The sequence below is a fragment of the Sphingomonas liriopis genome, assembly GCF_024211255.1.
In the GTDB taxonomy this organism is placed as follows: Bacteria; Pseudomonadota; Alphaproteobacteria; order Sphingomonadales; family Sphingomonadaceae; genus Sphingomonas; species Sphingomonas liriopis.
Map to the genome: position 1 here is coordinate 53,727 of NZ_JAMLDY010000008.1, position 55,425 is coordinate 109,151.

The window sequence follows — 55,425 nt, forward strand, 5'->3', positions numbered from 1 at the left end:
CCACCCAGAAGATGCCGCGCCAGTTGGCGAACAGCAGCACCGTCTGGCCGAACGCGGGGGCGAGCACGGGGACGACCATGAACACCATGAACGCGATCGACATCACCCGCGCCATCGGCCGGCCGTGATAGCAGTCGCGCACGATCGCGATCGTCGCGACCCGCGTCGCCGCCACCATCGCCCCGCCGCACACCCGCGCCAGCAGCAGCAGCGTGAAGCTCGCCGAGACGGCACAGGCGATATTGGCGATCGCATAGCCGCCGATCGCCCACAGCAGCACGGTGCGCCGTCCGAACCGGTCGGCAAGCGGCCCGTGCACCAGCTGCGCGATACCGAAGCCGAGGACGAAGGCGGTGATGATGAACTGGCGCTGGTTCTCGGTCTCGACGCCCAGCGCCCGCCCGATCGCGGGCAATGCCGGCAGCATCGAATCGATGCCGAGCGCGGCGAGCGACATCAGCGCGGCGACGAGCGCGACGAACTCCGCGAAGCCGATCGGCGCACCGGCCGGTTCGGTAGCGACGACGGGGGGAGCGTCGGCAAGGGCCGGCGCGGAGGATTGGGTAGGACGGTTCACGATGGCGCCCCTCTACTCCGTCACGTCCACCAGCGGAACCCCGCTTGGCCCCGCCCGTTCCTCACGTGTATTGCTGGATCGATACACATTGGAGATGACGATGCCACGCCTGCTGTTGTGCGCCGCCTGCCTCGTGCTGCCGCTTGCCGCCTGCGACCGATCCGACGATACGCCGTCGCTGACGATCAACGCCGATGGCGGCAACGTCGCGGGCGCGCTCGACGCCCGCAGCGGCGAGGTGAAGGTGAACGTCCCCGGCTTCTCGGGCCAGTTCAAGCTTCCCAAGCTGCAGATCGATACCGCCGACTTCGACCTCAACGGCGTGCGCCTCTATCCAGGCTCCACGATCGAGGCGATGGACGTCGGCTCGGGCCGGAACGATGGCGTGCGCATCCGCTTCCGCAGCCCGGCGACGCCCGATCAGGTGCGCGGCTGGTTCCAGGAACGGCTCGCGAAAGCGGGCTTCACGATCACCCGGGACGGCCGCGGCCTCACCGGCACGACCGAGGAGGACAAGCCGTTCCGCCTCGAGCTGGACGGCGACGGCAGCGACCGGGCGAAGGGCACGATCGTACTGGGAAGCTGATCGCCCGGCCTACAGCGCCTACAGCGCCTGCACCGCCGCCAGCACCGCGGCGGCATGACCCGGCACCCGGACCTTGCGCCACGCCTTCGCCAGCCGGCCATCGGCACCGAACAGGAAGGTCGCGCGCTCGATCCCCATATAGGTGCGGCCGTACAGCTGCTTCTCGCCCCACACGCCGAACGCGGCGCAGACGCTGCCATCCTCGTCGCTGGCGAGGCCGATGGTCAGGCCATGCTTGGCGATGAACTTGCCATGCGATGCCGGCGAATCCTTGCTGATCCCGATCAGGCTCGCCCCCGCCGCCGCGAACGCGTCGGACAATTCCGAGAAGTCCTGCGCCTCGCGCGTGCAGCCCGCGGTGTCGTCCTTGGGGTAGAAATAGACGATCGCAGGCAGCGGCAGGTCGGTCAGCCGGATCGGCGTGCCGTCGGGGGCGGTCACGCTCACCGCCGGGATCGTCGCACCGTCATCCATCGCCTGCTCCCGTCATCCCATTCCACGCCGCCTCGACCTCCTGCCGCGTCGCCGCCAGCGCGGCAAGCACTGCCGCCCAGTCGGCGAGCCCCAGCGCCCGCGCGATCAGCGCCTGCGTCGCCGGGGGCGGCACCGCCGCATCGGGCGCGACCAGCCGCAACGTGACGAGCAGCCGGGTGAGCAGGTCGTGCGCCGCCCCGAGCCCCGGTGGCAGCAGTCCCTCTTCCGCCAGCGCCGCGATCGCCCGGCTGAGGTTCGGGTCGAACCCGGTGCGGTGGCACAACTGCGCGAGGTGGACGGTGAATTCCAGATCGACCAGCCCGCCCGGCAGCAGTTTGGCGTCGAGCGGCCCGGTCGGCGGCTTGTGCCGTGCCATCTCCGCACGCATCGTCGCCGCCTCGCGCGCCAGATCGCGGTCGGGTCGGGCGCCGCCGAGGACATCGGCGATCACCGCCGCCGCCGCCGCGCGCGCCGACGGCGACCCAAACACCGGCCGTGCCCGCGCCAGCGCCATATGCTCCCATGTCCACGCCTCCTCGCGCTGGTAGCGCGCGAACGAGTCGAGCGACACGACCAGCGGCCCCTGCGTCCCCGACGGGCGCAACCGCGTATCGACCGGATAGAGCGGCCCCGCCGCGGTCGGCACCGACAGCGCCGCGGTGATCCGCTGTGCGAGCCGGTTGTAGTAGAGCGTCGCGCCGAGCGGCTTGGCGCCGTCCGACTCGCCGGCGAAATCGCCGGTGAACAGATAGACGAGGTCGAGGTCGCTGGCATGCGTCAACGCGCCGCCCCCAGCACGGCCGAAGGCGAGGACGACCAGCTCGCTGCCGGGCACGCGGCCGTGGCTGCGCGCGAATTCGGCGACCGTCGCCGCCGCGAGCACCGCGATCGCCGCCTCGGCGAGCCGCGCATAGCCCGCCGCGGCATCGAGCGGATCGCTGACCCCGGCGACCACCTGCGACCCCAGCGCGAAGCGTTTCTCGCCGACGAGGCGACGGACATGGTCGAGCAGCGCCTGATAATCGCCCGCGTCGTCGCCCCGCAGCTCGATGGCGAGCTCGTCGACGCTGCCCAAAGGCTCGAACGCGCTGGCGTCGATCAGCCAGTCGATCAGCTCGGGCCGCACGGCGAGCGCGTCGGCGAGCGGCGCGGCGTGGCTGAGAATCGTCGCGAGCAGGCTGGCGAGACCTGGCCGCGCCTCCAACAGGCGCAGGATGTTGATCGCGCTCGACAGGCGTTCGAGCAGCCGGTCGAGCCGCAGCAACGCAGCCGCCGAATCCGGCGCCCCCGCCAGCGCCGGCATCAGCACCGGCAGCACCGCCTCCAGCGCCGCCCGCGCCGCCGGACTGCGCAGCGCCGGATAGCGCCCCGCCCGCCAGCCGGCGATGCGCGCCGCGGCCCCCTCGCCATCGGCGAAGCCCGCGTCGGTCAGCCCCGCCGACAGCGCGTGCGCCTCGTGCGGCAATCCGCCGGGCCGCCCCTCGTCGAGCGCATCGTAGATGCGGCCGGCGGTCTCAACCGGTTCGCGCAGCAACGCGAGCAGGTCCTCCCCCGCCGCCAATCCATGCAGCCGCGCCACCCGGTCGAGCGCCTCGCCGGTCGGCAGCGTGTGCGTCTGGCGGTCGTCGATCATTTGGACGCGATGCTCGATCGTCCTCAGCAGCGTGTACGAGCGGGTCAGCGCCGCCGCCTGATCCGCCTCGATCCAACCCGCCGCTGCCAAGGCCGCCAGCGCATCGCGCGTCGCCGGCGCGCGCAGCGCCGGATCGCGGCCGCCGTGGATCATCTGGTGGATCTGTGCGAAGAACTCCGCCTCGCGGATGCCGCCGCGCCCGCGTTTCAGGTCGTAGCCCGGGCCGAACCCCTGCCCGCTGGCATAATGATCGCGGATACGGCGCGACAGGTCGCGGATCTCGCCGATCGCGCCGAAGTCGAGCCCGCGCCGCCACACGAACGGCCGGATCGCATCGAGGAAATAGCGCCCCAGCGCCAGATCGCCCGCCGCCGCCCGAGATCGGATGAACGCCGCGCGCTCCCAGGTCAGCGCCTGGCTTTCGTAATAGCTGATCGCGCCCTCGACCGGCAGCGCGATCGGCGTAACCTCGGGCGACGGGCGCAGCCGCAGGTCGACGCGCAGCACATAGCCGTCGCCGTCGCGCGCCTGCAGCAGCTCGACGACGCGTTTGGCGATCCGAACTGCCGCCTCCTCGGGCTCCTCCCGCGGCCGGTGCGGCAGCGTGCGGGGATCGAACAGCAGGATCGGATCGATGTCGGACGAATAGTTGAGCTCGCGGCTGCCCTGCTTGCCGAGCGCGATGGCGACGAAGCCGCGTGGCTCGGCCCCCGGCGTCCGCTCCTCGATCGCCGCACGGATCGCGCGGTCGAGCGCGCGGTCGGCGAAATCGGTCAGCGCGTGCGTCACCCCGGTAAGGTCGAGCGCGCCTGCCAGATCGCCGATGCCGACGGTCAGCGCCAGCGCGCGGCGATCGAGCCGCAATTGCCGCGCGACCGGCATGTCGGGAGTGGCGCTCGTGGCGTGAATATCCAGCACACCGGCGGCGAGCTGCCCGGCCAGCACCGGCTCGCGATCGAGCAACAATGCCAGGAACGGCGCATGGTCGCGGGCGCGAGCGACGGCGCCCTCGAAGTCGAAGACTGTCATCGCCGCGCGTCCCGTTCGACGCAGACGCGCAACATTTCAGGCGGCTGGCCGTTGGAGACGACATGACCGCCGATTTTCATCCCGCCGCAAAGGCTCGCACGGGCGACTATGTCGTCCGCCGGCCTCGTGAGGCCGATGCGCTGGGCCATGCGCTGCGTGGGGTGTTCGGTGAAACGCCGATGCCGCGCGATCTGACGGCGTTGCTGCAGCGGCTGGATCGGGTGGCGCACTGACCGAACCGCCGCGGCGTCAGTGGCCGCGGCTCAGTTCGTCGACCTCGCCCATGATCGTATCGAGCGCGGTCTTGTTGACGTCGGTCGCATGTTCGCGCCGCGACGGCAACGCGCCCTCGCTCAGGATGCTTTCCAGCGCCACGCGACCGCGCGCGACGCGGCTCTTGATCGTACCGACGGCGACCTGACAGATTTCCGCGGCCTCTTCATAGGCAAAACCACCCGCGCCGACCAGGATCAGCGCCTCACGCTGCGGCTGCGGCAGGTGTAGCAGCGCGCGCTGCATATCGCCCAGCTCGACGTGGCGATCCTGGCTGGCGGGGGCTGCGAGGATACGGTCGGCGACCAGATCGTCCCACTCGCCCTTGAAGCGCGCGCGGCGCATCTGCGACAGATACAGGTTGCGCAGAATGATGAAGGTCCAAGCGCGCATGTTCGTGCCGGCCTGGAAGCGCTGGCGCGCGGCCCATGCCTTCAGCAGCGTTTCCTGCACCAGATCGTCGGCGAGATCGCGGCTGCCCGACAGCGAGCGGCCGAAGGCGCGCAGATGCGGGATGACCTGCGCCAGCTGCGTCTTGAATTCGGGATCAGACAGCGCGACGTGTTCGACCGGCTCAACGACCGCATCGTCATCATCATAATCGTCGTCACGCGGAGCGGGCTGAGTCATGCAAATCCGTTCGAAGCCGGGGACAAACTTGCCGCCTGTCGCAACAAGATAAGGGTCCTGACCGGCAATTGCCAGTGTATCGGCAGGGACGCTGCGTTATCGCAGGAGCAGGAAGGCGAAGATCGCGATGACGAGCACCAGCGAGATGCCGAGGACGTAACGCGTCACGCCCGGAGTCGAGCCCGCACGGGCTTCGGTGGTGGTCACATGCACTGTTTCGTTAGGATCAGCCATGGTTCTCAAACCCCCGAAACCCGTTTTGGGTCCGTAACTTTTTTCTGCGACCTGCCGGCGGGCAAGCCCGCCGTCAGGCGAGCGCCGCCGGGATCGTCGCCTCGTCGAAGAACAGCGCCTGGCTGATCGCCGCCTTGACCGTCGACCGCTGGAACGGCTTGGTGATCAGGAAGGTCGGCTCGGGCCGCTCGCCGGTCAGCAGGCGCTCCGGGAAGGCGGTGATGAAGATCACCGGTACCTCGAACTCGGCGAGGATGTCCTTGACCGCGTCGATCCCCGAACTGTCGTCGGCGAGTTGGATGTCGGCGAGCACCAGACCGGGGCGATCCTCCATCGCCAGCGCCACCGCCTCGTCGCGGGTGACGGCGACGCCGGTGACTTCATGGCCCAGGTCGCGGACGATCGTCTCGATATCCATCGCGATGATCGGTTCGTCCTCGATGATGAGCACGCGGGCGCGCGTCTGCTTCTCGATCTCCGACAGCGCCTCGGCGACCAGCGTCTCGACCTCGCTGGTATCGACTTCGATCAGATAGGCGGCGTCCTCCGGCGTGAAGCCCTCCATCGCGGTCAGCAGCAGCGCCTGACGCGACAGCGGCGTCATTCGGGCGAGGCGCGCGCGGGCGACCGCTTCGGTGCCGTCGGCGTCGCTCTGCGACGTCTGTTCCTCGCCGTCGGCATTGGCCGATGCCCAGATGCCCTGGAACATGCGGTACAGGCCAAGCCGCGGATCGACGTCGCGCGGGAACTGGTCGGGAGCGGCGACGATCGCCTCCAGCGTGGCGCGGACATATTTGTCGCCTTGATGCTGGCTGCCGGTCAGGGCCCGGCCGTAGCGCCGCAGGAAAGGAAGATGCGGTGCGAGTTGCTGTCCAAGCGACATGGGTGGTGTTCACTCCCTGAGATACTGAGCGGGCGCCTGATCTGTGCGGGCGCCCGCCGCTTTGCAACGGTGTTTGTCGAAGAACCCAGCCGCCCCCTTCGGACCTGCGGAATTTTCGCGCCAGCATGGAACCAACGAACGCCACTTTGGTTTCATCGGCGATTGAATGGATAAACCGCTTCGCAAAAGCGGGTCCGTTCGCGTTGCGTCGATTGCCCGCGATCACGGGCCACCCAGGGGGACATGTTGGAATTGCCCAGCGAAAAGGACAAGAAGACGTCTTCCAAGAAGTCTCCTGCACGGGTTCAAAGCAAGGATCGCGACATGGGCGCGGCATTGCGCTCGGCCTATCAGCGGACGGTGGACGAACACGTTCCCGATGAAATGCTCGACCTGCTGAACAAGCTCTCGTAGCAGGAGGCATGGCCTCCTCCCTCGACGCTGCTTCCCTTACCCGACGTACCGCGATGACCCCGGTATCGGCGCTGTCCCGGCTGCCGACCGGGGCGAAGCTGTTCATCACGCTCAGCGTCGCGCTGCTGCTGCTCGCGCTGATCGCCATCGGCGCGACGCTGCAGACCGGCCGTACCGCGGATGCCGAGGCGCGGGCGCGGCTGCGCATCGCCGCCAACGAAAGCGCGCGCGCCATCGCGATCGAGCTGATCGGCGACATGACCGCGCTGCGCGTCGCGGTGAACGCGCTGCAGACCGATGCCGCCGACGCGCCGAGCTGCGCGCGGGCGCAGGGCGTGTTTGCGCAACAGGCGACGACCGGCACGCGCTTCTCGATCGTCGACCGCGACGGCCGCCTGCTGTGCGGCGAGCCGCTGTCGACCAACGTGACGCTCGACACCAGCACCGCGGTCGGCGCCGCCGTCCTGCCCGACCGCGGGTTGATCCTGTCGGTCGCCGGTTCGCGCCGGGGGCCGAGCGCGCGGGTGTTCTTCCCGCGCAGCTTCCTCGCCCGGCTCGCCTCGCCCGCCAGCCGCGCGATGCCGCTCGCCAGTGCGCTGGTCCATGACGACGCGACGCTGGAGCTGTCGACGATCCCCGATCTGGGCCCGCTCGACCGGGTCGAAACGGTGCAGACCGATCTCGGCCTCGGCGGGCTGACGCTGCGCACCAGCATCCGTAGCGCGCCGATCACCTCGTCCTTCCTCGTCGCGCTGATGCTGCCGCTGCTGATGTGGGCGGCGGCGGCGGGGCTGTCGTGGTTCATCGTCGACCGGCTGCTGATCCGCCCGCTGCGGCTGCTGCGCGCCAGCGTCGCCGCCTATACGCCCGGCGAGGTGATCGATCCGGGCAAGCTCGGCCCGCTGCCGGCACAGGAGATCCGCGAGCTCGGCGACACGTTCCGCGCGATCAGCCGCACCGTCGCGCTGCACGAGGCGGGGCTCGCCGAGGCGGTGGTGCGCCAGACCAAGCTGACGCGCGAGGTGCACCACCGGGTCAAGAACAACCTGCAGGTGATCTCCAGCCTCATCAATTTCCACGCACGCGGCGCGCCCAGTCCCGATGCGACCGCGGCCTATGCCTCGATCCAGCGCCGCGTCGATGCGCTCGCGGTCGTCCACCGCAACCATTTCGCCGAGATGGAGGACAATCGTGGCCTCAACCTGCGCGCGGTGATCGGCGAACTTGCCTCCAACATCCGCGCCACCGCGCCGGAGGGGGCGACCAGCCTGTCGATCGTGCTCGACGTCGATCCCTATCTGGTCAGCCAGGACGTCGCGGTCGCGGTCGCCTTCCTCGTCACCGAGACGATCGAGCTGGCGATGAGCTGCGATTCCGCCGCGCAGGTCCGCGTTGCGGTCAAGCCGGGCGACGACGACAAGAAGGCCAAGCTGCGCGTTGTCTCGCGCGCCTTCGTCGAGAGCGAGATGCTCGAAACGCTGCTGTCGACCCGCTACGGCCGCGTCATTGAGGGCCTGTCGCGCCAGCTGCGCGCGCCGCTCCACCACGACCCGATGACCGGCGCCTATGAGATCGCCATCGCCATTCTGGGCCGCGATTGAGCCGTTAAAAAAATTCGTGAACGGCGGCGGAAAGCCGGGAACCGGGCAGCGGCTTCGGGGTTATGCAATACGGATCGCGACCTTATGCCCCCCGCTCTCGCGATCCACGACATAGGCCCGAAAGCATCCACCCTCCCCCCCCCGGTGATGCTTTCGGGCCTTAATCGTTCGGGGCATATCTGCCCCATTTCCCGGATCCACCGCGGGAGGGATGGGTTGCGCAGCCGGAACGAATGGCGCGCCCGATCATTCCTCCCCCGGTATTCATGCCTCAGGAGGTTCTATGCGTAAGGTTCTCGGATTGGTCGTCGTTGCCGGCGCGCTCATGGTCAGCGCGTGCAATACGGTCGAAGGCGTCGGCAAGGACGTCAAGTCGGCGGGCAGCACCGTCGCCAAGACCGCCGACGACGCCAAGTAAGCGCAAAGCCCCACCCGGCTGACGAAGGCCTCCGCTCATGTGAGCGGGGGCCTTTTTCGTATGGTGCCGGGCACGAAACACGAGTGAGAGAGCACGAACCCTCCACCGTTCGTTCTGAGCCTGTCGAAGCACATTGAGTCCCACCTGCCCTTCGACAGGCTCAGGGCGAACGGTGGGCGCGAGCGAGCGCTTACGCCTCGACGATGTCCGTACCGGCATCCCTCGAGCGCTTGCGCTCGGTGAACCAGATGCCGATGATCGCGATCTCGTAGAGCAGGATCAGCGGCACCGCGAGCAGCACCTGGCTCATCAGGTCGGGCGGGGTCAGCACCGCGGCGAGCGCGGTCGCGCCGACGATTGCATAACGTCGTGCAGCGATCAGCTGCTTGCGCGTGACGATCCCCGCCCGCTCCAGCAGCATCAGCAGCACCGGCAGCAGGAAGGCGAGGCCAAAGGCGAACAAAAATTGCATCACGATCGACAGGTAATTGCCGATCGCGGGAAGCGCCTGCTGGTGGACGCCGCCGACATCGCCCTGGAAACCGAGCAGGAAGTGCAGCGCCATCGGGATCGCCATGTAATAGGCCAGCGCCGCGCCGCAGACGAACAGGATCGGCGTCGCGAGCAGGAACGGCAGCAGCGCGCGCTTTTCCTTGCGATACAGGCCGGGCGCGACGAACTGCCACAGCTGGTTGGCGATCACCGGGAAGGAGATCATCATCGCGGCGAAGAAGGCGACCTTCACCTTGACCAGGAACGCCTCGAACAGCTGCGTGTAGATGACCGTCTTCTGCCCGGCGTGGAGCAGCGGCTGGACGAGGAACGCGAAGATGTCTTCAGCGAAATAGTAGCTGACACCGAACGCGATCACGATCGCGGCGATGCAGTAGAGCAACCGGCGGCGCAGCTCGATCAGATGGTCGAGCAACGGCGCGCGGCTGGCGTCGATCTCGTTCTCGATCTCGGGGTCGCTCATGACGGGGTGCTATCGGGCTGCGGCGCGGGTTTGTGTTCGGGGGCGGCGACGACGACAGGCTTTTCGACCATCACCGGTGCATCGGGCTGGGGCTGGTCCGCCACCGGCTCGGCGGCAGCGACCGCCTCGGCATCGGAGCTTGCGGGATGTTCCGCCATGATCCGCGCATTCTCCGCGGCCCAGCGCTTCTCCATCTCTTCCAGCTCGGCCTCGCGGACCATGTTGTCGAAGCCCTGGCGGAACGAGCGGCTGACGCCACGCGCCTTGCCGACCCAATAGCCGACGACGCGCATCGCCTTGGGCAGGTCCTTGGGACCGATCACCACCAGCGCCACGACGGCGATGAGCAGGAATTCGGACGAATCTACACCGAACATCGGGAACCGCGGCTATGGATCGGGGTGGGCTTAGCGGTCGTCGCGGACGCGCTCGCCGTCGCGATCGAACGCCGGCTCCGCCGCCTTCTGCGCCTCGATGCGAGGCGCGGGCTTGGCGGCGACATCGTCGTCCTGCTCCGCCATGCCCTTCTTGAAATTCTTCACGCCCTTGGCGACGTCGCCCATCAGGTTGGAGAATCGGCCGCCACCGAGCAGCAGGATCGCGACGACGGCGAGAACGAGCAGATGGATCGGGCTGAAGCTGCCCATGGCGTATCTCCTAGAATGCGGCCCTATCTAATCGCTCTCGCCGTCCTTTGCCACCTCCAATGCTTCCTCGAACGCGAGGTCGACGGGGTCGAGGAGCCCGGCGGCGCGCAGATCGTCGATTCCGGGCAGGTCGCGGCGGCTGTCGAGGCCGAAATGCGCGAGGAAACCGGGCGTCGTCGCGAAGGTCAGCGGCCGTCCCGGCACCTCGCGGCGGCCGGCGGGGCGGACCCAGCCCGCCTCCAGCAACACGTCGAGCGTACCCTTGGCGACCTGCACGCCGCGGATCGCCTCGATCTCGGCGCGGGTGACGGGTTCGTGATAGGCGATGATCGCCAGCGTCTCGATGCCGGCGCGGCTGAGCCGCCGCACCTCGTCGCGGTCGCGGCGCAGCAGGTGCGCGAGGTCGGGCGCGGTCTCGAAATGCCAGCGCTCGCCGCGGCGGACGAGCGCGATGCCGCGGCCGGCATAATCCTCCGCCAGCCGGGCGAGCGCCGCGCGCACGTCGACCGCGTCGCCGACATGCGCGCGGATCGCCTCGGCCGTCAGCGGTTCGGCGGCGGCGAACAGCAGCGCCTCGACCGCACGAATGCCGTCGTCGGGCGGGGTCATGCGAGCGCCCGCACGTAGAGCGGCGCGAACGGCGCCTGCTGGCGCAACTCCACCCGCCCCTGTTTGGCGAGTTCGAGCGCGGCGAGGAACGACGAGGCGAGCGCCGACTTGCGCAGCCGGCCGGAACCGTCGGGCAGGAAGCTTTCCAGCGTAGCCCAGTCGAGCGTCGCGCCGACCAGCCGCGAGACGCGCGCCAGCGCCGCCTCCAGCGTCATCACCTCGCGGTCGGCGACGACGTGCATCACCGGGCGGGTGCGCGCGCTGATCCGGCCGTAGGCGGAGATGAGATCGTAGATCTCCGCCTGCCACGCCGCGCGGCGGACGGTGCGCAGCCCTTCCGGCGCGGCACGGACGAAGACGTCGCGGCCGATCCGGTCCCGCGCCATCAGCCGCGCGCCTGCCTCGCGCATCGCCGCCAGTCGTTCGAGCCGCAGTTGCAGGCGCAACGCCAGTTCCTCGGGGTCCGGCTCTTCGTCCGCCTGTCGCGGCAGCAGCAGCGCCGATTTGAGATAGGCGAGCCATGCGGCCATGACGAGATAATCTGCGGCGACCTCCAGCTGCAATGTCTGGCGCTGGCGGATGTAGCGCAGATATTGCTCGACCAGCGACAGGATCGAAATCGCGCGCAGATCGACCTTCTGCGACCGCGCCAGCGTCAGCAGCAGGTCGAGCGGCCCCTCCCAGCCCTCCAGATCGAGGTTGAGCTGTTCGGGCTCGGCCATTCAGACAAGCGCGAGAAAGGCGTCGCGGCGCGCGATCAGCTCGGCGAAATCGCCTTCGAGCGCGCCGACGCTGGCCATCGCGCGGTCGAGCCGGACGCGCGCCGCATCGCCGATCGGGCCGAGCCGGCCGGCGATCTCGACCATCTCGTCCATCCGCGCCCAGCAATCGAGGACGAGGTCGCACCCCGCAGCGATCGCCCCCGCCGCCTTCTCGCCCGCGGTGCCGGACAGCGCCTTCATGTCGATATCGTCGGTCATCAACAGCCCGTCGAAGCCGATCGCGCCGCGGATGACATCGGCGATGACGGTCGGCGACAGCGTCGCAGGGCGCTCGGCGTCCCAAGCCTCGAAGACGATATGCGAGGTCATGCCCATCGGGGCGTGCGAGAGAGTGCGGAAGGGTTCGAGATCGACCGCCAGTTCGTCCGCGCTCGCGGTGACGGTGGGGAGCAGGTGATGGCTGTCGACCTTCGCGCGGCCGTGGCCGGGCATATGCTTGACCACCCCGACGACGCCGCCCGCCGCCAGCCCCTCCAGCATCGCGCGACCGAGTGCGGCGACCTGCATCGGTTCGGCGCCATAGGTGCGGCAGCTGATCGCCTCGGTCGTGTCAGGTTGCGCGACGTCGATGATCGGCGCGCAATCGACAGTGATGCCGACCTCGCCGAGCATCAGCCCCAGCGCCTGGCCATTGGCGCGCATCGCCTGAATCGCCGACATCGGCGCGATATCGTACAGCGCGGCGAAGGCGGGACCGGCGGGAAAGGCCGGCCATTCCGGCGACCCCATCCGCGCGACGCGCCCGCCCTCCTGATCGATCAGGATCGGCAGGTCGGCGCGGCCGGTGATGTCACGCAGGCTGTCGGTCAGCGCGCGGACCTGTGCGCGGGTCTGGATGTTGCGCTTGAACAGGATGTAGCCGGCGGGCTCCGCCTCGGCGAAGAACGCGCGTTCGTCGGGGGTGAGGGTCGGGCCGGCGATGCCGAAGATGACGGGCTTCATGGGAGTGGGTTAGCGCGGGTGGCGGGAAGATGCGAGGGCGACGGCGCACGCGCGTTGCCTACCCCACAACGATCGTCATCCCCGCGCAGGCGGGGATCCATACTGGCTGACCGTGCGGGCTATCCCGGGCCGACGTGATTATGGATCCCCGCCTTCGCGGGGATGACGAAGGTGGGGGAACGGAGGGGGTCCATCACGCTTCGTGATTGCCGGATCGGCGCGCCCCAAATCCCCCGTCACCCCGGACTTGTTCCGGGGTCCACCGGGCCGCCGGCGCAGCGGTAGAAGCTCGGGCCGCGCGCCTCGCCGCGGAGTGGACCCCGGAACAAGTCCGGGGTGACGGGGGGGAAGTAGACCACGGAATGCCCTTCCCCGCGGCCGTGTAAAAATCAGGTCGAACTCAGCTCGCGACGAAGCAGCTTTCGCCCGCGACGCGCAGACGGCCGCAGATATCCGCCGCCTGGTTGGCGCTGCCCGCGTTCACGCGCAGGCGGTACAGCGTGCGGCCGCCGGTGGCGACCGACTGGACCGACTGGCCGAGCGGCGCGAGGTAGCCGAACCGCTTGGCAAAGCCCGCCCATGCCGCCTTCGCCGCCGCCTCGGTCGGATAGGCGCCGAGCTGGACCAGCGACCCGCCGCTCGTCGCGCCCGCCGCATTGCCGCGCTGCACCGTCACCGGCTGCGCCGCGACGAGGCGACCGCCGGAGGCCGGGACCTGCGCCACGGTGTTGCTGCCGCCTGCCCCCGCCGGCTTGGCGTTGGCCTGCGCGCGATGGCCCTCGACCGGCTTTTCGGGCACGGCGTTGAGGTCGATCGAGCCATTGCCCGCCTTGCCGGCGCTGGTGGCGATCGCAGCATCGCCCTCGCCCTTCACCTTCAGCCCGCCGGGATCGTCGGGCTTGACCTTGTAGTCGCCCTCCTGCGCGGCGATCAGCTGGCCGTCGGCGGCGGTGCGGTTCTGCAATTTGTAGATGCCGAAGATGATCGCGGCGAGCACGGCCAGCCCGAGCACGACCAGCGCCAGCACCTTGCCGATCGGCGCGCCGCGTTCCTCGTCGGGCTCGACGGTTTCGAGCCAGGGCAGCCGGTCCTCCTCGCGCAGGTCCATGTCGTCCGCCATCACTTCATCTCCGAAACCGCGACCACGCCCATGATGTTGAGCCCGTTACGGATAATCTGTGCGATCGCCGTCGCCAAGAACAGACGCGCACGCGTCGCGTCATGGTCCTCGACCACCAGGAAGCGGCGGTCGGGGCGGTCGTTACCGACATTCCACAGCGCATGGAAAGCAGCCGCCAAGTCATAGAGATAGAAGGCAATTCGGTGCGGTTCACGCGCCGTCGCCGCGGTCTCGACGATGCGGGGGAATTGTGCGGCGAGCTGCACCAGCGCCAGCTCCTCCGTATCAAGCCGGGACAGATCGGCCTCGCCGCCGACGATGCCGGCTTCCTCGGCACGCCGGTGCAGCGAGGCGATGCGGGCGTGCGCATACTGGACGTAGAAGACCGGATTGTCCTTCGACGCCTCGACCACCTTGGCGAAGTCGAAGTCCATCTGCGCGTCCGAGCGGCGGGTCAGCATGGTGAAGCGGACGACGTCCTTGCCGACCTCGCGCACCACGTCGGCGAGCGTGACGAAATTGCCGGCGCGCTTCGACATCTTGACCGGTTCGCCGCCGCGCAGCAGCCGCACCATCTGGACGAGCTTGACGTCGAAGCGGGTCTTGCCGCCGGTCAGCGCGGCGACCGCGGCGACGATGCGCTTGACCGTGCCGGCATGGTCGGCGCCCCAGATGTCGATCAGCTGGTCGGCGGACTGGCTCTTCTGGAAATGATAGGCGAGGTCGGCGCCGAAATAGGTCCACTGGCCGTTCGACTTCCTGATCGGCCGGTCCTGGTCGTCGCCGAACTGCGTCGAGCGGAACAGCGGCAGCTCGACCGGTTCCCAGTCATCGGGCGTCTCGCCCTTCGGCGCTTCGAGCACGCCGTCGTAGATCAGCCCACGCGCGCGCAGCTCCGCCTCGGCCGCCTCGGGCTTGCCCGCCGCCTGCAATTCGGCCTCCGACGAGAACAGGTCGTGGTGGATGCCGAGCAGCGCAAGGTCGTCCTTGATCATGACCAACATCGCCGCCACCGCGCGGGTGCGGAACAGCGCCAGCCATTCGCCCTCGGGCGCATCGACGTAACGGTCGCCATAGTCCGCCGCCAGCTGCTGGCCGACAGGAACGAGATAGTCGCCCGGATACAGCCCCTCCGGAATCGCGATCGTCTCGCCCAGCGCTTCGCGGTAGCGCAGGTGCGCCGAGCGGGCGAGCACGTCGACCTGCCCGCCGGCGTCGTTGACGTAATATTCGCGGATGACCGTGTGACCGGCGAATTCGAGCAGCGCGGCGAGCGCATCGCCGACCACCGCGCCGCGGCAATGGCCCATGTGCATCGGCCCGGTCGGATTGGCGGAGACGTATTCGACGTTGACCGTGATCCCCTGCCCCAGCGTCGAGCGGCCATAGGCATCGCCCGCGGTGCGGATCTGCGCCAGTTCGTCGCGCCACACCGCATCGGTGAGCTTCAGGTTGATGAAGCCGGGACCGGCGACGCTCGCCGCGGCGACCTCGTCCAGCCTGGCCAGTTCGGCGGCGAGCGCCTCGCCCAGCGCGCGCGGGTTCATGCCCGCGGGCTTGGCGAGCACCATCGCGGCGTTGGTCGCGAGATCGCCATGGCTGGCGTCGCGCGGCGGCTCGACGGTGACGTTCCTGCGGTCGAGATCGGCCGGCAGCGTGCCGGCGGCGACCAGCGTGTCGAGGGCCGCGGCGACATGCGCGGCAAAGCGGGTGTAAAGCGTCATGAGCGTCCGTTCGGCAAAGCGCCGCGCTCTAGCTTACAACGGGGGTGGGTTCAAATCACGCGCGCAGCAGGCCGCCGATCGCCGCCGTCTTCGCGCTCGCCGGGAACAGCGCCGCCATCGCCCGCGGCGACTCGACGCCGAAATGATCCGCCACCGCGCCGCCGATGAAGGCGTCGAGCGGCGTCGTCGGCCTGAGGTCGCGCGCTTCGTACAGGTTGGCGGTGGCAAGGCCCGGCCAGTCGGCGAGCACGCGGCCGCCCTTGACCGCACCGCCGAACAGCATCGCCGCGGTGCCGGTGCCATGGTCGGTTCCGCCGGTGCCGTTGACCGCGACCGTCCGGCCGAATTCGGTCGCGACCAGCACCAGCGTGTCGTCCCACACCGGCCCCAGCCCCGTCTGCAACGCGGCGATCATCGCATCGAGGCCCTTAAGCTGGTTCGCCAGCCGGCCACGCTGGCCGGCGTGCGTGTCCCAGCCGCCGGTTTCGATCGTCGCGATCCGCGCACCATTCCCGGGTGCGAGCAGCCGCGCGGCGAGCGCACCGGTCGCGGCGGCATTGCGGCCATTGTCCTGCGCCAGGTCGCCGGTCAGCTGGCGCGTCTGCATCGCCTCGTTCCACAGGCCGTGCAGCTGCGCATCGCCCTGATAGAGCCGCGTCACCCGCGCCAACAGATCGTCGGACGCATCGGGCAGCGACGAGGGCGCATAGCTCGCTACCTCACGCCGGCCACGCAGCGCCATCGGCACGGTGGCGGCGATCGCGATCGCCTTGGCATCGTCGGTGGGCACGACGCCGAGCAGCCGGTTCATCCAGCCGTCCTTGAGCTGGTAGGCGCCGGTGCCGCCGGTCTCGAGCACGTTCTGCCCGTCGAAATGCGACCGGTCGCGGTAGGGCGAGGCGATGGCATGCGCGAACAGCGCCTGCCCCTTGCCGTAGAGCGCGGCGGCATTGGCCATCGCCGGATGCAGCGCGAACATCGCGTCGAGCTTCGTGCCCGCGGTAAGGTCCGCGGCGAGGTCGCCGCGCGCGCCGACGAAGGCGGGATCGCCGACCGCGCCGATCGTGCCCAGCCCGTCCGCGGCGCCGCGCTGGATGATGAAGACGAACCGCTTGGCGGTCGCCGCCTTGGCGAAGGCCATGCGCGGCGCGAAGGTGCCGAGCAGGCCGAGGCCGCCGGCGGCGAGGAAGCTGCGACGATCCATGATCCTATCTCCGCATCATTTCGGGCGAGACGAGCAGCAGCGCGAGCGCCTGTCCGGGGCTTTCGGCGCGGGCGAGCGCCTGGGTGGTGGCGGGCGAGACGGCATCGGGGAACAGCCGCGGCGCCAGTGCACGCGCGTCGATCGTCGCGCCCGCGCGCGCGGCGAAGCGCTCCGCCGCCTCGACCCGGCGCATCACCGCATCGGGCCCTGCCCAGCTCGGCGCGGTGTCGTCGTAACCGATCGGCTGGCCCGGCTTCCAGACCGGCTGGCCCAACTGGCCGAGCAGCCCGAGCACCGCCTGCGGCTTCACATCGCCAAGACCCAGCGCGCGGTAGGACGAGACCGTCCATTCCCATGGCGTCTTGAACTTGGCGGGCGCGGGCGCCCAGGCCTCGGGCGAGGCGATCAGCGCGCGGTAGAGCGTCGTCAGATCGCCGCCGGAGGTCAGGAACGCCCCCTCCAGCCGCGCGACCATCGCCGGTGGCGGCGCATCGCCGGCGAAATGGCGGGCGAGCTTGGTCGCGATATGACGCGCGGTCGCCGGATGCGCGGCGAAATCGGCGAGCGCAGCCTGCGCCTGATCCTCCTCGCCGGGTGGATAGGTCTTGCCGAGGATCGTGCGCGCGCCGGGCTGGTGAATCTGGGCCACGAAGGCGAAGCGGCCCGCCGGCCGATCGGCGACGAAGCGCGCGCCGGGCCCGCCGCCGATCGCGCCCACCGTCCAGCCGGTCATCGCGCGGGCGAATTCGGTGACGTCCGCCTGGGTATAGCCGGTGCGCACGCCGAGCGTGTGCAATTCCATGATCTCGCGCGCCAGATTTTCGTTGAGCCCGATCCTGCGCCGGCCGCGGGCGGCAGCCTTCGCGCCGACGGGGCTGTCGGGGCCGACCGACACCGCCTGGTCGAGACAGAGCAGCATCGCCGGATGCCGCTCGACCGCGAACAGCATGTCGGCGAAGCGGCCCATGACGTGCGGGCGGATCGCCTCCATCTCCAGCGTGCCCGACAGGGCGGTCAGCTCCAGCTTGTCCGCCGATACCGCGAAGTGATTGGACCAGAACCAGACCAGCCGTTCGGCAAAGGGCGTGTCGGAGGCAACGGCACTCGCCGTCCGCGCGCCGACCAGCGCGGCATAGTCCCGCTGCGCCGCGCGCTGCGCGATCGCCCGCGCCTCCTGCCTGGCATCGCGCATCGGGGTTGCCGCGGCGGCCGGCGCCATTGCAGGCCCGGCCATCGCGGGCGCGGCCATCGCAGCTGGCGGCGTCATCGTCGGAGGGGGCGTCGTCGGCGGCGACATGGGCAGCGCGCCTTGCCGGATCGAACGCTGCGTCGCCTGATAGGCGGCGAGCTCGGCGGCGACCGCAGCGCTGGTCGGCGCAGCAGCGACCGGCGCCGGCCGCGGCTCATAGGCTCCGATCTGTGCCGTCAGCCAACGGCGCGGATCTCCGGGCGGGATTTCGTTCGCACGCGCGCCCAGCCCGAACCGGTTCAATGCGATGGCAGCTTCCGACATCTCGCGATGCTCCTGAACCCCGGCATTCCGCCGTACGCCCGAATTGTCGCAGAATTGTGCCAGTACCGGGCACACTTACGATTGCATGAGACGCAATCCTGCCCCGTCCGCTTTGCAATTGATCGATTTGCTGCACCGCAATATCGATCACATCCGAAAGTTGGGAAGGACCTGATCTGGCTCGACGCACTCAATTGCGGGAGACGATCATGCGCAAGACCTTTGCTATCCTGGCCACCATCGCGGCCACGCTGACCTCGACCATCGGCATGGCGCGCGAGGGCGAGCGGTCGTTCCGGCACGACGGCCAGACCTATGTCTACACCAGCACCGTCGTCGACGGGGCCAAGGTCATCAGCGGCCGCCGCTATCCCGCGGGCGCCCCGTTCCGCCTCACCGTGCGCGGCAACCACGTGACCGGCACCGCCGGCGGCGTGCCGGTGTCGTTCCGCACCGCGGACGCCAAGGGTGCGGCGGAGCCGATCCAGCTCGCCTCGAACTGAGCGGGTGGCGGACCGGTCTTCTTCGCGTGAGGGGAGGAAGGGGTCCGCGGCCGGCGAACGCACCGCCATCGTCATCCGTCACGCTCCATCCCTATCCGTCACCCCAGCGAAAGCTGGGGTCTCCGCGTGGATCGGCTGCCCCATCCCAGGCGGAAGACCCAGCTTTCGCCGGGGTGACGATGGGTCGCGCAAGGTCGCATAGCTTGATGACTTGAAGTAGCTCCACCGTTCGCCCTGAGCCTGTCGAAGGGTCTGGGTCTCACCTGTGCTGCGACAGGCTCAGCACGAACGGAGTCGGTTCAAGCCATCACGCCCTAAAACCCCTCCGGCAGCTCGATCGCGCCGACCAGCTCGCGATAGCGCGCGATGGCGAAGCGATCCGTCATGCCAGCGATGAAGTCTGCGATATATCGACTGCGCCCCGGTTCGTCGGTCGGCACGCCCTCACACCAATCCGCGCTCATCGCCGACGGATCCGCGCGATAGGCGGCGAACAGCCCCGCGACGATGCCATGCGCCGCATCCGCCGCCGCCAGCTGGCGGGGGTGGTGGTACAGATTGGCGTACATGAAGCGCTTGAGGTCGCGTTCCTCCTCGCGCATCGCGGGCGAGAAGCCGCACAGCGCCTCGCCCGCCGCGCGCACGTCGTCGGCGCTGGCGACGCCCGATGCGGCGATGCGGCGGCGGGTTTCCTCGATCAGGTCGTTGACCATCGTGCCGATCTGGCTGCGGACGAGCTCGCTCGCCAGCCGCTTGGGCGCAACATCGGGAAAGCGCGCACGCGCCGCATCCCAGCCGCGCGCGACGATCGGCACCGCGAGCAGCTGGTCGAGCGTCAGCAGCCCGGCGCGCAGGCCATCGTCGATATCGTGATTGTCATAGGCGATGTCGTCCGCGATCGCCGCCACCTGCGCCTCGAGCCCGGCATGCGTCGCCAGATCGAGGGGAAAGCGCGCATCGGCCTCGCGCAGCGCCCAGCCGGGATGCCGCACCGGGCCGTTGTGCTTGGCGAGCCCCTCCAGCGTCTCCCACGTCAAATTGAGCCCGTCCCAACGCGGATAGGGCCGCTCGATATGCGTCAGCGCTCGCAGCGTATGGCCGTTGTGGTCGAAGCCGCCGGCATCGGCCAGCGCCGCCTTCAGCGCATCCTCGCCGGCATGCCCGAACGGCGGATGGCCGATATCGTGCGCCAGGCACAGCGCCTCGGTCAGATCCTCGTTCAATCCCAGCACGCGCGCGATCGTGCGGCCGATCTGCGCGACCTCCAGACTGTGGGTCAGGCGGACGCGGAAATGGTCGCCGTCGGGGGCCATGAACACCTGGGTCTTGTGGCGCAGGCGGCGGAAGCTGATCGAATGGACGATCCGGTCGCGGTCGCGCTGGAAATCGTCACGCGGGCCGCGCGCGGTCCCGCCATCTTCCGGGTGTAGCCGCCCCCTGCTGCGCGCCGGATCCGAAGCCCAGGGCGCGCATGCGCTCACTTGGCGGGCAGCCTGGTGACGGCCTGCCCCGCGTCGCTGGTGAAGGTGAATGCCGACACCCCCGCCCTGGCGAGCTGGTTGACGAAGGCGCGCGCCTCCGTATCGGTCTTGAACGGCCCGGTGAGCACGCGGTTGGTCGCGCGCAGCGGCGTCGACCAGCCGCCGCGGCTGCCGAACACCGCCGGCGCCTTGGCCCTGACCGCGGCATAGGCCTTGGGCAGGTCGCCCGCATAGGCGCCACCCGCGACCTGCACCCAGATGCGTTCGGGATTGGCGCGCGCGGCCTTCTTCTCCTCGGCCGCCGCCTTGGCCTCGGCAAGCTTCTTTTCGTCGGCGAGCTTCTTGGCGGCGAGCGCCTTCTTGTCGGCCGCAGCCTTGCGATCGGCGGTGCGCTTGTCGGCGGCAGCCTTGGCGGCGAGCGCCTTCTCGGCGGCGGCGTCGCGTTCCTCCTTGGCCTTCGCCTCGGCGACGACGCGCGCGGCGCTCTCGGGCGGCGGTGCGGTGACGGGTACAGGCTTGGCCGGTACGACGACGCCCAGTTCGGCCGCCGGGATCGACAGGCCGGCGACGATCCGCGCGAGCACCGAATCGGCCTCCGCCCGCGACGGCGGCGCAGAGAAATCGGGCGGGGTGGTCGCCGTCACCGCGGCCGGCGCCGGAGCCGCCGGGGTGGGGGTCGCCGCGACGACCGGCTGAACCGGCGACGTGGCGAAGCCGGGCGATGGCGTGGCCGATCGTACCGGGGCAGCGGTCGTCGGCGCAGGCGACGTCGTTGCCACCGGTGCGACAGCCGCAGGCACCGTGGCGACCGTGGCGGGACGTGTGACGGTCGCCAGCGGTTCGGCGACGTTGCTGGCAACGACGGGCGTCGTTGTAGCAGGAGCGACCGCGACAGGACGCCCGACGCCCGGCGACGACGTGGCGGCCGGGTTGCCGGTAATCGAAGCGGTGGTGACGGGGGCGACCGTATTGCCCGTAATGAGCGCGGTTGTATTGCCGGTAATCGAAGCGGTCGTGGTGACAGGCGCGGTCGTGATGCCGGCAACCGGAGCAATCGTCGTGACGGGAACGGCCGGACGCGTCACCACTGGCGCGGCGCTCGCCAGCGTCACCGGCGCGCTACGGGTAGGTTGCGGCAGCGGCTGGACACGCGCGAGCGCGGCGGTCGCCGCCGGATAGGAAGGCGCCGCCGGAGAGGACGATGCCGCCGGCTGGCGCGTATTGGCAGCGAGAGCGATCGGTTCGCGTCCGGCGCGGTCCCGCCGCCGCCTGTCGCGATCCCTGCCCTTCGGCTGCTGTACCGCCTGGACCGACGCCAGCGTCACCGGCTGCGGTTCGGGCGCAAGCTGCGGCAGGTTGGGCGCGAGGCGCGCGTCGGCGATGCGTTCGGGCGTCGCATGCACCTCGCCGAAATGCACCGCGAAGGCGCGATCGGCGGCGGGCAGCGCGGGCAGACGGCGGAAGAAAGGCAGCAGCCCCTGCGCCATGCCCTGCGGCAGCATCGTGGTGACGATCCGTTCCGCCCCCGCCTGATCGCCGCTCATCGCCAGCACGAAGGCGCGCACGCGCCACGCGCTGCGATCCGCCTTGCGCAGCAGGGGATCGAGCTGTTCCAGCGCCGCCTCGCGCTTGCCGACGATACCGAGCGACAGCGCATAGCGCTTGACGATCTCGTCGTCCGCCCGCGTCTTGAGCGCCAGCCGGTAATCGCGTTGCGCGCGCTCGGATTGGCCGATCAGGTCGTAGGCGAGGCCGCGATCGGCGGCGAAACGGCTCACGGGATAACCCGCCGCCTCGGCCTGCGCGAAATAGCGCAGCGCCTCGCCGGGGCGTTCCGAACGGACGAGGATCGCGCCCTCCCCCGCCTTGATCCGCGGATCGCTGACCGACACCTTTTCCGCGCGCGCATAGAGCGAGGCCGCGCCGCTGAGGTCGCCCAGCGCCAGCGACAGGTCCGCCGCCGCGATCAACGCATTGAGATCGCGCGGATTGGCGGCGAGCGCGCGCATCTGCTCGGCGAGCCGGTCGGCATCGGTCGTGCCGGGCAGCGCCTGCACCACCTCCTGCGCCGACGACGCGACCGGCGCACACGTCAGCAGCAGGGCAGCGGACGCCAGCAAAGCGGGGATCAGGATACGCATGGGATGGGATCAGCCTAGAGCGCAGCGATGCTGAACCGGCAATGTCCGCCGCACGCCCGCGCGGTGAAGCGAGGCTAAGCGGCGACGAACATGGCGGGTGGTGGGGAGGCCGCATTGGAGGCTGCGCTTTCGAGACAACAGCATGCAGCGATGGAGTCGCTGCGCCTTCACCCCACACTGTTCGTCACCCCGGACTTGTTCCGGGGTCCACCGGGCGGCGAGCGAAACGTTCGCCCCTCCAGCCGATGCGGCTGCCGCACCGTGGACCCCGGAACACGTCCGGGGTGACGGTGGGTGGGGGGCAAGGTAGCGTGTTCCACGCACCGTTACCCCCCAACAGGACCCACCCGCCGCGAAATGCCTACTGGTTGTTCTGCCGGTGCAGGAAGCGCGGCAGGTCGAGCGGTTCCTTGCCGTCGCCGTCGCTGTCGTCGCGTGCCGGGCCACGGGCGGCGTTGGACATGCGTTCGAACAACGTCCCCCCCAGCTTGACGCGCGGCTGCGGTGCCGCTTCGGGAGCGGGGGTGTCGCTGCCCGGGGCGATCCACGGACGGCGCCCCGTTTCGGGCGCACTCGCCGGTGCCGGCTGCTCGGCCTGAGCCTGCGGCTGCGGCACGATCGTCTCGGCGCCGAGCACCAGTTCGCCGTCGGCCGCATCGGCCGGCTGCGCCGGTGCATTGCCCCCGACCGCATCGGCGGCGTCGAGTTCGAGCGGCGCCGACCGGGCTGCAGGAGGCGCGGTGAACGACACCGACGGCGCGGGCGCCGCAGCAGGCGCAGCTTCCGGGGTCGCCGCGGTCGGACGGAACGAGGTGCTGTCGTCGGTCTTGCGACCCATGCCGAAGCTGAACGACTTGGCCGCCTCCGGCGCCGGTGCGGGCACGCCGGGCTTAGCGTCCGAATCGATGCCGGTCGCGACGACCGAGACGCGAATGCGCCCCTCCAGCTCGGGATTGAACGCCGAACCCCAGATGATGTTGGCGTCGGGATCGACCAGGTCGCGGATGTGGTTCGCCGCCTCGTCCACCTCGAGCAGGCGCATGTCGTCGCCGCCGGTGATCGAGATGATGACGCCCTTCGCGCCCTGCATCGACACCCCGTCGAGCAGCGGGTTGGCGATCGCCTTCTGCGCCGCTTCCAGCGCGCGGTTGTCGCCCGACGCCTCGCCGGTGCCCATCATCGCCTTGCCCATCTCCTGCATCACCGAACGGACGTCGGCGAAATCGAGGTTGATGAGGCCGGGCATGACCATCAGGTCGGTGATGCCGCGCACGCCCTGCTGCAGCACCTCGTCCGCCATCTCGAACGCTTCCTTGAACGTCGTGTTGGCGTTGGCGATCAGGAACAGATTCTGGTTCGGAATGACGATCAGCGTGTCGACGTACTTCTGCAGCTCCTCGATGCCGCCATCGGCGCTCTTGGCACGGCGGTTACCCTCGAAGCTGAACGGCTTGGTCACCACGCCCACGGTCAGGATGCCCATGTCGCGCGCCGCCTTGGCGATCACCGGCGCGGCACCCGTGCCGGTGCCGCCGCCCATCCCTGCGGCGATGAAGCACATGTGTGCGCCCTCCAGCCGCTTGGCGAGGTCGTCGATCGTCTCTTCCGCCGCCGCGCGACCGATTTCCGGCCGCGAACCCGCGCCGAGACCCTGCGTGATCTTGGCGCCGAGCTGAATACGGTGCGGTGCGATCGACGACTTCAGCGCCTGCGCATCGGTGTTGGCGACCAGGAAATCGACGCCCTGCACGTCGGCGCGCATCATGTTGGCGATCGCGTTGCCGCCCGCGCCGCCGACGCCGATCACGGCGATGCGGGGGGTCAGCTCGTCGACCTCGGGAGTGATGAATTCGATGCTCATGACCTGACTTTCTCCGCCCCTTCCGGTGAACGTGCCGGGACCCAAGATTAACCTTTTGCCTCAACGACTCGCAACGTTCCACAGAAAACGGTGGCAAGCCATCGACGCCGCTCAATAATTCGCGCGCGCCGCCTGGATCAGCTTGCGCATCATGCCCATGCCCTTCTGGCGATGAACGGTGGTTTGCTGCGGCGCGACCCCGCGCAGATCGATCGGATCGGTCGCCGCATAGAAGGCGAGGCCCGCCAGCGTCGCGAACGCCGGCCCGGCATGCGCCTCCGGCAGGGCGGTCAGCCCGCGCGGCCGGCCGATGCGCACCGATCGGCCCAGCGCCTGCTGCGCGTAATCGGCGATGCCCTTCAGCTCCGCACCACCGCCGGTCAGTACGACCTGACGCCCGACCGGTCCTTCGAACTTCAGCTGGCTGAGCGCCTTGCGGATCTCGTCCATCTGATGCTCCAGCCGCTGGCGGACGATGCCGATCAGCTGCGCCTTGGTGATCTGCATCCCGCCGTGGACGTCGTCCTCGGCGGCGATCGGCATCACCGGGATCATCTCGTGATTGTCGCGCGGGGAGGCATTGGCGCTGCCGTGGAAGCACTTCATCCGCTCCGCCTGCGCGCGACGCGTGCCGAAGGCGCTGGCGATATCGTCGGTGATGTCCTGCCCACCCATCGGGATCGAACACAGCCCGACCAGCATGCCCCCGGCGAACAGCGACACGTTGGTGATCCCCGCGCCGATCTCGACCAGCGCGACGCCCAGTTCGCGTTCCTCCTCGGACAGGCAGGCGAGCCCCGTCGCCACCGGCGCGGCGATGATCGACTTCACCTCGAGATGCGCCGATCGCACGCACAGATCGAGGTTGCGCACCGGCGATCCGTCCGCGGCGACGACATGGATATGGACACCCAGCCGGTCGGCGTGCAGCCCGAGCGGCTTCTTCACCCCGGTCAGCCCGTCGAGCGTATACAGCGCCGGCTGCGCGTGCAGCACCATCCGCCCCTGCGGATCGATCGAGTTGCGCCCCGCCGCCAGCAGCGCGTCGATATCCGCCTGTTCGACGCGATGCCCGCCCAGCTCGAACTCGACCTCGGCGACGTCGCTGACGAGGCCGCCGGCGGAAAAGCCGACCCAGACGTTCTCGATGTTGATCCCCGCGATCCGTTCCGCCTGTTCGACCGCCTCGCGCACCGCCGCCTCGGTCGCGGCCATGTCGGCGATATAGCCGCGCTTGACGCCGCGGCTCTCGCGCTGGCCGGTACCGAGCACGATCAGCTCGCCGCCGTCGCCCTTCTGCGCGATCATCGCCGACACCTTCGACGACCCGATGTCGAGCGCCGTAATCAGCCCTTCGGTCGCGACTTTCGCCATCAGCCCTCTACCCCTGTCTGCGCGCCGGCCGTTCCCGTCGGCGGCGTGGTGGTTTCGCTCGGGTCCGGCACGTTGTGCGCCATGCTCGCCCCCGGTTTGCGCGCGACCAGCTTGGCCGGATCACGCATGTCGAACCGCAGCCAGCCGCGCCCCAGCAGGGGCCGCGATCCGTCCAGTTCGGCGAATTTGAGCAACGCCGCCGGCGCGCCATCCTCGGGCAGCGCCAGCGTCTCGCCGCTGTCGAAGGTGAGGTCCCAGCGCCGGTTGCCGATCCACGTCGCCGCCTTGACCCGCGGTTTCAGCGCCGGCGCCGCGGCGAGCAGCGCCTGATAGCCCGGCTCCTGCCGATCCGCGCCGGGGCCGATGACCAGCGGCAGGTCGGGGATCGCATCGGGCCGCACCGGCTCCAGCAGCACGCCGTCCTTGTCGATCAGCGTCAGCTGGCCATTGTCCTGCCACACCGCGGCGGGCGAACGCTCGACGATATCGACCAGCAAGGTATCGGGCAGCCGGCGCGAGACGTGCGCGTCGGCGATCCAGCCGTAGCGCAGCAGCTTCTGGCGCACCGCCTCCAGATCGACCAGCGGCATCGCGCGGCTCTGCTGGTCGAGCGCGACGGCATAGACGCTCATCCGGTCCATCCGCTTGAGCCCGGTCACCTCGATCTGCTCGACGCGGAACCCCGCCTGCCCCGCCCCTTCGGCGATCGCGGTGCCGATCATGCCGGGGATGCCGATCCACGTCACCGCGGCGAGCGCCAGCGCGATGCCGCCGCCGGTGATCGTCCAGGTCGCCGCCTTGCGGATCGTATCCTCGCTGACCGGCAGCGCGGCGACGGCGCGTTCGAACACCGACGCCTTGCGCACCGGCTGGCGGCGACGTCCGGTCGGCCGCTTGGGCGGCGCGCCGCGCTTGATCGTGCGACTCATCCGCCCCGTTCCTTGGTCAGGAACTGCGGCTTCGCGTCTTTCAACGCCTCATCGACGCCCCGGCGCGGGAACGCCTCATCAACGATCGCCTGGACCAGTTCGGCATAGCTCATGCCGATATGCTTCGCCTGTTCAGGGACGAGGCTCAAGGGGGTCATGCCGGGCTGCGTGTTCACTTCGAGCAGGAACAGCCCGTCGACGTCGCGCTCGTCGTCCCAGCGGAAGTCCGACCGGCTCGCGCCCTTGCAGCCGAGCAGGCGATGCGCCTCGAGCGCGAGGCTCTTGCATGCCTCGGCGATGCGATCGGGGATGTCGGCGGGGCAGACGTGTTCGGTCAGGCCATCGGTGTATTTGGCGTCGAAATCGTACCAGCCGTTCTTGGGCTTCAACTCGGTGACGCCCAGTGCGCGGTCGCCGAGCACCGCCGTCGTCAGCTCGCGCCCGCGGACGTACGGTTCGGCGAGCAGCTCGTCGAACTCCTGCCAAGGCCCCTTGACGTCGCGGCCGATCGGATTGCCGTAGTTGCCGTCATCGGTGACGATCGCGACGCCCACCGACGAGCCTTCGTTGATCGGCTTGAGCACGTACGGCCGCTGCAACGGATCGCGGTCGTGGATATCCGCCGACTTGACGATCCGCCCACCGGGCATCGGAATACCGGCGGGGACGAGCATCTGCTTGGTCAGCACCTTGTCGATCGCGATCACCGACGTCGCGAGGCCCGAATGGGTATAGGGAATACCCATCAGGTCGAGCATGCCCTGCACGCTGCCATCCTCGCCTGGCGAGCCATGCAGCGCGTTGAAGACGAGATCGGGCGCCGCCTCGGCCAGCCGCGCCGCGACGTCGCGGCCCATATCGATGCGGGTGACGCGATGGCCAAGGGTTTCGAGCGCGTCGGCGCAGCCGTTGCCGGATTGCAGCGACACAGGGCGTTCGGCCGACCAGCCGCCCATGAGGACTGCGATGTGGAGCGCGTTCATAGCCCTCTCCCCAAAGGGGAGAGGGAGAAGCATCACCCACCCGCTGAATTTCCCATTCCAACGTCACGCCCGACTGCGCCTTCACCTTGTCCCGCACCTCTTCGCCCAGGCCCTCGATATCGGCGCTCGTCGCCCCGCCGAGGTTGAGCAGGAAATTACAATGCTTCTCCGATACCTGCGCATCGCCGCGGCGCAAGCCGCGACAGCCCGCCGCGTCGACCAGCGCCCAGGCCTTGTGGCCGTCGGGATTCTTGAACGTCGACCCGCCGGTCTTCGAGCGCAGCGGCTGCGACGCCTCGCGCTCGGCGGCGATCCGGTCCATCTCGGCACCGATCGCGGCCGGCTCGGCGGGGTGGCCGCGGAAGGTCGCGGCGATCACCACCGCACCCGCCGGCAGGTCGCTGTGGCGATAGGTATAGCCGAGGTCGCCGACGCCGAGCGTCCGCCGCTCGCCCGACCGCAACACGACGTCGCACTCGACCAGCACGTCCTTGACCTCACGGCCGTACGCGCCTCCATTCATCCGCACGAAGCCGCCGACCGTCCCCGGGATCGAGCGCAGGAACTCGACGCCACCGATCCCCGCATCGCGCGCGGTCGAGGAGACGAGGATACCGCTCGCCCCGCCCCCGCACCGCAGCATCGTTTCATCCAGCCGCTCGACTTGCGCGAACGCCTTGCCCAGCCGCACCACCACGCCCGGCACGCCGCCGTCGCGCACGATCAGGTTCGATCCCAGCCCCAGCGCCATCACCGGCACCGCGGGATCGAGATCGCGCAGGAAGCCGGCAAGATCGTCGGCATCCTTCGGCTCGAACAGCCATTGCGCCGCGCCGCCCGCCTTGAACCAGACGAGCGGCGCCAGCGGCGCGCGCCCGGTCAGGCGCCCGCGAACGGCAGGCAAAGCGTTCACCAAGGGCCGACGCCCCATAGTCGCGACCACGCCTGGAATGCGGCGAGGTTCGCCTCGGCCGCCTTGCGCGTCGCCTCCTGCGCCTGCACCATCGCCTCGCCGGCATTCACGGCGTGACCGCCGGCATCGAGCGCCTTGCGCTGCGCATCGAGGACCTGCTTCTGCAGCTTCAGTCCCGCATCGAACCAGTCGCTCATCGCCGCTCTCCGATTGCCGTGGCGAGACCCGCCGCCCATTTGGTGATGTCGCCTGCGCCGAGGCAGACGATCATGTCGTCGGGCTGGATCGTCGCGGCGAGTTCGTCGGCCAGCGCGTCGGCATCGGTGACCGTCGCGGCGGAACGATGGCCGCGACGCTTGAGGCCGTCGACCAGCGCCTGCGCATCGACGCCCTCGACCGGCGCCTCGCCCGCGGCATAGACGGGGGTGACCAGGACGCGATCGGCGTCGTTGAACGCGGTCTGGAAATCCTCCATCAGATTGCCGAGCCGCGAATAGCGGTGCGGCTGGACGACCGCGATCACGCGCCCGCGCGCGCCTTCACGCGCGGCGGCGAGCACCGCGCGGATCTCGACCGGGTGGTGACCGTAATCGTCGATGATCGTCGCGTCGGCGACCTCGCCGACCTTGGTGAAGCGCCGCTTGACCCCGCCGAACGCGGAAAAGCCCTGCTGGATCGTCGCATCCGGAATGCCGAGCTCCAGCGCCACGCCGATTGCGGCGAGCGCGTTCTGGACGTTGTGGCGGCCGGGCATCGGCAGCTCGATCCCCTCGATCGTGCGGGCCGATCCGTCACGCTCGCGGACGACGCAGGCGAAGCGGTTGCCGCCCGGCACCGGCGTCACGTCGACGCCGCGGATATCCGCCTGCGCCGAAAAGCCATAGGTCACCACGCGCCGATCGCGCACCCGCGGCAGGACGTTCTGCACCTCCGGGTGATCGAGGCAGAGCAACGCCGCGCCGTAGAAGGGCACGTTCTCGACGAACTCGACGAACGCATCCTTCACCGCGTCGAACGAGCCGTAATGGTCGAGGTGCTCGGGATCGATGTTGGTGACCACCGCGATCGTGCCGTCGAGGCGCAGGAAGCTGCCGTCGCTCTCGTCCGCCTCAACCACCATCCAGTCGCTCGCGCCCAATCGCGCGTTCGAACCGTAACTGTTGATGATGCCGCCGTTGATGACGGTCGGATCGATCCCGCCCGCGTCGAGCAGCGCCGCGACCATCGACGTCGTCGTCGTCTTGCCGTGCGTGCCGGCGACCGCAACGGTCGATTTCAGCCGCATCAGCTCGGCGAGCATCTCGGCGCGGCGGACGACGGGGATGCGCCGTTCCAGCGCCGCCTCGACCTCCGGATTCGAGCGCGTGATCGCGGTCGAAGTGACCACCACCGCCGCTTCCGCGACATTGGCGGCGGCATGGCCGATCGTCACCGCGATCCCCTTGTCGCGCAGACCCTGCACGACATAGCCCTCGGCGACATCCGATCCCTGCACCGTATAGCCGAGGTTCTTCATCACCTCCGCGATGCCCGACATGCCGATCCCACCGATCCCGACGAAATGGATCGGTCCGATGTCAGTGGCGACACCGCGGATCATGCTGCCAATCCCTCTGGGGTACCGGCGCCAGCCAACCATTCTCCGTCACCCCGGACTTGTTCCGGGGTCCACCGTTCGGCGAGCCAACGGCGTGTTGGCTTTGCGGCGCCGTGGACCCCGGAACAAGTCCGGGGTGACGACGAGCTATTGGAAGCGGCGTGCGACCCAGCCTTCATGCGAACGCCGCCTTCGGCTTCGTCGGCTTCCCCACGGGCAAGCGCGATACCGGCGCGTCGAGGCTCTCGACCAGATCGGCGAGGTCGCCGACCGCCTTCGGCCGGCCGACGCTCTTCGCACGGGTCGCGGCATTCTCCAGCGCGGCGGGATCGAGCCCCAGTTTCTGCATCTGCTTCGCCAGCTCCACGGCGGTGAATTCGGGTTGCGGGATGGTGCGCGCGCCGCCCGCCTTGGTGATCTCGCGCGCGTTCGCCGTCTGGTGGTCGTCGGTGGCGGACGGCAGCGGCACGAGGATCGCCGGCCGCCCCGCCGCGGTCAGCTCGGCGATGGTCGAGGCGCCGGCGCGCGCGATCACGAGGTGCGCCCAAGCCAGCTGCTCGGGCATGTCGGGCAGATAGGTCGCGAGCTCCGCCGGGATCTGATGCGCGGCATATTTGGCGCGCACTGCGTCGATGTCCTCGATCCGCGCCTGCTGCGTCACCTGCAACCGGCGGCGGAAGGTGACGGGCAGCATGGCGAGGCCGTCGGGCACCACCTCGCTCAGCACGCTCGCCCCCTGGCTGCCGCCGGTGACGAGGACGCGGAAGATGCCGTCCTCCTCGAGCAGCGGGTAGGGCTTGGTGCGCAAGCTGAGCACCGCGTCGCGCACCGGATTGCCGACGAGATGCACCTTGCCGGCATGCTTTTCGGCGAGCCGTTCGGTCAGCTTGTACGACGTCGCGATCGCATCGACGCGGCCCGCGACCAGCCGGTTGACCCGCCCGAGCACCGCATTCTGTTCGTGCACCGCGGTCGGGATCTTGTCGGCGAAGGCGGCGAGCAGCGCCGGCATCGCGGGATAACCGCCGAAGCCGATCACCGCGGCGGGCTTGAACGTCGCGTACAGCTCGCGCGCCATCGCCCGCCCGCGCCACATCTCGCGCACCGCCGACGGCCAACCCTGTGGGCGCTTCACCTGAAAGCGGCCGGCGGGCAGGACGTGCGTCTGGATGCCGTCGAACAGGCCGGGAAAGCGCACGCCGCGCGCGTCGCTGATCAGCGCGACGCGATGGCCGCGCCGGGTCAGCTCCTCCGCCAGCGCCGCCGCGGGGACCATATGTCCGCCCGTGCCGCCGGCGGCGAGGACGTAATGCTTGCTCAATTCGATCCCCATCTCACCACATACGGGCTGCGCGTCAGGAACGGATTGCGCCGGGTGAACGCCAGCAGCAACCCCATGCCGATCGACAGCGCGATCATCGACGACCCGCCATAGCTGATGAACGGCAGCGTCATCCCCTTCGACGGCGCGAGGCCGGTATTCACCGCCATCGACACCAGAGCCTGCGCGCCGAACTGCACGGCGAGGCCGCTGGCGGCAAGCAGCTTGAACTCGTCCTGCTCGTCGAGCAATTTGACGAACACCCGCACGACGATCGCCAGGAACACCAGCGCGATGATCGCGCACGCGATCAGCCCGAATTCCTCGCCGATCACCGAATAGATGTAATCGGTATGCGCCTCCGGCAGGCCGAACTTCACCGTGCCGCCGCCGGGACCGGTGCCGGTCCAGCCGCCGCTGGTGATCGTCGCATGCGCGGCATTGGTCTGGAAATGGTCGCTCGCGCCCTCGCCTTCGACGCCGGGAAACAGGAAGGCGTCGATGCGGTTGCGCGCGGTGCCGTAGAACATATAGGCCGCGACGAGGCCGACCGGCACCATGCCGATGATCGCGCCGAGCACGCGCATCGGCGTCCCCGCGATCATCAACAGCGCCATCCAGACCGTGCAGAAGATCACGGTCTGCCCGAAATCGGGCTGCAGCATCAGCAGCACCGCGATGGTGCCGGTCATCGCGCCGGTGATGACCACCGTCGGCAGCTCGGGGTCCTTGGCCTTGAGCGACAGCAGCCACGCCACCGTCACGATGAACAGCGGCTTGAGGAATTCGGACGGCTGGAACGAGGCGAACCCATAGCCGATCCAGCGCCGCGCGCCGTTGATGCTGTTGCCGACGAAGGGGGTGAGCGCGAGGCAGACGATCAGCACCCCCGCCCCCGCGAGCGCCAGCCGCCGCGCGAGCGGCACCGGCAGCATCGACACGCCGAACAGCACGGGCAGCGAGATGCCGACCCAGATCAGCTGCCGCCAGAAATAGTAGAGCGCGGTGAATTTGTGATGCTCGCCCGAATAGCGCACCGCGGTCGCGGGGCTCGCCGCGGCTACCGCAATCAGGCCGATCGCGATCAGGAACAGCGTGAGGAGCAGCAGCATCCGGTCGATGTCCCAGAACCACGTGCCGAGCGGCGAACTGTCGCCGCGCCCGCCGCGCCGCTTGACCTTGGCGACCAGCGTGTCGCTTGTCGGCTCGGTCATCGGAACGCTGTTCATAGAGCCTCCACCGCCGCCCGGAACGCCGCCCCGCGATCCTCGTAATCGCGGAACTGGTCGAAACTAGCACAGGCCGGCGACAACAGCACGGTCTCTCCGGGCTGTGCGGCCGCAGCGGCCTGCGCGACCGCGGTGGCGAGGTCGCCGCTGTGCGTCACCGCCGGCACGCGAGGCGCGAGCAGATCGCGGAACAACGGCCCCGCTTCGCCGATCGTATAGGCCGCAACGACGCGATCGAAATAAGGCGCGCAGGCGTCGAGATCGTCCCCCTTGCGCTTGCCGCCGACGATCCAGTGCACCCGCTCGAACGCGCCGAGCGCGGGCGCGGTGCTTTCCGGATTGGTCGCCTTGCTGTCGTCAACGAAGGTCACGCCGTCGCGGGTGGCTACCCGTTCCATGCGGTGCGGCAGTCCAGTGAAGGTGCGGAGCCCCTCAGCCACCGCCTCGTTATCCACTCCTAGATGCGCGCAAGCGGTGATCGCCGCTGCGGCATTAGAAGCGTTGTGTGGCCCTTGTAGAGCCGGCCAAGCTGACTGATCCTTGATGTTGCCACGATGAAAATAGTGAACGTTTTCGTATCGATTGAGGTCATGCTGCAAGCGATAGACGACGTTGTCAGCTTCCGTGTCGTCCTCGGCGATAACTGCATGGTGATCGCGCGATTGGATTTCGAATAGCCGCTGCTTCGACGCGGCATACGCCCCAAACCCATCATACCGGTCGAGGTGATCCGGAGTGATGTTGAGCAGCACCGCGACGTCGCAGTCGAGCGTCTGCGTCAGGTCGATCTGGTAGCTCGACAGCTCCAGCACATAGACGCCACCCTCCGGCAGCGGCTCCTGCCCGAGGATCGGCAGGCCGATATTGCCGCCCATCAGCGTGGGCACGCCCGCAGTCTTCAGGATATGATGGACCAGTGCGGTCGTCGTCGACTTGCCGTTGGTGCCGGTGATGCCGACGACCTTGTGCGGCGGCAGTTCGGCACGCGCCTGCGCGAACAGCTCGATATCGCCGATCACCGGCACGCCCGCCGCGCGCGCGCGGACGACCAGCGGATGCGTGTTGAGCGGCACGCCCGGGGACACGACCAGCCCCGCCGCCCCTTCGAGGTTCAGCGTCGCGATGTCGTGGACGATCACGCCGTTGACCTCGGCGGCGGCTTTCCGCGCCGCGGGATCGCTGTCCCACGCCACGACATACGCGCCCGCCTTGGCCAGCGCACGCACGGTCGCCATGCCGGATCGCGCCAGCCCCAGTACCGCATAGCGCTGCCCCGCCCAGGCGGCCGAGACGATCATGCCGCGGCGTCCGCCAATAACCACCCGTCACCCCGGACTTGTTCCGGGGTCCACTGTTCCGCAGGGGTCGAGAGCCTTGCGATCGTGGCACGGTGGACCCCGGAACAAGTCCGGGGTGACGAAGGAGATTGGATGAGCGTCATCTCCGTTATCGCAGCTTCAACGTCGACAGGCCGGCGAGCGCCAGCACGAGGCTGATGATCCAGAAACGGATGACGACGGTCGGCTCGCTCCAGCCCATCTGCTCGAAATGGTGGTGGATCGGCGCCATGCGGAACACGCGCTTGCCGGTGCGCTTGTAGAAGAACACCTGGATGATGACGCTCATCGCCTCGACGACGAACAGGCCGCCGATGATGCCGAGCACGATCTCGTGGTGCGCGACGACCGCGATCGTGCCGAGCGCGCCGCCCAGTGCGAGGCTGCCGGTGTCGCCCATGAACACCGCGGCCGGCGGCGCGTTGAACCACAGGAAGGCGAGCCCCGCACCCACCACCGCGCCGCAGAAGATGGCGAGCTCACCCGCCCCCGGCACGTGCGGGATGCCGAGATAGGTCGCGAACTTCACGTTGCCGGCGAGGTAGACGATCAGCATGAACGCGACGCTCGCGATGATGACCGGCATCGTCGCAAGGCCATCCAGCCCGTCGGTCAGATTCACCGCATTGCCGAACGCGACGATCGTGAACGCCGCGAACAGCGGAAACGCATAGCCGAGGTCGAGGTACAGGCGATCGGTGAACGGCAGATACAGGTGCGGCCCGTTCTGCCCCATGATAATCCACGACGCGATGCCGGCGATGGCGAATTCCAGCAGCAACCGCGTCCGCCCGGATACGCCGGCGGTGCTTGCTTTGCGCACCTTGTCGTAATCGTCCATGAACCCGATCGCGCCGAACCCCAGCGTCACGAACAGGCACGCCCAGACGTAGGGATTGGCAAGGTCCATCCAGATCAGGATGGCAAGGCTCATCGCGGTCAGGATCATCAGCCCGCCCATCGTCGGCGTGCCGCGCTTGGCGAGGTGCGTCTGCGGCCCGTCGGCGCGGATCGGCTGCCCCTTGCCCTGCCGCACGCGCAGCCAGCCGATGAACCGCGGCCCGATGATGAGGCCGATCAGGAGCGCCGTGGCGACCGCCGACCCGGTCCGGAAGGACTGGTAGCGGATGAGGTTCAGCAGCCCGGTGAAGCCCAGGTGCTCGGCGATCCAGTACAGCATTTACGTTCCGCGCCCCCTGCGATCATCGATCGCACCACCTTCGAGTCCTGCGACCACGCGCGCAAGCCCGACACCGTTAGACCCTTTGACGAGTACCGCGTCTCCCGCGCGAGCCAGGTCTTTCAGCCGGCCGAGCGCTGTCGCAGCATCGGCCACATGCATGACTTGCGTCCGGCCCTCAAGGGCCTCAGCGAGCGGAGCCATCGCTTCACCGACGAGCAGCGCCGTTTCGACGCGCGCGGCGAGGATCGGTTCGGCAAGCGCGGCATGATAATCGTCGGACGCCTCGCCCAGTTCGCGCATCTCGCCGAGCACCGCGACATGCCGCCCCGGCTCCTCGGCGAGCACCGCCAGCGTCGCGCGCATCGAGGCGGGATTGGCGTTGTAGCTCTCGTCGATCACCAGCACGTCGCCGCCTGCCACCGGCGCGAGGAAGCGCGCGCCGCGTCCCTGCAGCCCGCCCATCTCGGCCAGCGCAAGGCCAGCGCGGGCGAGGTCCGCGCCCGCCGCATCGACAGCCGCCAGCACCGCGAGCGCGTTGGACACCCAATGCATCCCCGGCTGCGACAGGGTGAACGACAGTTCGCGCGCACCCAGCTTCGCGGTGACGAACGACGCCCCCGACGGCAGCCGCATCGCCTCGATCGCGCGTACGTCGGCCCCCTTGTCGAGCCCGAAGGTGATCGTGCGCGCCGCATACGGCGCCGCGGCGGCGAGCAGCCGGTCGCGGTGCGGGCTGTCGTAGGGGACGATCGCGGTGCCGCCGGGCTCCAATCCGCGGAAGATCTCACCCTTGGCATCGGCGATCGCGCTTTCGTCGGCAAAGAAGGCGGTGTGCGCCGGCGCGATCGCGGTGACGATCGCAATGTGCGGACGGACCAGCTGCGTCAGCTCGGCGAGTTCCCCGGCATGGTTCATCCCCATCTCGAACACGCCGATCCTGGTGTCGCGCGGCATGCGGGCGAGGCTCAGCGGCACGCCGGTATGGTTGTTGTAGCTCTTGACCGAACGATGCACCGCGTCCGGCCGGCTGCGGTCGAGCGCGGCGAACAGCGCTTCCTTGGCGCTGGTCTTGCCGACCGACCCGGTGACGCCGATCACCGTGCCGCTCATCCGCGCGCGGGCCGCACGGCCGAGGTCGTTGAGCGCGGCGAACGTATCGGCGACGCGGACATGCGGACAGGCGGTATCGACGGACACGATCGCCCCCGCCGCGCCTTGCGCGAATGCCTGGTCGAGGAAGCGGTGGCCGTCGGTGCTCTCGCCGGTCAGCGCGACGAACAGATCGCCCGGCCCGACCTCGCGGCTGTCGAACGCCACGCCCGTGACGGCGAAATCGGTGGAGGCGAGGCCGGCGGTAGCAGCGGCGATCTCCGCGGCGGTCCAGAGGGCCATCAAATCCTCCCCGGCACGGGGAGGTGGCACGGCGAAGCCGTGACGGAGGGGGGCTTCCGCAGACGGATCGCCCGCGGCGCTCCCCCTCCACCACGTCCTGCGGACGCGGTCCCCCTCCCCGTGCCAGGGAGGATCAGGAGTCTCATTCCTGCGTCACCCCGGACTTGTTCCGGGGTCCACCAGGCCGCTATCGCGCAGCTGGAGGCTCTAGCCGTTCGCCTCGCCGCAGAGTGGACCCCGGAACAAGTCCGGGGTGACGCATGGCCTAGGCCCCTCACGCCGCGCACTCGCGCGCCACCGTCACGTCGTCGAACGGCAGTTCCATATCCCCGACGATCTGCCCCTGCTCATGTCCCTTGCCGGCGATCAGCACGATGTCCTCCGGCCCCGCCTCGGCGATCGCGGTGGCGATCGCCTCGCGCCGGTCACCGATCTCGCGCGCGTTGGTCGCGCCCTTCAGGATCGCGGCGCGGATCGTCGCGGGGTCTTCGGTGCGCGGATTGTCGTCGGTGACGATGGCGAGGTCCGCCTGCATCTGCGCGACCTGGCCCATCGTCTCGCGCTTGCCGGCGTCGCGGTCGCCGCCGGCGCCGAACACGACGATCAGCCGCCCGGCGGTATGCGGCTTCAGCGCCGCGATCGCCGCCTCCAGCGCGTCGGGGGTATGCGCGTAATCGACATAGACCGGCGCGCCACCACGCGCGATCGCCGCGCGTTCGAGCCGCCCGCGCACCGGCTGCAAACGCGCCAGATTGGCGATCGTGGCGGCGACGTCGCCACCGGTCGCGATCACCAGCCCCGCCGCGACCAGCGCGTTCGCCGCCTGATACCCGCCAATCAGCGGCAGCATCACCCGATGCGTCGCGCCCTCCGCCTCGATGGTCAGCCCCTGCCCCAGCAGCGTCGGATCACGCCCCACCAACCGCAGCGTCTGCCCCCGCTCGCCGACCGTCACCAGCCGGTTGCCGCGCGCCTTGGCGAGGTCGATCACCCGCGCCGATTCGATGTCGTCCGCCCACACCACCGCGGTGCCGTCGGGGCTCAGCACCTCGGAGAACAGCCGCAGCTTCGCGGTCAGATAGGCGCCCATGTCGCCATGATAGTCGAGGTGATCGCGGCTGAGGTTGGTGAACGCCGCCGCCGCGACGTTCAGCCCCTCGGTGCGATACTGGACCAGGCCGTGGCTCGACGCCTCGAACGCCAGATGCGTCACGCCCTCGCGCGCCAGCCCCGCGACGTTGGACAGGAAGGTGACGACGTCGGGCGTGGTCAGCCCGGTCGTCACGCGTTCGTCGGCGGTGGTGACGCCCAGCGTCCCGATCGAGGCGGCATGCTCGCCCGCCATCCGCCACAATTGCCGCGTCATCTCGACGGTCGAGGTCTTGCCGTTGGTCCCGGTCACCGCCACTGCCAGCCGCGGAAACGGCGCGAAGAAGCGTGCCGCCAGCTGCGCGAAACATTCGCGCGGGTTGTCCGCGGCGATCGCCACCGCGCCCTCGACCGCGACGCCGGGCCGCGCCACGACCGCGATCGCGCCCGATCGCACCGCATCGGCGATATAATCCTCGCCGTTCACCCGCACGCCCTGGAACGCGCCGAAGACGGTGCCCGGCGCGACCTTGCGGTGATCGATCGCGAAGCCGGTGACCACCGCCTCCTCATGGCCGCCGGTGAGCGCCGCCAGCTTCATCGTTCCGCCCTCAATTGTCGTTGGCCTGTTTCTGCGCAGGGTCCTGCCACAACAGCGGCATCATCTCGGACACGTCGATATCGCGGCGCGCGTCGGGCACCACGCCCAGCATCGCACCGACCCGCGCGATCGTGCGGCCGACGACCGGGGCTGCGTTCCACGCGGCGGTCTTCCACCCACCAGTCTCCTTCGTGCCGAGCGGCGAATCGAGCATCGCCAATACGACATAACGCGGCGCGTCCATCGGAAAAGCCGCGGCGAAGGTCGCGACGTTGCGCGAATGGTCGTATCCGCCCGCGACCGCCGCCTCGGCCGTACCGGTCTTGCCGCCGACGCGATAGCCCGGCGCATCGCCCTTGCGCCCCGTACCGCGCATCACGATGAGCCGCAGCATCTGGCGCATCCGCGCGCTCGTCGCCTCGCTGATGACGCGGCGGCCGACCGGCGCCTTGCCGGGTGCAACCTTCATCAGCGTCGCCGGCCGCCACACGCCGCCGTTGACCAGGGCGGCATAGGCGGAGGCGAGATGCAGCGGCGTCACCGCGATGCCATGGCCGTACGCGGTGGTCATCGTCGTCGTGCGCGCCCAATAGCCCGGCATCAGCGGCCGCCCCTTCTCGCGCAGCTCGATATCGGGCTTGGTGTCGAAGCCCAGCTTGCGGAACATCGCCTGCATCTTCTGCGGCCCGACCTCGTCGGCGATCCGCGCGGTGGCGATGTTGGACGAATAGATCAGCGTCTCGGGCATCGACAGCCAGCGCTTGGGATCGCCGCGCTCGTCATGGATGGTGAAGCCGCCGACTTTGAGCGGATGCGTCGCGTCGAACTTGCGGTTCAGCGTCACCGTGCCGGTGTCGATCGCGGTCGCGACGGTGATCGGCTTGAACGTCGATCCCAGCTCGAACACGCTCTGCGTCGTGATGTTGCGCAGCTCCTCGCTGCCCGCCATGCCGACGCGATTGGGATTGAACGTCGGCAGCGAGACCATCGCGATCACCTCGCCGGTGTCGACGTCGAGCACGATGCCCCCGGCACCACGCGCGGAGAAGGTGCCCATCGCGCGGCCGAGCTCGCTCTCCATCGCCGCCTGCACGCGCGCATCGAGCGACAGCGCCACCGGCTGCCCCGCCTTGGTCGGATCGAGCAGGCGTTCGTCGAGCACGCGCTCCATCCCGCTCATGCCGTGGCCGTCGGTCGACAGGAAACCCAGCGCATGGCTCGCCATCGTCGATTGCGGGTACAATCGCTGCGTCTCGCGCGCGAAGACCAAAGCGGGTTCGCCGATGGCATTGACCTGTTCGACCAGCGCCGGGCTGGCGCGGCGCTGCAGGTAGACGAAGCTCACCGGCTTGGTCAGCTGATCGTAGAACCAGGCCTGGTCGCCGCGATCGGGCATCAGCGCGGCGAGCCGGCTGGCGATCTCCATCCTGTCGCCGATGATCTGCTTCGGATGGACCGCGATCGTCCACGCATCGATCGTGCGGGCGAGCGGCGCGCCGTTGCGATCGACGATGTCGCCGCGCGCCGCCAGCGTCGCGACGCGCGTCTCCGCCTCGCCGCCCGACAGCAGCCCGAGCATCGCCAGCCGGCCGATGACCAGGGTCACCGCGGCGGCGAACAGCATCATCAGCATCATCAGCCGCATGTGCGACGTCGCGACCAGCGCGTGGCGCTGGCCGGCGCTGCGCCGCTGCGGCATCGGGCGGGCGACGATGACGGTCAACGCTTGCGGGCCTCCGCGCGCGCGCTGCTCAGGATATCGCCGAGCGTCGTGTCGGACAGCAGCTTCTTGTCGAGCATCGCCACCGCCTGCGGCCGCACCTTGGCGACCGCGACCTTGGCGCGCGCCGCTTCGTTGAGCTTGGCGATCAGCGGCGCGCTCTTCTCGATCGCGGCGACCTTGATGACGACGGCGCGCTTGGCCATCGGCATCGCCGCGGCGACCTGCACCACCGCCGGTGCCGGCGTCGCGACCGGCGCGACCGGATTGACCGTGGGCAGCGAGGGCACGACCAGCGCCGCGGTCTGCACGCCGGGCTCGCCGACGCCGATCTGGTTGACGTCGAGGCTGGCGAGCGCGCCCTCGTCGGTGACGAACTGCCCCGCCACCGGCGCGGCGAGCGACAGCGTCTCGCCGTTCCACTTTTCGAGCTGGGCGAGGTTCGCGCGCGTCTCGAACTCGGTCTCGAGCGCGCGGATGTCGCGCTCCGCCGAATCGATCTTGCGGTTCATCCCGTCGAGCTTCTTGCGCTCCGCCGCGACCTGCAGCGACACCAGGTAGAAGCCGAGGACGATGGCGACACAGCCACCGAACCACCCGATCCCCTTCAACCGATACGCCGCCGTCATGCCGTCACCTCCGTCAGATCCGTGTCGCCCCACGCCGGGGCCGCCGTCCGTATCGCCGTCCGCAACGTCGCGGATCGGGCGCGCGGGTTGCGCGCAACCTCTGCATCGCCGGCGCGCGTTCCGCGGCCGACCTTCTCGAAACTTGGGCGCCGGCTCGCGCCCGTTTGCGGCAGGTGCCGCGACCCGCCCGGCGCATTGCCGGACCGGTCGCGCAGGAAGCGCTTGACCAGCCGGTCCTCCAGGCTGTGGAACGTCACGATCGCCAGCCGCCCGCCCGGCTTCAGCACGCGCTCCGCGGCGGCGAGACCATCGGCCAGCTCGCCCAGCTCGCGGTTCACATGGATGCGGATCGCCTGAAAGGTGCGCGTCGCCGGATCCTTCTTGTCGTGCGGCCGGTGGCCCAGCGCCTTGCGCACCACGTTGGCCAGTTCCGACGTGCGGGTCAGCGGCCGGGCGGCGACGATCGCGCGCGCGACGCGGCGCGACTTGGGCTCATCGCCGTAATGATAGAGGACGTCGGCGATCGCCTCCTCGTCCGCCTCGTTGACGAAGTCGGCGGCGCTCGCCCCCTCCTGGCTCATCCGCATGTCGAGCGGGCCGTCGGACTGGAACGAGAAGCCGCGCTCGGCCTGATCGAGCTGCATCGACGACACGCCGATATCCATCGTCAACCCGTCGACCGGCGCATCGAGCGCCGCCTCCAGCGCCGAAAAGTCGCTGTGCACCAGCGTCAGCCCGGCGATGTTCGCGGCACGCCCGGCGGCGATCGCATCGGGATCGCGATCGAAGGCGATCACCTGCGCGCCCGTCGCGAGGATCGCACGGGTATAGCCGCCCGCGCCGAAGGTCGCGTCCACGATCGTCTCGCCCGGGGCGGGGGCGAGCGCGGCGACGACTTCGTCGAGCAGCACCGGAACATGGGGGGCGTCATCGCTCACATTGCCGGTCACAGGGCGATCCCCTTGTCCTGGCAATAATAGCGGCAGGCGGCGACCATCTGGGCTGCGATCCCCGGCGTCGACAGCAGCGTCCTGGGGTCCCAGATCTCGATATAGTCGAGCGTGCCCCAGAAGAAGGCGTGCGCGCCGATGTTGGCGTAGAAACGCGGGAAACCAGGCATGATGAAGCGCCCGGAACCGTCGAACGGCACCGCCTCGCCATTGGCGCCGCCGCGCTTGATATTGTGGTCGATCTTGCCGTCCGCGCCCCGCGACAGCGCGACGCGCTCGTTCAGCTCGCGCTTCAGCTCGGCGAGATAGGCGGGATCGTAGGCGACCAGGCAGGGCTGGTCCTCGTGCGCGGCTATGATGACGGTGCCGCCGTCCTTGCCGTCGGCGCGCGGTGCATTCTCGGCCAGCGTGTGGCGAAGCGCGTTGGGGATGGCGACCCGCCCCTTGTCGTCGACAAGAGCAAGTCCGCTTCCCTGATAATCGCCCCTTTCCGACACGCCCGTCTCGCACCCTGACGCGCACGGCCCACCCCGTCGAAAACAGCCCTCGCTGCCGTCGACCCTTCGCGAAAAACGCAAAGCGATGATGCCTGCCCCGTTGTTGATTGATTGGTATCAACACAGGTCCGGGGAAGCAACGGGATTTTTGGGGAGGAACGGGGAAATCACACCCGATCTGCGGTCAACCGGGCGGAGGATCGCTCCGTCGGGATGGCGAGCATGGACCCGCAAGGCGACGCGAAATCGCCGATCGCGGGCATGCGCGGTGGCTTTTCCCCGATTTTCCCCGGTGGATCGTCATCGTGGCGCCTGGCCGTTGCTCGTCGCCGGCGCGACGCCCAGTTCGGCGAGCGGTTCGCCCGAGGAATCGGCCGCCGCCGCGGCGGCGCCCGCATTGGTCATGGCGATGTTGGCGACGACGTCGGCCTGCGCCGATCCCGCGGTCGCGATCGGCCGCTCGCGCGTCGCCGATCCCAGGATCGCGCTCGCGATCACGATCAGCAGGACCACGGCGACAAGGCCGATGATCCCGACCTTGATCCGCTGCATCGTCTGGTGAGTGTCTCGCACGGCTCTCATCTTGTCGTGCGACCGTAACGCTTCGTCACCGCTTTGTCGAATTTGCGATTCGTAAGGGGTGGAGGGGTGTCCGGAACGCGTCCACGAACCCGTCGTCACCCCGGACTTGTTCCGGGGTCCACCGATCCGCAAGCGCGGGACTGGAGCCTCCTACCGCGCGCCCAAACGCGAAGTGGACCCCGGAACACGTCCGGGGTGACGGTGGAGGGGAGCAGCGTCCGCCCCTATTCCAGCCCCTTCTCCGCACGCCACGCCGGATCGTACAGCGACGACAGATAACGGAACCCCGTATCGCACAGGATCGTCGCGACCCGCTTGCCCCGCCCCAGATGCCCAGCCAGCCGCACCGCGCCCGCGACGTTGATCCCCGACGACAGCCCCAGGCACAGCCCCTCCTCGTCAAGCAGCCGGCGCACCCAGTAATAGCCCTCGGCATCGGAGATCCGGAACTGCGTATCGATCGGCGCGCCTTCCAGATTGGCGGTGATCCGCCCCTGCCCGATCCCCTCGGCGACCGACGATCCCTCCGACCGCAGCTCGCCATGCGCATAATATTCGTACAGCGCCGCGCCATGCGGATCGCTGAGCGCGATGCACACGCCCTCGTCCTTGGCCTTCAGCCCCAGCCCGACGCCGGCGATCGTACCGCCGGTCCCGGCCGCGCAGGTGAAGCCGTCGATCCGCCCGTCCATCTGCTGCCAGATCTCCTCGGCGGTGCCGACGATATGCGCGCGGCGGTTGGCGACGTTGTCGAACTGGTTCGCCCAGATCGCATTGTCGCGCTCCTCGGCGATGCGGCGGCTGGTGTGGACGAAATGGCAGGGGCTGGCATAGGGCGCCGCCGGTACCAACACCAGCTCGGCGCCCAGCGCGCGAAGCGTGTCCATCTTCTCGCGGCTCTGCGTCTCGGGCATCACGATGATCGTGCGATAGCCCTTGGCGTTGGCGACCAGCGCCAGCCCGATGCCGGTATTGCCCGCGGTCCCTTCGACGATCGTCCCGCCGGGATGCAGCACGCCGCGCGCCTCCGCATCCTCGACGATGGCCAGCGCCGCGCGATCCTTCACGCTCGCGCCGGGGTTGGCGAATTCGCACTTGCCGAAGATGTCGCTGCCGCTCGCCTCGCTCGGCCCCTTCAGGCGGACGAGGGGCGTGTTGCCGATCAGGGCCAGGGTATCGGGCGTCGTATGCATCGTCGCTAGATGGCGCCTGTCGCCCCGCGCCACAAGCGAAGCTGCGCTTGGCCGATGCAAAGCCACGCCTCTCCGGCGCGCCCGTCCGGCCCGACAATCCGCCGCAATGCGGCAAATCGATGGGTCATCCGCCTTGACGCTACCGTATCGCATGCGCAAAGCCTCGTTTCGCTATGAAGAGCCCCCTCCTCCTCTCCGCCACCGCCGCGCTGCTCGCGCTGGCGGCCTGCAACTCCCAGCCGGCGCAGCCCGACGTCCTCGATTCCAATCCGGACCCGATGGCGAACGCGCTCGCCAACCGTGCACCCGTCGAGCTGCCGCCGTCTATCAAGGCGGAAAAGACCTTCCGCTGCAAGGACAACAGCCTGCTCTACGTGACGCTGTTCAACGGCGACAAGCTTGCCACGGTCAAGACCACGCCGACCGCGACCCCGGTGCGCCTCACCGCCGCCACGGCAGGCGAGCCGCTGACCGCCGAGGGCGGCTGGAAGCTGACCGGCACGCCGTCGAACATCACCGTGACGCAGCCGGGCAAGCCGTCGCAGACCTGCAAGTCCTAAGCGACCGTCCTGTCCTGCCAGGGGGCCGGTGGAGCGATCCGCCGGCCCTTTCTCTTGGGCCCCTGCCGCATTGCCGCGACAGGACGGTGCCAGTACCATCCGCGGCATGGCGACGATCGCGATCTACAGTTCGAAGGGCGGCGTCGGCAAGACGACACTGGCGGTCAACCTAGCCTGGTGTTCGGCCACGCTGTCGCGGCGCCGCACCGCTCTGTGGGACCTCGATCCGCAGGGCGCGAGCAGCTGGGTGCTCGGTCGCGAGCCCACGGGCGATCAGGCGCGCGCGATGTTCACCAAGGATGCCAAGGTCACCGACCATGTCCGCCCGACCGCGTCCGCCAACCTCGACCTGATCCCCGCCGACGCCTCGCTGCGCGACCTCGACCGGCTGCTCCACGACATCGGCAAGCGCCGCCGGCTCGACCGGCTGATCGAGCGGCTCGGCCAGTACGACCACGTCCTGCTCGACTGCCCGCCGGGCCTGACCGAAACCAGCGAACAGGTGATCCGCGCCGCAGACCTCATCGTGCTGCCGGCGATCCCCTCGCCCCTCGCGCAGCGCGCTGCCGACGCGGTCGTCCGCCACCTCGGCGGCAAGGTGCCCGTCCTGCCCGTCCATATGATGGCCGACCGCCGCCGCCGCCTCCACGCCGACGCGCTCGCCGCCCACCCCGACTGGCCGGTGATCCCGATGGCCAGCGCGATCGAAGCCATGGCCGACCACCGCGCCCCGCTCGCGACCTACGCCCCCCGCTCCCCCGCGGTCGCCGCCTTCGCAACGCTATGGACAGCGATCGAACGATGCGTGGCGGCGTAGGCGGATCGGGAAGCGAGAAGCGAACGGCTCTCGGCCGCGACGGCCTTCCCGTGGGCCCAGACGTGAGGCGTGCGGAGGTGTCATGACGTTTCAGCAGGTAGCCCTCAACGGCGATCGACGGCATGACGTCGTTCCTCATACCCCCGACGCTGTCGCGGCGAACGGCTCTGGCGGTCGTGGAACCGGGTCGGTGTGCGGCAGATGGTGCGGGTGATCGCGGTGAACGACCACCAGCCCTTTCGCCGCCGCCAATGTGAACTTGCCGCTGTTCGACGACCCCACCATGCAGGTGAGTGGACCCGGTTCGTCGAGCGTCGTCGCGCAGCATGCCTTCTGCGCCCTGCCAGGGGACCGGATTTCGGAATGTCCGATTGCGGTGGCAGATTCGCGGAAGACTATCGGTCGCGATGACCCGATAGCTGCCGCTTGCACAGCCCCTTCGGTTGCCAATCGTGGATCAGGGTCGTCGGGGGACGGCTGGCGTCATGCAGGATCAGGGCGAAGCCCTGCCGCGGCGATTTTCCGATCGCCATCAACAGCATGGGAGGCCCGCCCTTGATAAACAGGCTGTTGCCGGCGCCTCGTCCGACCTTGATGCCGTCGGGCGTTTCCAGGCAGGTGTCACCCGTTACGGCGTAGAACGCTTCGGGCCCCGAATGAACGTGCAGCGGCGCGGTCATTCCCGGGGTGAAGACCGACCGCAGATATTCTGCCGCATAATTCGCCGCTGGCTGCACGGGCAGAGGGCCGATGTCGGACACATGCTCCCCTCCCTTGGGCCGCCACCCTTTCCGCTCCACCGTGAACAGCCAGGTCGATCCGAATGCATCGGCCACCGTGCTGGTAGCAACCGCCGCCTTCTCGGCCGCTTCCCTGGTGGCGAATTTATCCAGATGCCAGAATATCCGGCCCGCCGGTAAGGACGGTAACTGTTGCCGGGCCAGTAGGCATGCCGGACCGACGTCTTCGTTCCCCGAGCACTGGCGCGTCGTCGCCTGCCCCCAAGCCGTACCGGTCAAGGAGCAGCCGGCGAGAACGACGAAAAGGCGAGCGCTCTTTTGCATCTTTGCTTTCACCATAATGTCCTGTCTTCCATCCTTTACCCACGATCAGGCTTTCGACGGGCGTCGTCGGAACCGATCGCGAAACGGGAACCTCATTGCCAGTAACCGGCCATCAGTTCGGATATCCATTGTGGCTGCCGAACCTCGCCACGAGGCAGGAATTCGCGCATCACCGGCTCGATGTCGATCACGGAGGTGCCATCGATCGCGTCCAGCCCCTCGACGTGCAGTCGCGGCCCTTCGACATTCAATATCCTGCAGACCGGTCACGCCGAGCCGATTGGGGCGGTTCTTGCCCCGTTGCGCGAAGATGCCGGTAAGCGGCCAATCGGTCCGGCCCCTTGGATGACGGGCGCCGGGTTCGATCGCCTCTTCGGGAACGCGGTCGAACATGAAGATGACCTCGGCGTGACTGAAGCCATCCAGACCCGACAGCGCATCGGCACCGAAATCCCTCGCCTTCAGTTCGATCGTTATCCGGCTGCTGCCCCAATCGTCATCGATGGGGTCTGCCCGGCCGCCCCGCACATACCCCATGGCTGCAATCGTGAACGTCATGACCATCTCCGATCGATGCTACTATAAACACGACAGGTCTGCGTTGAGGAGGTGGATCGCTCGCGCCGATCGCCGTTTCTAGTACGAAACCCGGCAATGGGTTCGTCGTCCCGAACGCGACCTGCACCGATCCTGCACACCGATCTGGCCGAAGGCAGGTTATCCCGTCGTGCCCCGACGCGGTAGGAACGGCCATTCCCCACAATGAGGCGGCACCATGATTCACCCGACCACCACCCGCCCCATGTCGCGGCTGAAGATCGCCATGTGGCTGGCCGCCGCCGCGCTGCTGCTCGCCCCGGCGGTTGCGATGCGTTTCACGACGGAGGTGGTGTGGACCGCGTCGGACTTCGCCTTCGCCGCGATCCTGCTGTTCGGATCGCTGACCGCATTCGAGTTGGTGTCCCGCCGGACGCCTGCGATGGCGTGGCGGCTGGCGATCGGCGCAACGCTGCTCGGCGCCGTGCTGCTCGTCTGGGTCAATGCCGCGGTCGGCATCGACGGGAGCGAGGACAATCCCGTCAACCTGGTCTTCTACGCGATCGCCGCCGCAAGCCTCGTCGTCGCGGGCGTCCTCGCGATCAAGGCACCGCGCCGCTGACGACGGCCCGGGCGGCTTGCCATCGCCCCCGCCAGCCGCCACCTTGGGGGCGCGATGGAGATGCTCGACCCGCAACTCGTGCTCGGCGCTTATGCGATCGGCGTGTTCCCGATGGCCGACGACCGCGAGGCGGACAGCGTCTATTGGGTCGAGCCGCGGACGCGCGCGATCCTGCCGCTCGAGGGATTCCGGCTGACGACCTCGCTGCGCAAGACGATCGCACGCGACCGTTTCCGCGTCACCGCCGACACCGCGTTCGAACGGATGATCGCGCTGTGCGCGGAAAGCGCCGCGGATCGCCCGGAAACTTGGATCAACGGCGGGATCGAGCGCGCGTTCACCGCGCTTCACCACCTCGGCTTCGCGCATTCGATCGAATGCTGGGACGGCGACGAGCTCGTCGGCGGGCTCTACGGCCTCGCGCTGGGGCGCGCCTTCTTCGGCGAATCGATGGTCAGCCGCCGTACCGACGCATCGAAGGTCGCGCTCGCCTGGCTGATCGCGCGGCTCAAGGCGGGCGGCTTCACGCTGCTCGACTGCCAGTTCATGACCGATCACCTCGCCTCGCTGGGCGCGGTGGAGATCGGCCGGGCCGATTATTGCGCGTTGCTGGCGGGTGCGCTCGCCGGAGGACCCGAGGGTGCGACCGGCTCGTCCGCCTCGGGCGCGGCGTCATCGGTGGTCTCGGGCGACTTCTTCGCGCTCGACCGGCTGCCGCCCTCCGCCCCGCCGAGCGAGGTCGTGTCGGGGCCGGTCGCCGGCCAGGACATCGTGCAGATCTTGGTCCACACGTCGTAGACCGGGTGCTGGACGACGTTGAGGCCCGGCCGCTCCCTGAACAGCCAGCCCGAGAACGCCCGCCGCCAATGCCGGTCGCTGCCCCGTACGTCGAGCTGGACGAAGGCGCCGGTCAGCTGGTCCTGTTCCCACGGCGCGGTATGTTCGCACGCGCGCAGGCGGATGATCGCATCGCCGATCCGCACCGCCTGCCCCGGCTTCAGCGTCACGTCGCGGCTGACGCCGTTGCGCTTGTTGAGCAGGCCGACGACCGCCACCCGCTCCGCCATCGGCGTGCCGCCGGTCGGCAGCGCGACGTCGGACGCGGCGACCGTCTCGATCGTCTGGCTGCGGGCATCGTCGACCGGCGCGATCTCCTGCGCCGCGACCACCGGCGTCGCCGTCGTCGTGCGGTGCCCGGCGCGATAGCCGAACACCCCGGCCAGCCCCAGCGCCACCAGCAGGACGCCGGCGGCGAGCCAGCGTCTCGTCACCCTTCGGGGGTCCATGCCTCGTAATCGCCGGTCGCGGCGGCGCGCTGGCCGCCCTTTTCCAGCGAGCCCGAGGGGCGATAGGCGAGCGGCGTGCCGGTCATGTTGGGCACGCCCGGCTTCTGCCACGCGCGCGCCGGCGGCATCGCGCGATCGGGCACGTCGTCGATCTGATGGTGCAGCCAGCTGAACCATTCGGGCGGCACCCGGCTGGCGTCGTTGGCGCCGTCGTAAATCACCCAGCGCCGCTTGCGGCCGCTGCCGTCCTGGCCGCCCTCGTAATAGACGTTGCCGAGCGCGTCGGTCCCCGTCTGCGCCATGCCGCGCAGGCCATAGAGCATCGTGCCCCACGACGCGCCGTTCCACCAGGTGAAGGGATTGAGGTTGATGCCCATGATGCCCCCGCGCTTACCCGTCTCCGCCGCGCCCTTCAATGGCGGATCGTCGTGGCGGATCTACAAGAAACGTCCGATAGCGGCCCCTCTTGAAATAATGTATGCGGGCATTTCGTCGTGCAGCAGGCGACCACGGCCACGGGATTCTAAAACCGCCATTTCCCGACAATGCGTGTCGGGTGCGTCGGTGCCGATCCTTCGCACGTCCGCACGCGGGACGAGGCCCCGGAAGCCGTTCAGCTTCCCGCGTTCCGATCCCGATCGAGACGAGACACTTGGAATGGCCGATCATCTTCACGTCATCACCGGTGGCCCAGGATCGGGCAAGACGAGCCTGATCGACGCCCTTGCGGCGGAGGGAGTCCGGCACATGCCGGAGGCCGGCAGGGCGATTATTCAGGATCAGGTGGATATCGGCGGCACCGCCCTGCCATGGAGCGATCGGGAGGCGTTCGCGGCCTTGATGCTGGCGTGGGAAATGCGATCCTATCGCGAGGCGGCGTGGGCACCCGGTCCCATCGTCTTCGATCGCGGCATACCCGACGTGATCGGCTATCTGCGGTTATGCGGCCTGCCCGTGCCGGCGCCAGCGTTGCGGGCGGCCGAGTTGCGGCGCTACGCGCACACAGTATTCATCGCACCGCCTTGGCCCGCCATCTTCCGGCGGGACGCCGAGCGCAAGCAGACGCTGGCGGAAGCCGAAGCCACGTACCATGCGATGGTCGATGCCTATTCGGCTTTGGGCTACGTGCTCGTCCAGCTGCCGTTGGTGCCGGTCATCGATCGGGTCAGGTTCGTTCGTGAACAGATCGCCTGACGTCTCACGAGTCGATCCGATCAGGGTCGGCGGAACCCGACGGCGGCGACCGGCAGAACGTTGCAGATCATCGCCAGCGCCTCGCCGCTCACAGCACCGATTTCCGCTGTCCTATTTGGAAAAAAGCTGAAAGGCTTTTCCCCAAGCCCCGAGTCGGGCAACGCTCTTTCTCAAGTCCGGCATGCTCGCGCACATACCCGCGTCTGCGTGACTTTTGTGACCTTTCGCGAGCCGCAACCGCCGCGCTTCACTTCGCCCAGGTCACCTTGTCACCCTCCGCGATCCCCAGTTCCGCCGCGCGTCCGCCGACCAGTTCGAGCACCGCGGCGACCGGTTCGCGCGACAGCACGGGGGTTTCGGAGAAGGGCACGGTGTTCTCGGCGATCGTCGCGATCATGCCGTCGGCGCGGATGAACAGGATGTCGAGCGGCGTCGGCGTGTTCTTCATCCAGAAGCTCGCCTCGCGCGGCGCCCCGCCCTCCGCGGGATAGGGGTAGAAGAGCATGCCGCCGTCGGGCTTCAGGTCGGTGCGGTACATCAGCCCCTGCGCCTGCTGCGCCGGCGTCACCGCGCGCTCGACGCGAAAGGCATGGGCCCCGTTGGCGCTGGCGATCGTCAGCGGCAGCAGCGCGCTGGCCTGCGCCGCAGCGCCATCGCCCGCGCCACCGCCGCCCGAACAGCCGCCGACCGTCGCGACCAGCAGCGCCGCTGCCATCATCCTCGTCACCGACGCGCTCACCCGTTCAATCCCCTTCGACGCTCACCGCCAGCGGCCCCTTGCGCCCCGCGACGATCCGCGCGCGCAGCCGCTGTTCGGGCTCGATGACGGCAATGCCGGCGCGGCGCAACGTTTCCATATGGACGAACACGTCGCTGCCGTCGCTGTCGCGGACCAGAAAGCCATAGCCCTTCAGCCGGTTGAACCATTTGACGCTCGCGCCCTCGAACGCGCCCGCGGTATCGATCAGCGCGACCGGATCGACGCGGTCGGGGTTGCGCGGTGGCCGCGGCGCTTCCGCGACCGCGTCGCTGAGGTCGATGGCAGTCACCTCGCGCGCCTGATAGCCGCGGCCGCGCTGGACCGACACGGTCTCGACCCGCGCGCCCTCGGGCAGGCTGCGGCGCCCATGCGGCTGGAGCACCGAGAAATGGATCAGGATATCGCCCAGCGCGGCATCGTCCGCCACCGCGAAGCCGAAGCCGCGGGTGACGTCGAACCATTTGACGACCCCGCCGACGACGATCGATCCGTCGTCGTTGGCGTCATCGTCGCGCCCGGCGGCTGGTGCCTGCACCTGCGCGGCGCCCGTGTCGCGACGCTCGCCGGGCACCACCCCGTCGTCGCGCTCGTCGCCCTCCCGTTGCGGCTCGCTACGCATCACTGCACCCCTGTTGCCGCTACGCTAGCACGGTTCGTCGCTGCCGCAATTGCGAAAGGATCGTTTACTCGATTTCGTCGAGTTCGCCCGGCTCGCGCGCCATGACGATGCGGCGCGACAGGTCCATGCCGTGGCCGGCGCGCAGCATCGCGGCGAGCTGCCGGTCGCGCACCGCGCGGTCCTGCACCGGTGGGCCGAACGGGCCGATCCGCTTGCGGCGCGCGAAGATCAGCGCCGCCTCGCCCGCGCGTTCGCGGATCGCGGGCGTCACCTCGGCGCTGTCCGCGGAGGCGACCCGCGCCTGCTGCAGCGCCATCGCCACGCGCCGCGCGCCGAACCCGCGCCGGGTCAGCGCCGCCGCCTTCGCCTCGGCATAGGATCGATCATCGACATAGCCCAACTCCGCCATCCGCTCGGCGAGGCCATGCGGATCGGCGGGCGCCCCTTCCCAGCCGCGCTCGCGAATCTTGCGGGTCAGATAATCGGCCAGCTTGCCGCGCGTCGTCGCGAACCGCTCGACATAGCGCAGCGCCAGCCGCTCGAGTGCGGCGGCGTCCAGCGGCGGCGGCGGGCGGCGTTCCGGCCTCATGGCCATGTTGTTGCCACACTGGCACCGGATTTAGAACGTCGATCGTGCGTTATAGCATTATGATGACGATGACCGCGCGTGGCGGTGAGTGAACAGGATTATCGATGACCGATCAGTCTGCGCCTTCGCCGACGCCCACCCCGACGCTGGATGCGCTTCCGCGCCGCTATGCCGACTTCGCCACGCTGGGCGAGGCGCTGGACTATGCCGCGACCGGTGTGCGTGGCCTCAACTTCCACGATGCGCGCGGCACGCTCGCCCGCGCCTATCCTTTCGCCGAGCTCCGCGACGATGCGGTCGCGATGGCGCACCGCCTGATCGCTGCGGGCGTGGGCCCGGAGGATCGCATCGCGCTGGTCGCCGAGACCGGGCCGGAATTCGCCGCGTTGTTCTTCGGCACCGTCTATGCCGGCGCGTGGCCGGTGCCGCTGCCGCTGCCGACCAGCTTCGGCGGGCGCGATTCCTATATCGAACAACTACGCGTCCAGCTCGCCAGCTGCGACCCGAAGATGCTGATCTTCCCGCCCGAACTGGCGGCGATGGCGGCGGAGGCGGCGCGCCTCGCCGGCACCGAAGGCATCGACTGGTCCGAATTCGCCGGCCGCGCGGCGCCCGAAGCCGAACTGCCGCAGGCGGACGGACAGGCGATCGCCTATCTGCAATATTCGAGCGGCTCGACCCGCTTCCCGCACGGCGTCGCGATCACCCACCACGCGCTGCTCAACAACCTCGCCGCGCATAGCCACGGCATGGAGATCGACGGCACCGACCGCTGCATCAGCTGGCTGCCCTGGTATCACGACATGGGCCTCGTCGGCTGCTTCCTGTCGCCGATCGCCAACCAGGTCTCGACCGATTACCTCAAGACCGAGGATTTCGCACGCCGCCCGCTCGCCTGGCTCGACATGATCTCGCGCCACGACGGCACCGCCCTGTCCTATTCGCCGACCTTCGGCTACGACATCTGCGCGCGCCGCATGTCGAGCCAGACCAAGGCGTCCGACCGCTTCGACCTGTCGCGCTGGCGCGTCGCGGGCAACGGCGCCGACATGATCCGCCCCGATGTGATGCAGGCGTTCGTCGACGCCTTCGCCGATGCCGGTTTCAAGGCGTCGGCCTTCCTGCCCAGCTATGGCCTCGCCGAGGCGACGCTGGCGGTCTCGCTGATGCCGCCGGGCGAAGGCATCCGCGTTGAGCTGGTCGAGGAGACGCAGCTGTCGGGCGGCGGTGATTCGCTCGCCGCCAACGATGGCCCCCGTCCGCAGCGCTTCCGCGCGATCGTCAACTGCGGCAAGCCGGTGCGCGACATGCGCGTCGAGATCCGCGAGGAGGACGGCACCCCGCTCCCCGATGGCGCGATCGGCAAATTGTGGTGCAAGGGGCCGAGCGTCATGGTCGGCTATTTCCGCGACGACGCCGCGACCGACGCGTGTATGGCTGACGGCTGGCTCGACACCGGCGACATGGCGTACATGTCGGACGGCTACATCTATATCGTCGGCCGCGCCAAGGACATGATCATCGTCAACGGCAAGAACCACTGGCCGCAGGACATCGAATGGGCGGTCGAGCAGCTGCCCGGGTTCAAGGCCGGCGATATCGCCGCCTTCGCGATCACCACGCCCGGCGGCGAGGAGACGCCCGCCGTCCTCGTCCAGTGCCGCAGCAGCGACGAGGCCGAACGCCAGCGGCTGCGCGAGGAGATCCGCGAGCGCGTCCGCTCGGTCACCGGCATGAACTGCGTGATCGAACTGATCCCGCCCCGCACGCTCCCGCGCACCAGCTCGGGCAAGCTCAGCCGTGCCAAGGCCCGCAACCTGTACCTCAACGGCGACATCAAGCCCTACGCCATCGCCGCATAACGCCATTCGCGGGCCGGCTCGCGATACGGCATCGCCACCCCGGACCAGGTCGAGGCCTCTGCGAAGTTCGATTTGCCGCGCCCTGACACTTTACCCCGGCGGAGGCCGGGGTCCAGCTGGGTGACCGTTTGCCATGATCCATGACGGCGTTCCCAACTGGACCCCGGCCTCCGCCGGGATGGAATGGTAGTTCCGAGGTCTCGACCAACCCGGGATAACCCGGTCGCTGCGGTAACGTGACGGACGCATAGAGCGAGTTCGGGCAAGAGCCGTCCAGCCCACGCAATTTCCCCCGCCCCCCTAACCTTCCGTCAACCTAGCGCCTCTACGCTCCGCCGGGTGAGCCAGGATACAGCCCCCGCATCGGATCCCAGCGCGATCCGGTTTACGCAATTGCTCGGCCTCGCCGACGGGGCCGACACCGCGCAATGGGCGCGGATCCGCTCGACGCAACTGGATGCCGGGCGCCAGCTGGCGCTGTTCCTGCTCGCCGCGAATCTGCTTGGCGCCGCGATGACGGTGACGCTGTATGCCGCCGAGATCCCGCATCTGCTGCTCGCCGGCTGGGCCGCGCTGGTCGGCGTGGTCGCGGTCACCGTCGCGATCCGTCGCCTCGCGACCCGCCACCGCGACGGCGGCTATGCGACGCAAACGGACCTGCGCGCGACGGTGCTGGAGGGCGCGGCGCTCGCCGCGGCATGGTCGGTGCCGGGGTTCGTCTTCAACACCGATCCCGGGTCGGACAGCGGCTATGTGCTGTGGATGATCCTGTCGCTGCTGATGACCGCGGGCGCGGTCGCGATGGCGCCGCTGGCGCTGGCGACGATCGCCTTCGTCGGCGGCCTGGGGCTGGCGATGTCGGCGGAGCTGGTCCTCGGCGGCAGCTATACCGGCGCCTGCGCCACGATTCTGTTCACCGTCCTGCTCATCATCGTCTGCCTCAACCGCGCCCGGTCGCTGGTCGTCATCCGCGCCAGCCAGATGGCGCTCGGGGAGCGTGACGAGACGGTCAGCCTGCTGCTGCGCGAGTTCGAGGAGACCAACGCCGACTGGCTGTGGGAAACCGATGCGGCACGCCGCGTCGTCAAGGCCTCGCCGCGCTTCGCCTATGCCTGCGGGCTCGACCCGCTGACCATCGAGGGCATGTCCTTCCTGCAGGTGCTCGCCGGATCGGCGTGGGAGACGGGCGCCTTCTCCGCCGGGCTGCGCACGCTCGCCGACAAGTTGAAGACCCGCGAGAGCTTCCGCGACCTGCGCCTGCCGGTCGAGGTCAACGGCGAGGAACGCTGGTGGGAACTCGCCGCCAGCCCGCGCTTCGACGAAGCGGGCACCTTCTGCGGCTTCCGCGGCGTCGGGTCCGACGTCACCGAACAGCGCGCGTCGGCGGACAAGATCAATCGGATGGCGCGCTTCGATACGCTCACCGGCCTGCCCAACCGGCTGATGGTCAACGAAACGCTCGCCCGCGCGATGGCCGATGCCGATCGCTGGGGCGGCCGCTGCGCGTTCATGATGATCGACCTCGACCGGTTCAAGGCGGTCAACGACACGCTCGGCCACCCGATCGGCGATCGCCTGCTCGGCCGCGTCTCCGAACGACTGGCGCAGCTGATGGGCGAGAACGAGACGTGCGGGCGCCTGGGTGGCGACGAATTCGCCGTCGTCATGCGCGACGCGACCGATACCAAGGCGGTCGAGAGCCTCGCGAGCCGGATCATCGAGACGCTCTCGCGCCCGTACG

Annotated in this window: 54 protein-coding genes and 2 pseudogenes (2 of these 56 running past the window's edge); 13 read left to right on the forward strand and 43 right to left on the reverse strand. The window is 69.2% G+C overall.

Translation table 11 applies throughout. The features are described 5' to 3' along the window. Positions 1–577, reverse strand: the start of a protein-coding gene (locus tag M9979_RS08065) for a multidrug effflux MFS transporter (RefSeq protein WP_254288843.1). It extends 692 nt beyond the left edge of the window; only the first 577 of its 1,269 coding nucleotides appear in the window; its start codon is at positions 575–577; the stop codon falls past the left edge of the window. A gap of 94 nt (positions 578–671) precedes the next feature. Between M9979_RS08065 and M9979_RS08070 the strand changes: the two genes are divergently transcribed. Beyond that, positions 672–1,163 carry a hypothetical protein gene (locus M9979_RS08070; protein WP_254288844.1) on the forward strand — a complete coding sequence of 164 codons (492 nt, stop codon included), beginning with the start codon at positions 672–674 and terminating at the stop codon, positions 1,161–1,163. Between the two features lie 18 nt (positions 1,164–1,181). Here M9979_RS08070 and M9979_RS08075 read toward each other — a convergent pair whose 3' ends face one another. Continuing rightward, positions 1,182–1,637 carry a peroxiredoxin gene (locus M9979_RS08075; RefSeq protein ID WP_254288845.1) on the reverse strand — a complete coding sequence of 152 codons (456 nt, stop codon included), beginning with the start codon at positions 1,635–1,637 and terminating at the stop codon, positions 1,182–1,184. Next, complete coding sequence (locus M9979_RS08080; RefSeq protein WP_254288846.1) at positions 1,630–4,299, reverse strand: bifunctional [glutamine synthetase] adenylyltransferase/[glutamine synthetase]-adenylyl-L-tyrosine phosphorylase; 2,670 nt, start codon at positions 4,297–4,299, stop codon at positions 1,630–1,632. The genes M9979_RS08075 and M9979_RS08080 overlap by 8 nt, the downstream gene beginning before the upstream one ends. Positions 4,300–4,361: 62 nt before the next feature. Here M9979_RS08080 and M9979_RS08085 point away from each other — a divergent pair, with 62 nt between their 5' ends. Then, positions 4,362–4,532 carry a hypothetical protein gene (locus tag M9979_RS08085; RefSeq protein WP_254288847.1) on the forward strand — a complete coding sequence of 57 codons (171 nt, stop codon included), beginning with the start codon at positions 4,362–4,364 and terminating at the stop codon, positions 4,530–4,532. A 16-nt stretch (positions 4,533–4,548) separates the two neighbouring features. Here the strand turns inward: M9979_RS08085 and M9979_RS08090 are convergent, their stop codons facing one another. Then, positions 4,549–5,202, reverse strand: a complete 654-nt coding sequence (locus tag M9979_RS08090; protein WP_254288848.1) for a sigma-70 family RNA polymerase sigma factor — start codon at positions 5,200–5,202, stop codon at positions 4,549–4,551. Between the two features lie 307 nt (positions 5,203–5,509). Then, complete coding sequence (locus M9979_RS08095; protein ID WP_254288849.1) at positions 5,510–6,319, reverse strand: response regulator; 810 nt, start codon at positions 6,317–6,319, stop codon at positions 5,510–5,512. A gap of 243 nt (positions 6,320–6,562) precedes the next feature. Here M9979_RS08095 and M9979_RS08100 point away from each other — a divergent pair, with 243 nt between their 5' ends. The 3 genes from M9979_RS08100 (at position 6,563) to M9979_RS08110 (ending at position 8,752) form a co-directional block, all read left to right on the forward strand. Then, entirely contained in the window at positions 6,563–6,733 is a 171-nt protein-coding gene (locus M9979_RS08100; RefSeq protein ID WP_254288850.1) for a NepR family anti-sigma factor, read from the forward strand. A 53-nt stretch (positions 6,734–6,786) separates the two neighbouring features. Next, a complete protein-coding gene (locus M9979_RS08105; protein ID WP_254288851.1) occupies positions 6,787–8,334 on the forward strand; it encodes a sensor histidine kinase in 1,548 nt (515 codons plus the stop codon). Positions 8,335–8,617: 283 nt separating this feature from the next. Continuing rightward, positions 8,618–8,752 (forward strand): entericidin A/B family lipoprotein, encoded by a 135-nt coding sequence (locus tag M9979_RS08110; protein ID WP_038662115.1) that lies wholly within the window; start codon positions 8,618–8,620, stop codon positions 8,750–8,752. A gap of 190 nt (positions 8,753–8,942) precedes the next feature. Here M9979_RS08110 and tatC read toward each other — a convergent pair whose 3' ends face one another. The 10 genes from tatC to M9979_RS08160 form a co-directional block, all read right to left on the reverse strand. Then, positions 8,943–9,728, reverse strand: coding sequence for a twin-arginine translocase subunit TatC (tatC, locus tag M9979_RS08115; protein ID WP_254288852.1), 786 nt, complete (start codon positions 9,726–9,728; stop codon positions 8,943–8,945). Then, the gene (tatB, locus tag M9979_RS08120) at positions 9,725–10,105 is read right to left on the reverse strand and encodes a Sec-independent protein translocase protein TatB (RefSeq protein ID WP_254288853.1); all 381 of its coding nucleotides are present in this window, start codon (positions 10,103–10,105) and stop codon (positions 9,725–9,727) included. Before tatB ends, tatC begins: the two co-directional genes overlap by 4 nt. A 30-nt stretch (positions 10,106–10,135) precedes the next feature. Next, entirely contained in the window at positions 10,136–10,375 is a 240-nt protein-coding gene (locus tag M9979_RS08125; RefSeq protein ID WP_254288854.1) for a twin-arginine translocase TatA/TatE family subunit, read from the reverse strand. A 27-nt stretch (positions 10,376–10,402) separates the two neighbouring features. Then, entirely contained in the window at positions 10,403–10,984 is a 582-nt protein-coding gene (gene scpB / locus M9979_RS08130) for an SMC-Scp complex subunit ScpB (protein ID WP_254288855.1), read from the reverse strand. Beyond that, a complete protein-coding gene (locus M9979_RS08135) occupies positions 10,981–11,706 on the reverse strand; it encodes a segregation and condensation protein A (RefSeq protein ID WP_254288856.1) in 726 nt (241 codons plus the stop codon). The genes scpB and M9979_RS08135 overlap by 4 nt, the downstream gene beginning before the upstream one ends. Next, positions 11,707–12,708: a glycoside hydrolase family 3 N-terminal domain-containing protein gene (locus tag M9979_RS08140; RefSeq protein WP_254288857.1), complete on the reverse strand. Its 1,002-nt coding sequence runs from the start codon at positions 12,706–12,708 to the stop codon at positions 11,707–11,709. A gap of 400 nt (positions 12,709–13,108) precedes the next feature. Next, positions 13,109–13,828, reverse strand: coding sequence for an SPOR domain-containing protein (locus M9979_RS08145; RefSeq protein WP_254288858.1), 720 nt, complete (start codon positions 13,826–13,828; stop codon positions 13,109–13,111). After that, the gene (gene argS / locus M9979_RS08150; RefSeq protein ID WP_254288859.1) at positions 13,828–15,552 is read right to left on the reverse strand and encodes an arginine--tRNA ligase; all 1,725 of its coding nucleotides are present in this window, start codon (positions 15,550–15,552) and stop codon (positions 13,828–13,830) included. Before argS ends, M9979_RS08145 begins: the two co-directional genes overlap by 1 nt. A 55-nt stretch (positions 15,553–15,607) precedes the next feature. Then, positions 15,608–16,756 (reverse strand): DUF1501 domain-containing protein, encoded by a 1,149-nt coding sequence (locus M9979_RS08155; protein ID WP_254288860.1) that lies wholly within the window; start codon positions 16,754–16,756, stop codon positions 15,608–15,610. Positions 16,757–16,760: 4 nt separating this feature from the next. Beyond that, positions 16,761–18,269 (reverse strand): DUF1800 domain-containing protein, encoded by a 1,509-nt coding sequence (locus M9979_RS08160; protein ID WP_254288861.1) that lies wholly within the window; start codon positions 18,267–18,269, stop codon positions 16,761–16,763. Between the two features lie 209 nt (positions 18,270–18,478). Between M9979_RS08160 and M9979_RS08165 the strand changes: the two genes are divergently transcribed. Next, positions 18,479–18,772, forward strand: coding sequence for a hypothetical protein (locus tag M9979_RS08165; protein WP_254288862.1), 294 nt, complete (start codon positions 18,479–18,481; stop codon positions 18,770–18,772). Positions 18,773–19,086: 314 nt separating this feature from the next. Here M9979_RS08165 and M9979_RS08170 read toward each other — a convergent pair whose 3' ends face one another. The 21 genes and pseudogenes from M9979_RS08170 to M9979_RS08270 form a co-directional block, all read right to left on the reverse strand. Next, positions 19,087–20,253, reverse strand: coding sequence for a deoxyguanosinetriphosphate triphosphohydrolase (locus tag M9979_RS08170; RefSeq protein WP_254288863.1), 1,167 nt, complete (start codon positions 20,251–20,253; stop codon positions 19,087–19,089). Then, positions 20,250–22,394, reverse strand: a complete 2,145-nt coding sequence (locus M9979_RS08175) for a CHAT domain-containing protein (RefSeq protein WP_254288864.1) — start codon at positions 22,392–22,394, stop codon at positions 20,250–20,252. The genes M9979_RS08170 and M9979_RS08175 overlap by 4 nt, the downstream gene beginning before the upstream one ends. A 361-nt stretch (positions 22,395–22,755) precedes the next feature. Beyond that, a complete protein-coding gene (gene ftsZ / locus M9979_RS08180) occupies positions 22,756–24,255 on the reverse strand; it encodes a cell division protein FtsZ (protein WP_254288865.1) in 1,500 nt (499 codons plus the stop codon). Between the two features lie 111 nt (positions 24,256–24,366). Beyond that, positions 24,367–25,629: a cell division protein FtsA gene (ftsA, locus tag M9979_RS08185; protein ID WP_254288866.1), complete on the reverse strand. Its 1,263-nt coding sequence runs from the start codon at positions 25,627–25,629 to the stop codon at positions 24,367–24,369. Then, complete coding sequence (locus tag M9979_RS08190; RefSeq protein ID WP_254288867.1) at positions 25,629–26,558, reverse strand: cell division protein FtsQ/DivIB; 930 nt, start codon at positions 26,556–26,558, stop codon at positions 25,629–25,631. Before M9979_RS08190 ends, ftsA begins: the two co-directional genes overlap by 1 nt. Further along, positions 26,555–27,541 carry a D-alanine--D-alanine ligase gene (locus M9979_RS08195; RefSeq protein WP_254288868.1) on the reverse strand — a complete coding sequence of 329 codons (987 nt, stop codon included), beginning with the start codon at positions 27,539–27,541 and terminating at the stop codon, positions 26,555–26,557. Before M9979_RS08195 ends, M9979_RS08190 begins: the two co-directional genes overlap by 4 nt. A gap of 28 nt (positions 27,542–27,569) precedes the next feature. Next, positions 27,570–28,472, reverse strand: a pseudogene (murB, locus tag M9979_RS08200) (UDP-N-acetylmuramate dehydrogenase); the annotation flags it as partial. Next, positions 28,451–28,651, reverse strand: coding sequence for a hypothetical protein (locus tag M9979_RS08205; RefSeq protein WP_254288869.1), 201 nt, complete (start codon positions 28,649–28,651; stop codon positions 28,451–28,453). The gene M9979_RS08205 and the pseudogene murB, both read right to left, overlap by 22 nt. After that, a complete protein-coding gene (gene murC / locus M9979_RS08210; protein ID WP_254288946.1) occupies positions 28,648–30,051 on the reverse strand; it encodes a UDP-N-acetylmuramate--L-alanine ligase in 1,404 nt (467 codons plus the stop codon). Before murC ends, M9979_RS08205 begins: the two co-directional genes overlap by 4 nt. Before the next feature lie 175 nt (positions 30,052–30,226). Further along, positions 30,227–31,384, reverse strand: coding sequence for an undecaprenyldiphospho-muramoylpentapeptide beta-N-acetylglucosaminyltransferase (gene murG, locus M9979_RS08215; protein WP_254288870.1), 1,158 nt, complete (start codon positions 31,382–31,384; stop codon positions 30,227–30,229). Continuing rightward, positions 31,369–32,601 carry an FtsW/RodA/SpoVE family cell cycle protein gene (locus M9979_RS08220; RefSeq protein WP_254288871.1) on the reverse strand — a complete coding sequence of 411 codons (1,233 nt, stop codon included), beginning with the start codon at positions 32,599–32,601 and terminating at the stop codon, positions 31,369–31,371. Before M9979_RS08220 ends, murG begins: the two co-directional genes overlap by 16 nt. Continuing rightward, positions 32,598–33,899 (reverse strand): UDP-N-acetylmuramoyl-L-alanine--D-glutamate ligase, encoded by a 1,302-nt coding sequence (gene murD, locus M9979_RS08225; RefSeq protein ID WP_254288872.1) that lies wholly within the window; start codon positions 33,897–33,899, stop codon positions 32,598–32,600. The genes M9979_RS08220 and murD overlap by 4 nt, the downstream gene beginning before the upstream one ends. A 148-nt stretch (positions 33,900–34,047) precedes the next feature. Next, positions 34,048–35,118, reverse strand: a complete 1,071-nt coding sequence (mraY, locus tag M9979_RS08230; RefSeq protein ID WP_254288873.1) for a phospho-N-acetylmuramoyl-pentapeptide-transferase — start codon at positions 35,116–35,118, stop codon at positions 34,048–34,050. Then, the gene (locus tag M9979_RS08235) at positions 35,119–36,513 is read right to left on the reverse strand and encodes a UDP-N-acetylmuramoyl-tripeptide--D-alanyl-D-alanine ligase (RefSeq protein ID WP_254288874.1); all 1,395 of its coding nucleotides are present in this window, start codon (positions 36,511–36,513) and stop codon (positions 35,119–35,121) included. 274 nt (positions 36,514–36,787) lie between these two features. Further along, the gene (locus M9979_RS08240; RefSeq protein ID WP_254288875.1) at positions 36,788–38,203 is read right to left on the reverse strand and encodes a UDP-N-acetylmuramoyl-L-alanyl-D-glutamate--2,6-diaminopimelate ligase; all 1,416 of its coding nucleotides are present in this window, start codon (positions 38,201–38,203) and stop codon (positions 36,788–36,790) included. Positions 38,204–38,213: 10 nt separating this feature from the next. Beyond that, positions 38,214–39,926, reverse strand: coding sequence for a peptidoglycan D,D-transpeptidase FtsI family protein (locus M9979_RS08245; RefSeq protein ID WP_254288876.1), 1,713 nt, complete (start codon positions 39,924–39,926; stop codon positions 38,214–38,216). Continuing rightward, positions 39,923–40,552 (reverse strand): hypothetical protein, encoded by a 630-nt coding sequence (locus M9979_RS08250; protein WP_254288877.1) that lies wholly within the window; start codon positions 40,550–40,552, stop codon positions 39,923–39,925. Before M9979_RS08250 ends, M9979_RS08245 begins: the two co-directional genes overlap by 4 nt. Beyond that, entirely contained in the window at positions 40,549–41,490 is a 942-nt protein-coding gene (gene rsmH / locus M9979_RS08255; RefSeq protein WP_254288947.1) for a 16S rRNA (cytosine(1402)-N(4))-methyltransferase RsmH, read from the reverse strand. Before rsmH ends, M9979_RS08250 begins: the two co-directional genes overlap by 4 nt. A gap of 8 nt (positions 41,491–41,498) precedes the next feature. Next, positions 41,499–41,999, reverse strand: coding sequence for a division/cell wall cluster transcriptional repressor MraZ (locus M9979_RS08260; RefSeq protein WP_254288878.1), 501 nt, complete (start codon positions 41,997–41,999; stop codon positions 41,499–41,501). 300 nt (positions 42,000–42,299) lie between these two features. Then, positions 42,300–42,572, reverse strand: coding sequence for a hypothetical protein (locus tag M9979_RS08265; protein WP_422921774.1), 273 nt, complete (start codon positions 42,570–42,572; stop codon positions 42,300–42,302). A gap of 233 nt (positions 42,573–42,805) precedes the next feature. Next, a complete protein-coding gene (locus tag M9979_RS08270) occupies positions 42,806–43,774 on the reverse strand; it encodes a cysteine synthase A (protein WP_254288880.1) in 969 nt (322 codons plus the stop codon). Positions 43,775–43,947: 173 nt separating this feature from the next. On the opposite strand from M9979_RS08270, the gene M9979_RS08275 reads away from it, so the two are divergent. Further along, positions 43,948–44,334 carry a hypothetical protein gene (locus M9979_RS08275; protein ID WP_254288881.1) on the forward strand — a complete coding sequence of 129 codons (387 nt, stop codon included), beginning with the start codon at positions 43,948–43,950 and terminating at the stop codon, positions 44,332–44,334. Positions 44,335–44,440: 106 nt separating this feature from the next. Then, positions 44,441–45,151 carry a ParA family protein gene (locus tag M9979_RS08280; protein ID WP_254288882.1) on the forward strand — a complete coding sequence of 237 codons (711 nt, stop codon included), beginning with the start codon at positions 44,441–44,443 and terminating at the stop codon, positions 45,149–45,151. A gap of 395 nt (positions 45,152–45,546) precedes the next feature. On the opposite strand, the gene M9979_RS08285 is transcribed toward M9979_RS08280, so the two are convergent. Then, a complete protein-coding gene (locus tag M9979_RS08285; RefSeq protein ID WP_254288883.1) occupies positions 45,547–46,230 on the reverse strand; it encodes a hypothetical protein in 684 nt (227 codons plus the stop codon). A gap of 30 nt (positions 46,231–46,260) precedes the next feature. After that, on the reverse strand, positions 46,261–46,773 hold the full coding sequence (locus tag M9979_RS17410) for a TrmO family methyltransferase domain-containing protein (protein ID WP_254288884.1): 513 nt from the start codon (positions 46,771–46,773) through the stop codon (positions 46,261–46,263). Between the two features lie 217 nt (positions 46,774–46,990). On the opposite strand from M9979_RS17410, the gene M9979_RS08295 reads away from it, so the two are divergent. Then, positions 46,991–47,374: a hypothetical protein gene (locus tag M9979_RS08295; RefSeq protein ID WP_254288885.1), complete on the forward strand. Its 384-nt coding sequence runs from the start codon at positions 46,991–46,993 to the stop codon at positions 47,372–47,374. Positions 47,375–47,428: 54 nt separating this feature from the next. Next, positions 47,429–48,172, forward strand: coding sequence for a leucyl/phenylalanyl-tRNA--protein transferase (gene aat / locus M9979_RS08300; RefSeq protein WP_340689058.1), 744 nt, complete (start codon positions 47,429–47,431; stop codon positions 48,170–48,172). Here aat and M9979_RS17345 read toward each other — a convergent pair. Continuing rightward, a pseudogene (locus M9979_RS17345) lies at positions 48,103–48,645 on the reverse strand (DUF2155 domain-containing protein); the annotation flags it as partial. The gene aat and the pseudogene M9979_RS17345 sit on opposite strands and share 70 nt — an antisense overlap. Further along, on the reverse strand, positions 48,642–49,037 hold the full coding sequence (locus tag M9979_RS08310) for an NADH:ubiquinone oxidoreductase subunit NDUFA12 (protein ID WP_254288886.1): 396 nt from the start codon (positions 49,035–49,037) through the stop codon (positions 48,642–48,644). The gene M9979_RS08310 and the pseudogene M9979_RS17345, both read right to left, overlap by 4 nt. Positions 49,038–49,317: 280 nt before the next feature. Between M9979_RS08310 and M9979_RS08315 the strand changes: the two genes are divergently transcribed. Further along, on the forward strand, positions 49,318–49,854 hold the full coding sequence (locus M9979_RS08315; protein ID WP_254288887.1) for an AAA family ATPase: 537 nt from the start codon (positions 49,318–49,320) through the stop codon (positions 49,852–49,854). 247 nt (positions 49,855–50,101) lie between these two features. Here M9979_RS08315 and M9979_RS08320 read toward each other — a convergent pair whose 3' ends face one another. The 3 genes from M9979_RS08320 to M9979_RS08330 form a co-directional block, all read right to left on the reverse strand. After that, positions 50,102–50,572 carry a DUF192 domain-containing protein gene (locus M9979_RS08320; RefSeq protein WP_254288949.1) on the reverse strand — a complete coding sequence of 157 codons (471 nt, stop codon included), beginning with the start codon at positions 50,570–50,572 and terminating at the stop codon, positions 50,102–50,104. Between the two features lie 25 nt (positions 50,573–50,597). Continuing rightward, on the reverse strand, positions 50,598–51,233 hold the full coding sequence (locus M9979_RS08325; RefSeq protein ID WP_254288888.1) for a cold-shock protein: 636 nt from the start codon (positions 51,231–51,233) through the stop codon (positions 50,598–50,600). 64 nt (positions 51,234–51,297) lie between these two features. After that, complete coding sequence (locus M9979_RS08330; protein ID WP_254288889.1) at positions 51,298–51,828, reverse strand: regulatory protein RecX; 531 nt, start codon at positions 51,826–51,828, stop codon at positions 51,298–51,300. Between the two features lie 98 nt (positions 51,829–51,926). On the opposite strand from M9979_RS08330, the gene M9979_RS08335 reads away from it, so the two are divergent. Both M9979_RS08335 and M9979_RS08340 read left to right on the forward strand, forming a co-directional pair. Beyond that, a complete protein-coding gene (locus M9979_RS08335; RefSeq protein ID WP_254288890.1) occupies positions 51,927–53,684 on the forward strand; it encodes a fatty acyl-AMP ligase in 1,758 nt (585 codons plus the stop codon). Positions 53,685–54,023: 339 nt separating this feature from the next. Beyond that, positions 54,024–55,425 carry the 5' portion of a putative bifunctional diguanylate cyclase/phosphodiesterase gene (locus M9979_RS08340; protein WP_254288891.1) on the forward strand. 956 nt of this gene lie beyond the right edge of the window, so the window shows 1,402 of its 2,358 coding nt (coding positions 1–1,402); it begins with the start codon at positions 54,024–54,026; its stop codon lies off the right edge, out of view.

What these genes read in the sequence shown, in the direction of transcription:
- M9979_RS08070 (WP_254288844.1), top strand. Translation starts at nt 672, where the DNA reads ATGACGATGCCACGCCTGCTGTTGTGCGCCGCCTGCCTCGTGCTGCCG.
- M9979_RS08075 (WP_254288845.1), bottom strand. Translation starts at nt 1,637, where the DNA reads ATGGATGACGGTGCGACGATCCCGGCGGTGAGCGTGACCGCCCCCGAC.
- M9979_RS08080 (WP_254288846.1), bottom strand. Translation starts at nt 4,299, where the DNA reads ATGACAGTCTTCGACTTCGAGGGCGCCGTCGCTCGCGCCCGCGACCAT.
- M9979_RS08085 (WP_254288847.1), top strand. Translation starts at nt 4,362, where the DNA reads ATGACCGCCGATTTTCATCCCGCCGCAAAGGCTCGCACGGGCGACTAT.
- M9979_RS08090 (WP_254288848.1), bottom strand. Translation starts at nt 5,202, where the DNA reads ATGACTCAGCCCGCTCCGCGTGACGACGATTATGATGATGACGATGCG.
- M9979_RS08095 (WP_254288849.1), bottom strand. Translation starts at nt 6,319, where the DNA reads ATGTCGCTTGGACAGCAACTCGCACCGCATCTTCCTTTCCTGCGGCGC.
- M9979_RS08100 (WP_254288850.1), top strand. Translation starts at nt 6,563, where the DNA reads ATGTTGGAATTGCCCAGCGAAAAGGACAAGAAGACGTCTTCCAAGAAG.
- M9979_RS08105 (WP_254288851.1), top strand. Translation starts at nt 6,787, where the DNA reads ATGACCCCGGTATCGGCGCTGTCCCGGCTGCCGACCGGGGCGAAGCTG.
- M9979_RS08110 (WP_038662115.1), top strand. Translation starts at nt 8,618, where the DNA reads ATGCGTAAGGTTCTCGGATTGGTCGTCGTTGCCGGCGCGCTCATGGTC.
- tatC (WP_254288852.1), bottom strand. Translation starts at nt 9,728, where the DNA reads ATGAGCGACCCCGAGATCGAGAACGAGATCGACGCCAGCCGCGCGCCG.
- tatB (WP_254288853.1), bottom strand. Translation starts at nt 10,105, where the DNA reads ATGTTCGGTGTAGATTCGTCCGAATTCCTGCTCATCGCCGTCGTGGCG.
- M9979_RS08125 (WP_254288854.1), bottom strand. Translation starts at nt 10,375, where the DNA reads ATGGGCAGCTTCAGCCCGATCCATCTGCTCGTTCTCGCCGTCGTCGCG.
- scpB (WP_254288855.1), bottom strand. Translation starts at nt 10,984, where the DNA reads ATGACCCCGCCCGACGACGGCATTCGTGCGGTCGAGGCGCTGCTGTTC.
- M9979_RS08135 (WP_254288856.1), bottom strand. Translation starts at nt 11,706, where the DNA reads ATGGCCGAGCCCGAACAGCTCAACCTCGATCTGGAGGGCTGGGAGGGG.
- M9979_RS08140 (WP_254288857.1), bottom strand. Translation starts at nt 12,708, where the DNA reads ATGAAGCCCGTCATCTTCGGCATCGCCGGCCCGACCCTCACCCCCGAC.
- M9979_RS08145 (WP_254288858.1), bottom strand. Translation starts at nt 13,828, where the DNA reads ATGGCGGACGACATGGACCTGCGCGAGGAGGACCGGCTGCCCTGGCTC.
- argS (WP_254288859.1), bottom strand. Translation starts at nt 15,552, where the DNA reads ATGACGCTTTACACCCGCTTTGCCGCGCATGTCGCCGCGGCCCTCGAC.
- M9979_RS08155 (WP_254288860.1), bottom strand. Translation starts at nt 16,756, where the DNA reads ATGGATCGTCGCAGCTTCCTCGCCGCCGGCGGCCTCGGCCTGCTCGGC.
- M9979_RS08160 (WP_254288861.1), bottom strand. Translation starts at nt 18,269, where the DNA reads ATGTCGGAAGCTGCCATCGCATTGAACCGGTTCGGGCTGGGCGCGCGT.
- M9979_RS08165 (WP_254288862.1), top strand. Translation starts at nt 18,479, where the DNA reads ATGCGCAAGACCTTTGCTATCCTGGCCACCATCGCGGCCACGCTGACC.
- M9979_RS08175 (WP_254288864.1), bottom strand. Translation starts at nt 22,394, where the DNA reads ATGCGTATCCTGATCCCCGCTTTGCTGGCGTCCGCTGCCCTGCTGCTG.
- ftsZ (WP_254288865.1), bottom strand. Translation starts at nt 24,255, where the DNA reads ATGAGCATCGAATTCATCACTCCCGAGGTCGACGAGCTGACCCCCCGC.
- ftsA (WP_254288866.1), bottom strand. Translation starts at nt 25,629, where the DNA reads ATGGCGAAAGTCGCGACCGAAGGGCTGATTACGGCGCTCGACATCGGG.
- M9979_RS08190 (WP_254288867.1), bottom strand. Translation starts at nt 26,558, where the DNA reads ATGAGTCGCACGATCAAGCGCGGCGCGCCGCCCAAGCGGCCGACCGGA.
- M9979_RS08195 (WP_254288868.1), bottom strand. Translation starts at nt 27,541, where the DNA reads ATGAACGCGCTCCACATCGCAGTCCTCATGGGCGGCTGGTCGGCCGAA.
- M9979_RS08205 (WP_254288869.1), bottom strand. Translation starts at nt 28,651, where the DNA reads ATGAGCGACTGGTTCGATGCGGGACTGAAGCTGCAGAAGCAGGTCCTC.
- murG (WP_254288870.1), bottom strand. Translation starts at nt 31,384, where the DNA reads ATGGGGATCGAATTGAGCAAGCATTACGTCCTCGCCGCCGGCGGCACG.
- M9979_RS08220 (WP_254288871.1), bottom strand. Translation starts at nt 32,601, where the DNA reads ATGAACAGCGTTCCGATGACCGAGCCGACAAGCGACACGCTGGTCGCC.
- murD (WP_254288872.1), bottom strand. Translation starts at nt 33,899, where the DNA reads ATGATCGTCTCGGCCGCCTGGGCGGGGCAGCGCTATGCGGTACTGGGG.
- mraY (WP_254288873.1), bottom strand. Translation starts at nt 35,118, where the DNA reads ATGCTGTACTGGATCGCCGAGCACCTGGGCTTCACCGGGCTGCTGAAC.
- M9979_RS08235 (WP_254288874.1), bottom strand. Translation starts at nt 36,513, where the DNA reads ATGGCCCTCTGGACCGCCGCGGAGATCGCCGCTGCTACCGCCGGCCTC.
- M9979_RS08240 (WP_254288875.1), bottom strand. Translation starts at nt 38,203, where the DNA reads ATGAAGCTGGCGGCGCTCACCGGCGGCCATGAGGAGGCGGTGGTCACC.
- M9979_RS08250 (WP_254288877.1), bottom strand. Translation starts at nt 40,552, where the DNA reads ATGACGGCGGCGTATCGGTTGAAGGGGATCGGGTGGTTCGGTGGCTGT.
- M9979_RS08270 (WP_254288880.1), bottom strand. Translation starts at nt 43,774, where the DNA reads ATGCATACGACGCCCGATACCCTGGCCCTGATCGGCAACACGCCCCTC.
- M9979_RS08275 (WP_254288881.1), top strand. Translation starts at nt 43,948, where the DNA reads ATGAAGAGCCCCCTCCTCCTCTCCGCCACCGCCGCGCTGCTCGCGCTG.
- M9979_RS08280 (WP_254288882.1), top strand. Translation starts at nt 44,441, where the DNA reads ATGGCGACGATCGCGATCTACAGTTCGAAGGGCGGCGTCGGCAAGACG.
- M9979_RS08285 (WP_254288883.1), bottom strand. Translation starts at nt 46,230, where the DNA reads ATGGTGAAAGCAAAGATGCAAAAGAGCGCTCGCCTTTTCGTCGTTCTC.
- M9979_RS17410 (WP_254288884.1), bottom strand. Translation starts at nt 46,773, where the DNA reads ATGACGTTCACGATTGCAGCCATGGGGTATGTGCGGGGCGGCCGGGCA.
- M9979_RS08295 (WP_254288885.1), top strand. Translation starts at nt 46,991, where the DNA reads ATGATTCACCCGACCACCACCCGCCCCATGTCGCGGCTGAAGATCGCC.
- aat (WP_340689058.1), top strand. Translation starts at nt 47,429, where the DNA reads ATGGAGATGCTCGACCCGCAACTCGTGCTCGGCGCTTATGCGATCGGC.
- M9979_RS08310 (WP_254288886.1), bottom strand. Translation starts at nt 49,037, where the DNA reads ATGGGCATCAACCTCAATCCCTTCACCTGGTGGAACGGCGCGTCGTGG.
- M9979_RS08315 (WP_254288887.1), top strand. Translation starts at nt 49,318, where the DNA reads ATGGCCGATCATCTTCACGTCATCACCGGTGGCCCAGGATCGGGCAAG.
- M9979_RS08320 (WP_254288949.1), bottom strand. Translation starts at nt 50,572, where the DNA reads ATGATGGCAGCGGCGCTGCTGGTCGCGACGGTCGGCGGCTGTTCGGGC.
- M9979_RS08325 (WP_254288888.1), bottom strand. Translation starts at nt 51,233, where the DNA reads ATGCGTAGCGAGCCGCAACGGGAGGGCGACGAGCGCGACGACGGGGTG.
- M9979_RS08330 (WP_254288889.1), bottom strand. Translation starts at nt 51,828, where the DNA reads ATGGCCATGAGGCCGGAACGCCGCCCGCCGCCGCCGCTGGACGCCGCC.
- M9979_RS08335 (WP_254288890.1), top strand. Translation starts at nt 51,927, where the DNA reads ATGACCGATCAGTCTGCGCCTTCGCCGACGCCCACCCCGACGCTGGAT.